This window comes from Streptomyces pluripotens (assembly GCF_000802245.2).
Lineage (GTDB): Bacteria > Actinomycetota > Actinomycetes > Streptomycetales > Streptomycetaceae > Streptomyces > Streptomyces pluripotens.
The window spans coordinates 5,450,627-5,508,297 of record NZ_CP021080.1 but is presented as its reverse complement, the minus strand read 5'-3'; the positions used below and the strand labels follow the sequence as shown (position 1 = coordinate 5,508,297).

43 protein-coding genes and 1 pseudogene (2 of these 44 running past the window's edge) are annotated in these 57,671 nt (G+C 69.5%); 11 read left to right on the top strand and 33 right to left on the bottom strand.

The genetic code is table 11. The features are described from left to right. Positions 1 to 1,375, top strand: the 3' portion of a protein-coding gene (gene eccCa / locus LK06_RS24855) for a type VII secretion protein EccCa (protein ID WP_071659229.1). Its footprint begins 2,591 nt before the window's first position; the window shows 1,375 of its 3,966 coding nt (coding positions 2,592-3,966); the start codon falls outside the window, past its left edge; the stop codon is at positions 1,373 to 1,375. A 340-nt stretch (positions 1,376 to 1,715) separates the two neighbouring features. Here the strand turns inward: eccCa and LK06_RS24850 are convergent, their stop codons facing one another. The 4 genes from LK06_RS24850 to LK06_RS24830 all read right to left on the bottom strand — a co-directional run bounded on the left by LK06_RS24850 (position 1,716) and on the right by LK06_RS24830 (position 6,052). After that, positions 1,716 to 2,018 (bottom strand): WXG100 family type VII secretion target, encoded by a 303-nt coding sequence (locus LK06_RS24850; RefSeq protein ID WP_039657047.1) that lies wholly within the window; start codon positions 2,016 to 2,018, stop codon positions 1,716 to 1,718. Positions 2,019 to 2,057: 39 nt separating this feature from the next. Then, on the bottom strand, positions 2,058 to 2,399 hold the full coding sequence (locus tag LK06_RS24845) for a WXG100 family type VII secretion target (protein ID WP_039657045.1): 342 nt from the start codon (positions 2,397 to 2,399) through the stop codon (positions 2,058 to 2,060). Between the two features lie 120 nt (positions 2,400 to 2,519). Further along, complete coding sequence (locus LK06_RS24840) at positions 2,520 to 3,713, bottom strand: S8 family serine peptidase (protein ID WP_078858836.1); 1,194 nt, start codon at positions 3,711 to 3,713, stop codon at positions 2,520 to 2,522. Between the two features lie 1,865 nt (positions 3,714 to 5,578). Next, entirely contained in the window at positions 5,579 to 6,052 is a 474-nt protein-coding gene (locus LK06_RS24830; protein WP_052270260.1) for a fungal specific transcription factor domain-containing protein, read from the bottom strand. 505 nt (positions 6,053 to 6,557) lie between these two features. Between LK06_RS24830 and LK06_RS24825 the strand changes: the two genes are divergently transcribed. Together LK06_RS24825 and LK06_RS24820 are read left to right on the top strand one after the other, a co-directional pair. After that, entirely contained in the window at positions 6,558 to 7,037 is a 480-nt protein-coding gene (locus LK06_RS24825) for a hypothetical protein (RefSeq protein WP_043433492.1), read from the top strand. 11 nt (positions 7,038 to 7,048) lie between these two features. Continuing rightward, the gene (locus LK06_RS24820) at positions 7,049 to 9,355 is read left to right on the top strand and encodes a DUF6571 family protein (protein ID WP_043433494.1); all 2,307 of its coding nucleotides are present in this window, start codon (positions 7,049 to 7,051) and stop codon (positions 9,353 to 9,355) included. A 550-nt stretch (positions 9,356 to 9,905) separates the two neighbouring features. On the opposite strand, the gene mycP is transcribed toward LK06_RS24820, so the two are convergent. Both mycP and eccB read right to left on the bottom strand, forming a co-directional pair. Then, entirely contained in the window at positions 9,906 to 11,153 is a 1,248-nt protein-coding gene (mycP, locus tag LK06_RS24815) for a type VII secretion-associated serine protease mycosin (RefSeq protein ID WP_043433496.1), read from the bottom strand. An 11-nt stretch (positions 11,154 to 11,164) separates the two neighbouring features. Beyond that, positions 11,165 to 12,694, bottom strand: a complete 1,530-nt coding sequence (eccB, locus tag LK06_RS24810; protein WP_039657071.1) for a type VII secretion protein EccB — start codon at positions 12,692 to 12,694, stop codon at positions 11,165 to 11,167. Between the two features lie 195 nt (positions 12,695 to 12,889). On the opposite strand from eccB, the gene eccE reads away from it, so the two are divergent. From eccE to LK06_RS24795, 3 genes are all read left to right on the top strand, one after another. Then, the gene (gene eccE / locus LK06_RS24805; RefSeq protein ID WP_174673933.1) at positions 12,890 to 14,227 is read left to right on the top strand and encodes a type VII secretion protein EccE; all 1,338 of its coding nucleotides are present in this window, start codon (positions 12,890 to 12,892) and stop codon (positions 14,225 to 14,227) included. 74 nt (positions 14,228 to 14,301) lie between these two features. Next, complete coding sequence (locus LK06_RS24800) at positions 14,302 to 15,012, top strand: hypothetical protein (protein ID WP_234367630.1); 711 nt, start codon at positions 14,302 to 14,304, stop codon at positions 15,010 to 15,012. Between the two features lie 359 nt (positions 15,013 to 15,371). Then, a complete protein-coding gene (locus LK06_RS24795) occupies positions 15,372 to 18,548 on the top strand; it encodes an SCO5717 family growth-regulating ATPase (protein WP_043433499.1) in 3,177 nt (1,058 codons plus the stop codon). Positions 18,549 to 18,621: 73 nt separating this feature from the next. Here LK06_RS24795 and LK06_RS24790 read toward each other — a convergent pair whose 3' ends face one another. The 9 genes from LK06_RS24790 to rimP form a co-directional block, all read right to left on the bottom strand. Further along, a complete protein-coding gene (locus LK06_RS24790) occupies positions 18,622 to 19,569 on the bottom strand; it encodes a bifunctional riboflavin kinase/FAD synthetase (protein WP_039657033.1) in 948 nt (315 codons plus the stop codon). 196 nt (positions 19,570 to 19,765) lie between these two features. Beyond that, complete coding sequence (locus LK06_RS33410; protein ID WP_234367494.1) at positions 19,766 to 23,488, bottom strand: S1 family peptidase; 3,723 nt, start codon at positions 23,486 to 23,488, stop codon at positions 19,766 to 19,768. Positions 23,489 to 23,740: 252 nt separating this feature from the next. Further along, positions 23,741 to 24,649, bottom strand: a complete 909-nt coding sequence (gene truB, locus LK06_RS24780; protein ID WP_039657031.1) for a tRNA pseudouridine(55) synthase TruB — start codon at positions 24,647 to 24,649, stop codon at positions 23,741 to 23,743. Further along, positions 24,646 to 25,113: a 30S ribosome-binding factor RbfA gene (rbfA, locus tag LK06_RS24775; RefSeq protein WP_039657029.1), complete on the bottom strand. Its 468-nt coding sequence runs from the start codon at positions 25,111 to 25,113 to the stop codon at positions 24,646 to 24,648. The genes truB and rbfA overlap by 4 nt, the downstream gene beginning before the upstream one ends. Positions 25,114 to 25,185: 72 nt before the next feature. Continuing rightward, a complete protein-coding gene (locus LK06_RS24770) occupies positions 25,186 to 25,479 on the bottom strand; it encodes a DUF503 domain-containing protein (RefSeq protein WP_039657027.1) in 294 nt (97 codons plus the stop codon). Positions 25,480 to 25,754: 275 nt separating this feature from the next. Beyond that, entirely contained in the window at positions 25,755 to 28,865 is a 3,111-nt protein-coding gene (gene infB / locus LK06_RS24765; RefSeq protein ID WP_039657025.1) for a translation initiation factor IF-2, read from the bottom strand. Between the two features lie 144 nt (positions 28,866 to 29,009). Beyond that, entirely contained in the window at positions 29,010 to 29,306 is a 297-nt protein-coding gene (locus LK06_RS24760; protein ID WP_071659232.1) for a YlxR family protein, read from the bottom strand. A gap of 159 nt (positions 29,307 to 29,465) precedes the next feature. After that, positions 29,466 to 30,461, bottom strand: a complete 996-nt coding sequence (nusA, locus tag LK06_RS24755) for a transcription termination factor NusA (protein WP_039657023.1) — start codon at positions 30,459 to 30,461, stop codon at positions 29,466 to 29,468. A gap of 2 nt (positions 30,462 to 30,463) precedes the next feature. Next, entirely contained in the window at positions 30,464 to 30,973 is a 510-nt protein-coding gene (gene rimP / locus LK06_RS24750) for a ribosome maturation factor RimP (protein WP_039657022.1), read from the bottom strand. A gap of 214 nt (positions 30,974 to 31,187) precedes the next feature. On the opposite strand from rimP, the gene LK06_RS24745 reads away from it, so the two are divergent. The 3 genes from LK06_RS24745 to LK06_RS24735 all read left to right on the top strand — a co-directional run bounded on the left by LK06_RS24745 (position 31,188) and on the right by LK06_RS24735 (position 33,332). Then, complete coding sequence (locus tag LK06_RS24745; RefSeq protein ID WP_043409455.1) at positions 31,188 to 31,736, top strand: hypothetical protein; 549 nt, start codon at positions 31,188 to 31,190, stop codon at positions 31,734 to 31,736. Then, positions 31,733 to 32,224: a ferritin-like domain-containing protein gene (locus LK06_RS24740; RefSeq protein ID WP_039657018.1), complete on the top strand. Its 492-nt coding sequence runs from the start codon at positions 31,733 to 31,735 to the stop codon at positions 32,222 to 32,224. The genes LK06_RS24745 and LK06_RS24740 overlap by 4 nt, the downstream gene beginning before the upstream one ends. A 190-nt stretch (positions 32,225 to 32,414) precedes the next feature. After that, complete coding sequence (locus LK06_RS24735) at positions 32,415 to 33,332, top strand: aminoglycoside phosphotransferase family protein (protein WP_039657016.1); 918 nt, start codon at positions 32,415 to 32,417, stop codon at positions 33,330 to 33,332. Positions 33,333 to 33,517: 185 nt separating this feature from the next. On the opposite strand, the gene LK06_RS24730 is transcribed toward LK06_RS24735, so the two are convergent. The 13 genes from LK06_RS24730 to LK06_RS24670 form a co-directional block, all read right to left on the bottom strand. After that, positions 33,518 to 34,018 carry a GNAT family N-acetyltransferase gene (locus LK06_RS24730; protein WP_039657014.1) on the bottom strand — a complete coding sequence of 167 codons (501 nt, stop codon included), beginning with the start codon at positions 34,016 to 34,018 and terminating at the stop codon, positions 33,518 to 33,520. 115 nt (positions 34,019 to 34,133) lie between these two features. Further along, positions 34,134 to 35,840, bottom strand: a complete 1,707-nt coding sequence (locus tag LK06_RS24725) for a proline--tRNA ligase (protein WP_039657012.1) — start codon at positions 35,838 to 35,840, stop codon at positions 34,134 to 34,136. Positions 35,841 to 35,948: 108 nt separating this feature from the next. Continuing rightward, positions 35,949 to 36,479: a GNAT family N-acetyltransferase gene (locus LK06_RS24720; RefSeq protein ID WP_039657011.1), complete on the bottom strand. Its 531-nt coding sequence runs from the start codon at positions 36,477 to 36,479 to the stop codon at positions 35,949 to 35,951. A 67-nt stretch (positions 36,480 to 36,546) separates the two neighbouring features. Further along, positions 36,547 to 37,395: a GNAT family N-acetyltransferase gene (locus LK06_RS24715; protein ID WP_039657009.1), complete on the bottom strand. Its 849-nt coding sequence runs from the start codon at positions 37,393 to 37,395 to the stop codon at positions 36,547 to 36,549. Positions 37,396 to 37,686: 291 nt separating this feature from the next. Continuing rightward, the gene (gene ispG, locus LK06_RS24710) at positions 37,687 to 38,844 is read right to left on the bottom strand and encodes a flavodoxin-dependent (E)-4-hydroxy-3-methylbut-2-enyl-diphosphate synthase (protein WP_086083493.1); all 1,158 of its coding nucleotides are present in this window, start codon (positions 38,842 to 38,844) and stop codon (positions 37,687 to 37,689) included. 170 nt (positions 38,845 to 39,014) lie between these two features. After that, complete coding sequence (locus LK06_RS24705; RefSeq protein ID WP_174674006.1) at positions 39,015 to 40,304, bottom strand: M50 family metallopeptidase; 1,290 nt, start codon at positions 40,302 to 40,304, stop codon at positions 39,015 to 39,017. A gap of 8 nt (positions 40,305 to 40,312) precedes the next feature. After that, positions 40,313 to 41,584: a 1-deoxy-D-xylulose-5-phosphate reductoisomerase gene (dxr, locus tag LK06_RS24700; protein ID WP_039656393.1), complete on the bottom strand. Its 1,272-nt coding sequence runs from the start codon at positions 41,582 to 41,584 to the stop codon at positions 40,313 to 40,315. A 104-nt stretch (positions 41,585 to 41,688) separates the two neighbouring features. Further along, positions 41,689 to 41,976, bottom strand: coding sequence for an SHOCT domain-containing protein (locus LK06_RS24695; RefSeq protein ID WP_039656395.1), 288 nt, complete (start codon positions 41,974 to 41,976; stop codon positions 41,689 to 41,691). A 22-nt stretch (positions 41,977 to 41,998) separates the two neighbouring features. Further along, the gene (locus LK06_RS24690; RefSeq protein WP_174673932.1) at positions 41,999 to 42,460 is read right to left on the bottom strand and encodes a DUF6325 family protein; all 462 of its coding nucleotides are present in this window, start codon (positions 42,458 to 42,460) and stop codon (positions 41,999 to 42,001) included. A 266-nt stretch (positions 42,461 to 42,726) separates the two neighbouring features. Continuing rightward, positions 42,727 to 44,667 carry an acyl-CoA dehydrogenase family protein gene (locus LK06_RS24685; protein ID WP_039656396.1) on the bottom strand — a complete coding sequence of 647 codons (1,941 nt, stop codon included), beginning with the start codon at positions 44,665 to 44,667 and terminating at the stop codon, positions 42,727 to 42,729. Between the two features lie 481 nt (positions 44,668 to 45,148). After that, complete coding sequence (locus LK06_RS24680) at positions 45,149 to 46,609, bottom strand: aldehyde dehydrogenase family protein (RefSeq protein ID WP_039656398.1); 1,461 nt, start codon at positions 46,607 to 46,609, stop codon at positions 45,149 to 45,151. 139 nt (positions 46,610 to 46,748) lie between these two features. Then, entirely contained in the window at positions 46,749 to 48,395 is a 1,647-nt protein-coding gene (locus LK06_RS24675) for a PucR family transcriptional regulator (RefSeq protein ID WP_043434018.1), read from the bottom strand. Positions 48,396 to 48,625: 230 nt separating this feature from the next. Beyond that, positions 48,626 to 50,752: a type IV secretory system conjugative DNA transfer family protein gene (locus tag LK06_RS24670; RefSeq protein WP_043434020.1), complete on the bottom strand. Its 2,127-nt coding sequence runs from the start codon at positions 50,750 to 50,752 to the stop codon at positions 48,626 to 48,628. A 321-nt stretch (positions 50,753 to 51,073) separates the two neighbouring features. On the opposite strand from LK06_RS24670, the gene gabT reads away from it, so the two are divergent. Further along, on the top strand, positions 51,074 to 52,408 hold the full coding sequence (gene gabT / locus LK06_RS24665) for a 4-aminobutyrate--2-oxoglutarate transaminase (RefSeq protein WP_039656403.1): 1,335 nt from the start codon (positions 51,074 to 51,076) through the stop codon (positions 52,406 to 52,408). Positions 52,409 to 52,819: 411 nt separating this feature from the next. On the opposite strand, the gene LK06_RS34935 is transcribed toward gabT, so the two are convergent. Beyond that, on the bottom strand, positions 52,820 to 52,942 hold the full coding sequence (locus LK06_RS34935; RefSeq protein ID WP_267886165.1) for a hypothetical protein: 123 nt from the start codon (positions 52,940 to 52,942) through the stop codon (positions 52,820 to 52,822). Here LK06_RS34935 and LK06_RS35105 point away from each other — a divergent pair. Then, positions 52,886 to 53,347, top strand: a pseudogene (locus tag LK06_RS35105) (phosphatase PAP2 family protein); the annotation flags it as partial. The gene LK06_RS34935 and the pseudogene LK06_RS35105 overlap by 57 nt on opposite strands. Before the next feature lie 85 nt (positions 53,348 to 53,432). Here LK06_RS35105 and LK06_RS24655 read toward each other — a convergent pair. The 4 genes from LK06_RS24655 to LK06_RS24640 form a co-directional block, all read right to left on the bottom strand. Beyond that, positions 53,433 to 55,250, bottom strand: coding sequence for a chitinase (locus LK06_RS24655; RefSeq protein ID WP_043407746.1), 1,818 nt, complete (start codon positions 55,248 to 55,250; stop codon positions 53,433 to 53,435). A 94-nt stretch (positions 55,251 to 55,344) separates the two neighbouring features. Beyond that, entirely contained in the window at positions 55,345 to 55,794 is a 450-nt protein-coding gene (locus LK06_RS24650) for a hypothetical protein (RefSeq protein ID WP_039656406.1), read from the bottom strand. A gap of 131 nt (positions 55,795 to 55,925) precedes the next feature. Beyond that, on the bottom strand, positions 55,926 to 57,356 hold the full coding sequence (locus LK06_RS24645) for an NAD(P)/FAD-dependent oxidoreductase (protein ID WP_043407740.1): 1,431 nt from the start codon (positions 57,354 to 57,356) through the stop codon (positions 55,926 to 55,928). A 21-nt stretch (positions 57,357 to 57,377) separates the two neighbouring features. Then, a protein-coding gene (locus LK06_RS24640) for an ABC transporter permease (RefSeq protein WP_039656409.1) crosses the window boundary here: on the bottom strand, positions 57,378 to 57,671 show its end. It continues 507 nt past the right edge of the window; 294 of the gene's 801 nt are visible here — the last part of the coding sequence; its start codon lies off the right edge, out of view; the stop codon is at positions 57,378 to 57,380.

Sequence of the window (57,671 nt, the reverse complement as noted above, 5' to 3'; positions counted from 1 at the left end):
CGGTGGCGGCGGTATGGCAGCGGTGAACGGCCTGCCGCACGTCGGCGGCATCGCCTCCCGTCTGGACCCGGAACGTGTCCGACGTACGGTCTCCGAGGTCTACGGCGTCCTGACCCGCCGCGAGGAGTACTTCCGCACGGCTGGCATCGCCTCGATCGCCGACTACCGTGCCCGCCGCGCCCGCGGCGAGATCTCCGTCACCGACCAGCCCTGGGGGGACGTCTTCCTGGTCGTCGACGGCTGGGGGAACTTCCGCACGGACTACGAGGCCCTGGAACCGGCGGTCCTGGACATCGCGGCGCGTGGCCTCGGCTACGGCATCCACGTGATCATCACTGCGTCCCGCTCGATGGAGGTCCGGGCGAACTTGAAGGACCACCTGATGAACCGCCTGGAACTGCGGCTCGGGGACGTCATGGACTCCGAGATCGACAGGAAGGTGGCCGCGAACGTTCCCACGGGGGTTCCGGGCCGCGGTCTGTCCCCGCAGAAACTACACTTCATGGCGGCGGTCCCGCGTATCGACGGCCTTACCTCCGACACCGACCTCGCCCGGGCCACGGCGGCGCTGACCGCCGAGGCCGGCCGGCACTGGCAGGCACCGGGCGCTCCCGCGGTACGGCTGCTGCCGCGCCAGCTGGAGGCGGTCGAACTGCCGCGGGGCGACCGTTTCCCGGAGCAGGGCGTCGCCTTCGCGCTAGATGAGGACAACCTGGAGCCGGTGTTCCTGGACTTCGAGCAGGACCCGTTCTTCCTGGTCTTCGGCGAGAGCGAGTCCGGCAAGTCGAACCTGCTGCGGCTGCTGATCAAGCAGCTTTCGCTGCGGTACGGGGGCGACGAGGTGAAGTTCTTCGTGGTGGACAACCGCCGTTCCCTGCTGGACATCACGCCGCCCACGCATTTGGCGGAGTACATTCCGATGTCCAGCCAGATGGACCACCACATGGTGGCCCTGGCCGACCTCATGCAGCGCCGCACACCGACGGCCGACGTCACCCCGCAGCAACTGCGCGATCGGAGTTGGTGGCGGGGCCCGCAGGTGGTCGTGGTGGTCGACGACTACGACCTCGTCTCCACGTCCACCGGCAACCCGCTCGGAGGCTTGACGGAGATGCTGCCCTTCGCCCGCGACGTGGGCGTCCGCTTCATCATCGCCCGCTCTTCCGCGGGCGCGGGCCGCGCCTCCTACGAGCCGTTCATGCAGCGTATGAAGGAACTCGGCGCCCAGGGCATCGTCCTGGCGGGTGACTCCACGGAGGGCGATCTCCTCGGCGGGGTTCGGCCGCGCCCGATGCCGGCAGGGCGCGGGGTATTCGTCTCACGGAAGCGGGGGAAGCCGCTGGTCCAGACGGGGTTGGTGGACGTGGAGTACTGAGGTCCGTACCGGTGCGCCTTGGCAGGCGGGGTACCGGGTGCGGCTCCGGGAGGCGTGACCGGGGAAGGGACGTCTCCGGGATAGACATCTGCCGGGCGAATCCCCGGGGCCGGTGGCCACGGGAGCCGTCGGACCCGGCGTGCACCGGGCCGGTGCTTCGGGAACACGCCGAGCTCAGAACACCGATAGCGGATACCGACCACGCCGTCGACTCGAAGACGCGATTGCCGCCCGCGGAGGGCACCGGGCGCACCGGTCTTCGGGCACGGCAAGGGGTGGGCACCTCCCGTGCGTGCCCACCCCGGTGCTGCGCCTCGTCGGCTGGCTCTACCGCGAACCCTCACATGAAGTAGCTCGCGGCCTTCCGGTCGCCGCCCTGGTAGTCACCGCCGGCCGCGTGCACGACCCGGCCGATGGCGGCCAGGGCCTCGTGAATGCCCTTGGCCTCGCGGTCCCACGCGGCCTGCTGTTCGGTGTAAGCGTGGTGGGCCTCGCCCTCCCACATGCTGGCGACACTGGCGACCTTGTGCTGGATCGCCTCAAGACTTTCCTCAAGCCGCCGCGCGTGGTTGGCCAGCTGGGTCGCGGTCTCATCGAGACCGTGATACGAGACTTCCAGCTCACCGCTGTTGTTGACACCCATGATTGCTCCGTTGCTGAGAAGTGATGGCCTGGGGAGAGATCAGTAGCTGGACAGCGCGGAGTGCGAACCCCCGAAGTCCACGTCGATGCTCTGGACCTGGGAACGGACCTCGCTCTCGGTGCTGTCCTTGATCTTCCGGGTGGTGTTCATGGCCTCGATGAACTTGGCGAGGATGTTGCCGATCCGAACCATGCGCTCGTTGATCTCGGTCTGCTTGGCGTTGAAAGCGCCGGCGCCGATGCCCTTCCAGTGGCCTTCGAGGCCGTCGATGATGGCCTGCAGCTCCTTGAGCTGGCCCTTGACACCCTCGAATCGGTGCAGAAGCTCCTTTTCAAGGGCGATGATGTCCTTGTCGCTTACCTTCTGGCGCTGCATCGCCATTTCCATGCCTTTCGTAGGGAACTGGCCTTGCCGGGGTGCTGAAACACACATCAGGCGTCAACACTGACGGCAAGTGGACCTCTGCTCGTGAAGCGAGCGAGCAGGTATGTGGGAGACTCGTCAGCCGTTACGGCGTGCGCGCAACACGGCATAACCTGCGCCTCCGATGACTAGTACGGCTGCCACCGCACCAATGATCACCCAGGCCTGGGTACCGCTGGCGGAACCATCGTCTTCCGCAGCAACGGAGGCGGAAACACCGGGGGATCCCGCGCTCTTTGACGGTTCCTCGGGGGAAGCGGGGGAGGCAGAGGCTCCGGCAATGCCGTCCTGAGCCGCGAGGGGGTCCGCATCGGCCGAGCCCGGGTTGATGTGCGGATTTTCGAGTACCTTGCGCGGTCTGATCAAACCGTAACCGAGGTACGTGCTTGGTTTGTTTCTTGGCCACTTACGGCCAGCCGTGTCGACCAGCGTTCGGAGTACCTGATTGGCCGTCCAGTCAGGGTGGGCTGACCAGACAAGGGCCGCGGAAGCGGAAGCGATGGCTGAGGCAGCACTTGTGCCCTTTACCTTGCAGTACTGGGTGAAGGTGTTGTCACACCAGCCCGGCACATCGACGCCAGGGGCACCGAAGTCGACGTAGTCACCGTGCTCTGAGAACTTGGCAACAGTGCCCGATTCATCCGCGGCAGCTACGCCATTGACGTAAGGATAGAAGGCAGGATACTCAACTTGGTTCTTCTTTGTCATCGCTTCATTCCCCACGGCAGCAAATATCAGCTTCCCCTTGGAGACTGCATACTTGATCGCTTCCTCGGTTTCGGGATCGTAAAAAGGCCCACCGAAAGACATATTGATGATCTTTGCATCACTGTCTGCCGCCGCTCTAATAGCCTCAGGGTCGGTAGAGGTCTTGACCTTCTCCTTCCCTTTCAAAGATTCAACCGAGATACGAAACGGGATAATCTTTGCTCCGGGTGCAAGGCCTTTGATGCCGCCGCTCGCACCCGTACCGGCGATCAATTCAGCCATGGTCGTCCCGTGCCCTCGGTAGTCCACCGTGACGTGATACGAAACAGATTTCGGTACCTCGTCGACAAGCACCTGACCCCTCAAGGAAGGAGTCGTCGGATTGACACCACTATCGAGGACGGCAACCTTCACCCCTTTACCAGTGCTGACCTTCCACATGTCTTGTGCTTTCATCGCCTTCAGATACCACTCTTGTGGCTGGGCGTCCAAAGCCGCGGCGCTGGGAGCCAACTCCGCAGAAACGATCATCAACGCACCCAGTACCGAAAACACAGTGGTCATACGCTCTTTGCATCGCTCTGTGAGGGGTACAGTCCTGCTGCTACGTCTCCTGGTCCCTGGCTTCATGACTGCGTACGTCCTCGCTTGTGTTCAATCACTCTTCTGTGACGCGTCGCGCCGTCGCCTATCCTCTCGACGGTACTGTTCGCTCGCTGCCGACGCACTGGCCCGATTCGCCGCTGTGCCTCGCCCCTGCCTCTCTCCCACCGCGCCACGGCCAACTACCGAGCTGCCAGCCCTGCCCTCGGGCTCCGCAGGCACCGAAGTCCTCTTGCCGCGAGAGGCGTCAACCGCTTCCTCAAGGTTGTTCGCAGAACGGAGAAGGTGCTGCTCATTGCCCATTTCAGCATTCGCAGGAGGCGCACCAACGACTCCACGCCGACCAAGAAGACCTTTCACTGGGGCTGAGGAAGGCAGTTCGTCGGAGCCGATGACCATACCTTGCGGAACACGAGAGCCAGGGACTGGGCCGGAGCGACCCATTACAGGCTTGCCGCCAATGACACCGTTACGAGCAGGGCTGAGAGAACGGTTCACACCGGCGCGTCCACTGATATCGGCCTCTCTCGGGATGCCGCCGACAACACCCCGCCCGACGGGCGGATGTTCCGACTGTGCCACCCCCCGTGCACCAGGCTGCCCGGCCGAAGTTGCACGTCCAACAGTTCGGGCGGCCTGCCCCAGAGGTTCCTGCTGTACCCGTTCCCCAGCGTTGGCACGCCGAGTCTGCCCTGCAGACTCTTGCGGCACCCGGCCACTCGCAGTGCCTGGAGGACTCGTACGCCCTTGTGCGGATACGGGTAGGCCGTTGACCGTGTTACGGCCGTTGGGAAGTTGCACCGGCCCGGTGGCCAATGGCGGTACGCGTCCCCCGCCTACAATCGGAACAGTTGGTGTCCGGTTTGAATGAGGTGCTGCAGGCGCGTGTACAGGTAGCGTACTGACGGTGTCGATCCGCGTACCGACGTGTGGATCCGGCTCGATGAATGATGCCTGGGCTTCCTTGACCGGTTGGATGTGCCCACCGGGAAGCACGTCCGGGGTGTGGTCTGCAAGATGTACGCCGCTTGAGGCGGCCGCAGTGGGCTGGCCCTCCACTCTTCCGCCAGTCGTCGGCGCCATACGAGAGCGGCTTCCAGCACCGGGAATAGCCTGGTGGAAGTCTCTCCCATCCAGCGTTGGCTTCGGTACCCCCACATCCGGCATTGCCTTGAACGGCCGGGGTCCCTCTTGACCCTGCTTCTCCAAGTGGCCCGCGGACACGGCATAGTAGGAGGCCAATCGGTTCATCTGATTGATGGCCTCTTGCCGGTCCCTCTCCACCTCCACGGCCGTCACGTAGGCCGGATCACTGTCGACCTGCTTGGCCTTCGGCAACTCGGTGGGGAGTTTCTGATCAACGGCAGGCCGTGGGTCACGCGACGGCATCGCCTTGCGCACGGAGGCGAGTCCCATCCCTGCCGCAGAGATCTGCGTGGCCGCTTCATTGGCCGACTCGGCAAGGGTGGTACTCCAGTTAGCGAGTTCGTAGCCCCAGTCACGAAACGCTGTGGCGGCCTCTCCCTCCCAGTGGACCCTACTGATGTGGGCTCTCAGCTCCACGGCGGCCTCACCGATGGCCTTGTGTGCATCCCACAGTGCCTTGCTAGCCAGTTCCAGGTGTTCAGGGTTGGCATGCTCAACCAGGTCGATCATGTCATTGATCTTGTGGTTCTCGAAGTTGGTCGAGCCGAAGGCGTTGACACGAAGGCCACCGAACGGCATGACCTCCAGTACGCCCTCCACGACATCGACCATGCCGACCTGCTGGTCGGCCTGGTCCGTGCCGGGCTTGTACTGAGGCTGTTCCTGCCAGTTGTCACTCATCAGTATTCGCCTTCGGTCGAGGAGTTGCCGCTACGCCCCGCATGCGCCTTGTCGGCGCCCCCATACCCTGCATCCGGCCCGCCGACCTGCCTGGTCTTGGCCGCCTGCTGGTACTCCTGATGCAGGTGTGACTGGATCTCCCAAAAGCGCCGGCGCACCTCTTCGTCGACGTCGTCGTAGTCGGTATCGGCAGCCTTCACCGCAAGCCTCAGCGCCTCGATGTGCAGTCCCAGGGACTTCGACAGGCGGGTAAGACGTTCGTGTACCTGCTTGTACTGCACGTACAAGATGTGTGCCTCAGTGAACGGCACGTTCGCACCGCTGAACGAAGCCCGACCGATCGCGTGCCGAGCGATGTTGGGCGACGCACCCGGCGAGCTCTCGAATGTCGACAATGCGTCGTGCACGCGCTTCTGGAAGATCTCCAGAGCCCCGAGGCCGCGCCTCAGATCCGAGCCGCCACCATCACTCACCGCGACCCCTCCCCCATTTCCCCGTTGGTCCAGCTGTCGACGGCCCGGACAGCTGTACCCGCCCTCCGACCCCTCACAGACCACTGTAGTCACTGTGTAAATCGTGGCCAACTGAACTCTGGAACGCTCCAGTTGCACCGAGGTCTCAACGTGACCAGGCCCGAGTCACCCAAGCATGACAAGGAAGTCACATACGGCAGAAAAGTTGCCGGCCGTGCACAGAAGACTCATGCTGCGCCGGCACCGGACGTGTCCGCCCGACGAAGGCGAGGCTTTGTAGTCGCAAATCCCGCTCCTGAAGGACCCGGTTCGCATGGCGCCATATGGTCCAAACGGTTCCAGCAACCGGGTGATCGACGTGACCGACGAGCGGCAGCCCATCGGGGCCTCCTCCGAACCTTCACACGCGTCAGGCGTAGTCGACAGGCGTGACGCAGATTTTCCCCGGTCAGGGTTGCTAGCTTGACCCAACGTCGGAACAGCCGCATGGGGAAGGTGTCCTTCCATGGCATGGGACGAGTGGGAGCAGCTCAAGGTCCGGGCTGCCGGGCGGCAGCCAACCGCTGCGCGCCTCCACGGGTTACCGGCGGACGCCAGCGGCTTAGGCAGGGAGGGAGCCAGGGACCTGGTGGTCCGCCAGGACGACCTGGGGGCAGTCGGGCACAAGGCCAACACCCTCTACCACGAGGTGAAGTGCCAGGCCGACATCGCCGTCGAGGCCGATGGGAACGCGACCGGCTCAAGCTCACAGGCAGTGGTCGACCTGAAGTCGCACGGCTTCCGGACCGGTGGCGCCCTGGAGACCGCCCTCGAGATGTGGACCTCTCAGGTGAAGTCCGTGCTGCAGGCGTGTGCCCACATCTCCGACCACCTGGAATACACCGCGAAGCTCCACTCGGAGGATGACGCCAGGATCGGTTCCGTGCTCCGCAGCCACGACGGACCAAGCGTGTCGGTGTCGAAGCTCAACCAGTACTTCAAGTAGGAGCTTCCCTGATGACTCTCACGTTCACCGACTTCATCGAGGTCGACCTCAGCACGCTCGCAAGCGCAGTGTCGGACTGGAAGAAGTCGGCACACGGTTTGGAGAAGTCGGCGGAGTTCGCTCGTGAGGGGATACAGGCCAGGTCGGATTCCGCTCGGTGGACAGGCTTGAATGCCACGGTGACACGGGAGTTCGTCGCGAACACGGCCAAGGAAGTCTCGGATCTCCATGCCGAGGCGACCAGCATCTGCCAGGTGCTCGATGACGGACACACCGAACTCGTCGCGTTACAGCAGCAGATCAGAGCGGTGGTCGAGGTCGACGCCCCACGTCTGGGGCTCCGTGTCGAGGACATCGGCTCGGGCGCAGTCCGCTGCTTCTTTCCTCATGCGCGGGGCGACAGCGACGAACGCACCCAGGATCAGCTTGACGACAGAAGTGCTTTGGAGGAACGGATCAACCGGATCCTCGCCCGCGCCGACGAGGTCGACGCCTCGGTCGCCCGGGCACTAGCCAAGAGCCACGGCAACGACCGGCACAACGCAGGCCACCGCACGTACAGGTCTCTGAACGAGGCCGAGGCCGAACGCGCCGTGGAGCTCGCCCGCAGGGGCGACAGGTTGTCCTCCTCGGAATTGCATGAGCTCAACCAGCTGCTCCGCTTCAACTCTGCCGAAACCGATGGCGAGTTCGCCACCGAGTTCTGTCGGGGACTCGGAGGCCCGAGGGAGGTGCTGCAGCTCTACGCCGAGATGTCGATCGACGGTACCGGTACGGGTACGGCCGAAACACGACTCGACGAGGTGCGGGATCTACAGGAGTTCATGGGGTGCACACTCGCCAACGCCACCGATCCGGACCACAAACACCACCTGGACCCTCGCTGGGGCGACGAGTTCCGGCGTCTCGGTACCCAGCGGATCGGCTGGGCGAAGCGCCAGTGGAACACGCCGTACGGCTACCAGGTGCTCGGTGGTCTGCTGCGCTACGGCAACTACGACTCGCGGTTCCTCTGCCCCATCGCGGAACACATCACCCAACTCCACAAGGAGGATCCGTACTTCTTCCTCTCGAACAAGTCCGCCGGCAGCCCTGACACCTACGGTTTCAATCCGTCCGGCGCACTCGGTTCGGGCAACGAACCCCTCAACAGCGTTCTAGAAGCTCTGGGTCACAGCCCGGATGCAGCCCAGAGGTTCTTCACCACGCCTCCCACCGTATACGGCCTGGACGGCACCGTCAGGAAAGACGGCACGTTGGGCTTCGGCTCGTATCTCGACCTGTTCACCGACGAAGATTTCGAGTGGACGATCGACACGAACGACACGAATATCCTCGCCGACGAGGACAAGACCAAGACGGCCTTGAAATTCGGACCAAAAGCCTTCGGTCATGCGCTGGAGGCGGCGACTACAGGACGACCTTGCGACGGCCATGCCATTGCTAGCGCCGTCAGGCACTCCGAAGCACAGGCACAACTGGTGACTGACGTCATCAACAAATTTGGCCAAAATCCTCATCTCATCAAGAGAAACGAGAACGGCGACCTGGAAGACATGGAATCAGGGCCTCTGCACGCCATGCGTGAAAGCCTCGGAGACATCAGTGCGGAATACATGGGCGACTTCCAGCGCGCCATGTACAGGGAAGGCGACAGCGACCTCTTCCCTACCTTTGGTACCGCAGCCGACTTGGATTCCGGAAATGCCCAGCGTTTCCTCGGCGCGGTGGGACAGGATCCCCACGCATATTCAGCAATCACCAGTGCACAGCAGGCCTATACGAGCCAAGTCGTGGACCACACCATCAATGGGCACAGCACATCGAATGTGTCGCTTGATGGACGTGTAGGAAATGCGGTGGCGCCAGGAGCGGCAATCGCAGGAATCATGAGCGATGCACGAGCCAACGCCGTCTACGAGTATCACTCCGCCAAGGATGCCGAGTTCAACGAAGCCGGAGCCGACAAGCAGAAATGGGTAAACCGTCTACTGGGTATGGGTCTAGAAAGAATCGGCGAGCTAGCACCCATCGCCGGTGCGCCTCTCGAATGGACATCGGAGGACATCCAGGAATCCGTAATAAAGAGCATTGAGCACGACACCGCGAGCCAAGCAGAGCTACAGGCAGGGAATGAGTACTCCCGCGGCCGCAATGCGGCCATCAACTCAGTCAGGATTGCCGTCAATCATGCCTTGGCTAAGAACCTTGGGATCGACCTTGACACTGCCAGCGACCTACACAGGGCGGCTCGCGTCTCTGCAGGGAATAGTCATTCAGTCGGGGCGCAATGGAACTCGGAGGGTAGCACGAAGTGAAGCTTACAACTCTCAGATTTCCCCTGCTCGCCGTTGCACTCCTGATCACGTCGGCCAGTTGTTCATCGGGCGACCCTAGGATCGATTTCGCGACCCCTAAGGATCTGTGTGGTATTGCAGTCCCCAGCGAGTCGCTGGCCCTTCTTCTACCAGCCTCCGGTAAGAGCATCAAGGCGGGAGAGGAAAAATCGGGGAGTCCCTCCCGTGCAAGTTGCACGGTCACAGTTGACGGCTTGGTGGTACTCGCGGTTGAAAGAGAACATATCGACGCAGGTCGCACAGCTTGGAACATCGCGTCATATGACCATGGAATCGGTCATGTGAAGTCCAATGATAGCGGCACCATCGCCTACGTAGGCCGAGCCGCGATTTCAATCACACCCTGCACCTTAAAGGCCTTTCAGGATGAAATGGTCAGTACGTACATCAACATCATAAACTCGGGGCGCCCCAATGAATCCGCTATGAAGCGACTCATTTCTGGCTACACCACCGCACTAAGAAAACAGCGCCCTTGCTAGGGGGCTCTCCATGCTGTCTCTGATTCGTGTCAGAGAATCCCCCTCTCCAGCCCCCGGCGTCTTCTTCGTGCGTCTCGGAGAGCCACCGCTCCTCCACTCAGGCCTGCCACCAGTACCGCCACGCCGATGGCGATGTACGTGGCGATACGGGCCGTGCGTTCCTGGGGCGTTTCGCCAAGGGTGAGTTCGGCAGGGGTGGGAGCCTTCACATGGGTGAGGTCCGTATCGGAGTGAGGAGCCTCGATCGGGTGATCGTCCTCCGTGAGGGCGCGGACCGGATCCACCACACCCCAACCGACCAGTCGGTCGTGTCCGGCGATGGAGCGTTCCGCGGTCTGTTCGATCTGGGCGACGATCTCGCGGGCCTTCCACTTCGGGTGCTTGGCCTTGATGAGTGCGGCCACACCGGCCACGTAGGGGGCCGAGAAGCTGGTGCCGTTGTCGGAGCAGTGGCCGCCCTTAGGCACCGTGGAGATCATGTCGACGCCCGGGGCGGCCACACCAACGAAATCACCCGACTGTGAGAAGGCCGCTCGTTCGTTGTTGCGGTCGGAGGCCGCTACTGCGAGGACTCCGGCCCAGGAAGCGGGGTACGTCTTCTTGTCGTTGCCCCCCAAACCATCGTTGCCCGCCGAGGCGACGACGACGATCCCGGCATCGAGGGCTTCGTTGACCGCCTGGTGCAGGTCATCGCCCGGTACCACGGCGTTCGCCGTGTCCTGGGAGATGTTGATGACATCGGCCTTGACGTGGATCGCGTACCGGATCGCCACGGCCAGCGTAGCCGCTGTGCCGTGGCCCTCCGCGTCGTTCTGCTTGATCGGGATGATGGTGGCCTCGGGGGCCAAGCCGACGAAGCCCGTGCCCTTCATCGGGCGGGCTGCGATGATGCCCGCCACGCGCGTGCCGTGGCCCACCGTGTCCGTCGTGGCCTTGGATCTTGCACCCTCCACCGGCTGCCCCTTGCTGTCCTTGCGGGGCAGGAGGTTCGTGCCCAGAGACACGTCGACGGCGTCGGTGAGTTGCGGGTTGGTCGTGTCGACACCCGTATCGATCACCGCCACCTTCACGTTCTTGCCCTTCGACTGGCTCCACAGCTCGTCAAGGTTGACGCGTTGCAGGGCCCAGGGCGTGCCGACGTACTTGTGGTTCTCCTTGGAGAACGTGCACTGGCTGGACGCGGAGTCCGCGGTGGCCGTCGACGGGCACAGCACGGTGAGCAGTACGGTGGCCGTGGTCACCGGCAACGCCGTACGTGCGCGGAACGCGGAATGCATGAGTGCGCCCCTCATGAACCCTGCGGCTGGCGTGCGGCCGCGGTGGACAGGCGGGGCCCCGTCGGCAGGAACTCGGACCAGGCCGCCGGGATGGGTGCCGGGTGGACGTTGGCGTAGCCGAGGCGGGTCTGCGCCAGCTTGGCCTCCTGCTGAAGCTGTTTGCGCTGCTGGGGAGAGATACCGATGCCCTTGTCGTCGGTGGCACTGTCGTCGTTGGACTGCAGGGCGTAGCGCAGTCCGGTGTCGGTCACCAGGAAGACGGGGCCGGCCTTGGTCTCCTTGCCCTGGAACTGGCGGTAGAGCTGGCCGGAGCCTGCGGTGACGTAGGCACTTGAGGAGCCGGCGGGCAGGGACGCCGGGAAGTCGGCACCGGCCCAGGTGCGCAGGGTGGTGGCACCGTTGCCGGGGTCCACATGGAGCAGGACGTTGCAGATGGTGTTGCGGCTGCCTCCGCCGGCTGAGGGCACATTGACCGCGCTGGGCTTCTCGGTCGGCCAGGTGTGCTCGGCAGCAAACGGCCTGCCCCGGGAAATGGCACCCGCGCTGACCTCCTGAGGGTGCCCAGCCTGCCCGAGGCTCACCAGGTCCTTGCTGGCCAGGAGCAACTGGGCGACGAAGTCGGAGACGGGGGCGACTCTGCCAGGCAGCACCACGAAGTACTGCTCCTTACCGTTGACCGGTGCCCTGAGGACCATGCCGACCCGGTTGTCCTGCGCAGCCAGCTGGCCCGGGGCGTTCGCGGCGGCCCCTGGGGTACCGGTGATCGGCGGAAAGCTGATCGGGTCGCCGGAATGCAGGGTCGCGATCCACCCCTTGGTCACGTGCTGGGGTTCGCGGTCCGCGCCTACGAGGGTCTGCAACAGAAGGGTGTCGTCCGCGGCCACTTGGTACGCCCGACCATGTGCGTCGACAACGTACTGCTTCTGGTCCGGCGTGGCGACGTAGAGGAGTTCACCGGCATGCAGGTCTTCCTCGGCACCCTTGACCTTGCCCTGGTCGCGCTTGGCCAGCACGAACGCGGCCTTCTGGATGGAACTGCCGCTGCCGCTGGGGCGTTCGCAGACCGCCCACTGCTTGGCCCGGCCGGCCTCCTCACCGGAGGGCAGCCGGTCGGGGGCGTAGGGGATGCCGATGGTGACACCGTGTGGGACCTTGCCGCTGTCGAGGATCGACTCGTCAACGGTGACGACGTCCACGCCGCTCTGGGTATCAAGGACGAGTTCGGCAGACGCCATGTTGAGAACCGGGTGGAGCTGAGCCTTATGGTCCGTCGTCAATACGACATACCGCGTGGTGGACTTGCTGGCGATGATCACCTTCTGCCCGGGAGCGTCCCAGCCCTGTGGGGCCGTGGGCTTGAACATGCCCCAGGCGCCGAAAGCCGCGAGGACGACCACACCGACGATCGCACCGGGTAGGAGGGCTCGCAGCGGCCGAGGCGCCCCCTCGTCCGAGGCATCCGGTGACGACTGCACGAACGACGCGAGCATGCGGCGCTTCGCGAAGGTGTAGGCGTTGAGTTGGTCCCGCCGAGATGCCATCTGTGCCTGTTTCTCCCCGTGTCTCACCCGGAGCGCGGCGGGGAACACGCTCCCCCGCCCTCCGTTGTCGGACCCGGCCCCTACTATGCCTGGTACGGAGCGGGTCTCGTGGAGCGGGTAGGGTACCTGGGCCCTCAAGGGCCTTGTTCAGTGGCCTGGTTCCAGTGAGTTGTATGCAAACGGGGGGATGGAGTGATGGCTTCCGGAACGCGGGCGCGAGACCGCGACCGGTCGGCGACACGAGGTCGCGCGGCCGGGTCGGAGTCGGCGCCAGGCGAGGCGTTCGCTCGGCGTGGCACGGCGCCCCAGCCGGTCATGCTCCTCCTCAGACCCCGGCAGGGACTGGCCGGTCCGTTTCGTTTGCAACGGCTCGTGCTGCTGGAACTGGCGACAGCCGTACTCGTCATCGGCTGGGTGGCCGGGACGGTCCTGCTCGTCCCTGCCACGGCCGTCGCGCTGGTACTGGTGTTGCTGGCCTGCGTTCGGCGGCGGGGGCGCACCCTGCCGGAGTGGGTGGGCACCGCACGGCAGTTGCGGGCCCGGCAGAAGCGGGCGGCTCACCTGCTGATCCCCCCGGGCACGGAGCCCGGGCTGGTCCCGGCCGTGGAGTGCGAGCCGGCCTTGCGCACTTCCTCCTACGGTCCGCGTGACCGGCGTCCGGTCGGGATCGTCGGGGACGGTACCTTCGTCACCGCCGTGCTCCAGGTGGAGGCCGACGCAACCGCGCTGCGGGCCGAGCGAAGCAGACAGCCACTGCCTCTGGGGGTGGTGAGGGACGCGCTTGAGGTGGACGGGATCCGATTGGAGTCGGCCCAGGTGGTGCTGCACACGCAGCCCGCACCCGCACTACATCTGCCCCAGCAATCCGTGGCCGTCGCCAACTACGCCCCCTTGCAGGAACGGACGGGTGCCCCGGCGGTACGCATCACCTGGGTCGCCCTCAAGCTCGACCCCGAGCTGTGCGCGGAGGCCGTGGCCGCGCGCGGGGGCGGACTGCTCGGTGCGCAGAAGTGCGTCGTGCGGACCGCGGACCATCTGGCGAGCCGGCTGAGCGGAGCCGGATTCCGGGCACGCGTGCTCGACGAGGAGGAGTTGGTCGCCGCGCTCGCCACCTCGGCCTGCGCCAACCCGCTGGTCACTGCTGAGGCGGGACGCAGCGAGACCAGGGAGCGGCGAACAGAGGAGTCCGGCCGCAGTTGGCGCTGCGACAACCGGCGGCACACGACGTACTGGATCAGACGCTGGCCCCAACTGGGTGGCGGCGGGGGTGAGTCGCTGCCCCAGTTCGTGGCCCACGTCACGGCGATACCGGCCCTGGCCACCACCTTCAGCCTCACACTCGCGCAGGGGGAGCGGCAGGAGTTCGTGCTCTGCGGACATCTGCGAGTGACGGGGCGCAGCGACGACGAACTGGTGGCGGCGCGGCAGGCGTTGGAGGAAGCGGCTCGGCAGGCCGGTGCCGGTCTCGCCCGGCTCGACCGTGAGCAGCTGCCCGGCGTGCTGGCCACACTGCCCCTCGGAGGTGCGCGGTGACGGCGGTTCCCACCCTGCCCGTGCCTCCGGACGCGGTCGCGCACGGAGCGCCCGAGCCATCCGGGCTTCGACGGATGGGTGAGCGGCTGCAGCACGGCTTGGGCCTCCTAGGGCCCCGGCATGGCCGGCACGCACTGCCCGCGCAGCAATTGGACACACTCGCTCTGCCCATCGGCGACGACGGTGTGGTGGCCGGGGTAGACGCGGAGGGGCAGCCGGCCGTGCTGGGCATCAACCGGCCCACCCCATACGACGTCGTACTGATCGGCGGTATGTGGACCGCGCAGGTACTGGCGCTGCGTTCGGCGGCTACAGGTGCCCGGGTCGCGGTGGAGACCGGTCGACCGCAGGCTTGGATGCAGATGGTGCACGCCATGGGCGGCGGGCAGAACGGCCTGTCCGTGTACGAGGTCGGGCGGGTGCCGCCCCAGGGTGCCTCCGCAGGTACGCCCGCGTTGGTGGTGCGGGACTGCGGTATGCGACCGCCACGCGGACGGGTGGTGTCCGGGCCCTGGCAGTCGGTGTTGACGCTGCTGCCGTATCTCAGCCCGGTGGCGCCCCGTTTGCTGCGGCAGGCTCGGCTGGCCGGCATCCAGCGGGTCTCGCCAGACGAAGCCACCGAACTGGGCCGTGCCATGGGGTTGTCACGGACCGAGGTGGAGTCGCTGCCGGCACTGCCCGATGGCGTCACGCTGTGGTGCACCGACCACGACCGGCAGTACGTGCTGACGCAACCGACCGATGCCGAGACCGGATTGTTGGGTACGCCCCGCCGGATGGACTGAACGGACCACTTCCATCACTTTCGTTCACATCGTCATCCCCGACTCATGCGTTGCCGGTTCGTCTCATGTTCGCCGTTTGCTGCCTGGTTCCGCCTCCGAGACGCAGGCCGCGACGGGCGATGCCGGGCGTGCCGTGACCTGATGGTGCTTACTGAGAAGTGGGCGGGCCTGCCGAGGTGTGGCTGGTGGTGATTAGGCTGGGAGCCGGGCGCGATGGCAGGACCCGTGGACCGAACGTCGATGTCCCAGGGGGAGAGCCAGTGGACCGGGCTGCCCCGAACGACCACGGACGACTAGGAACGACACGACATGGTCGCCCCGGCACGGTATGAGGGTGTTCGACCACACCAGGAGGAACTGTGAGCAGCGATCGGGACGGGATGCGCGGGGGCTGGGCCCCACCGGGCGATGACCAGCCCGACGCGGAGGCCGTCGAGACCACGGGCGAGTTCACCATCGACTACGCGCCCCCGGCCTGGTACACGCAGAACGCGTCCAGGGGCTCGGGCTCAGCCGGTGCGGAGACCGGCTCAGGGAGCGTGGACGGCGGTTTCGCCGAGCCGAACGACGTCGGCGCGCCCGGCGATCCGGATGCTTCACCGCCTTCCGGGGTTCCGGCGTACCCATCGAGCGGGCCGGTTCCCTGGTCGCCCCCGCCGCCCACCGTCCAGCCGTCGGGCACCCCACCCAAGGGGACGCCGTTCACGCCATCACGGGGGACTCCGTTCGCTCCGCCGCAGAGTGGCACCCCGTTCGTGCCTCCGTCTCTGCCCACGACCGCGTCGGCAGAGACGGCGCCCGTCCCGTCCGGGCAGCCTGCGCCGCCGGCCGGAAGCCCCGTACCGATGCCCAAGCTGCCCGAGGGTTTCGAACTGCAGCAGCCGCAACGCCTACAGGGCCCACAGGTGCAGCCAGTGCAGCCCGAAGATGAGGGTGCCTTTGCTGCGGTTGAGCCGGAAACGAGCAACGGCGACCTGGAGAGCGGGGAAACCATGCGGTTCTCCGCCGTCGCTCTCAAGCGCGAGATGGCCCAGATCGCCGAACACGCGGCCGACGTGGAGAAGCCCGGCGAATCCGGTACTGGAGGTTCCGCGGAGGGTTCAGGTCCGGCCGTCGAGGAAGCCCCGGTCTCAGGTGTCAACGCCACCGAAGGTACTGAGGGCGCCGGCGCGAGGCAGGACGGCGACTCCGCGACCACGGCCGGGGCCGCTGCGGCACCGGACGACTTCACCGGGAATGCCGGCTCCACCGAGGACAACGTCGAGAAGGGCGAGGACGAGGCCTTCGGTCAGGAGGGCCCGCTGGCAGGCCCCGTTGCCAAGACCGACGAACCTGAAGCCGGAGGGCCGGGCGAGGAGCGGAGTGGTGCACGGGCGCACGGCAGCCCCGTGCCCGAGTCCGCAGAGACAGCCGACGCGCGGGAAACCTCCGCCGAGGACGGGAATACGGGGACTCCGCCCTTCACGGGCGCAGTGCCAACGGAAGCCGTAGTGCAGAGCACCACGGCGCAGGACGGCTCGTCTCAACCCAGTGCAGCGCAGAACGACACCGTGCGGACCGGCCCCCAATCTCATGACGTCCCGCGGACCATCGCGCCGCAGGACGGCACACCACGCGAAGCTACCCCGCAGAACACCGCACCACCCGTTCCCCCAGCTCCCCAGGACTCCCAGCCTGCCTGGACCCCTCCGCCGGTGATGCAGGACGGGATGCCTCCACTGCCGCCCGCGTACCAACCCGCCGCCCCGACGGCAGCAGCACAGTGGCCCACACAGCCCGCCCCTCGGCAGCCCGGCCAGCAGCCGATGACCGGGCAGGACCAGGTCGGTACACCCGGCCAGCAACAGCCGTTCCAGCCGCGGGCACCGCAGGCCGCTCCCGCGACCTGGAACCAGCCCGGCCAACCCGGCGTGCCCACACCGCCGATGCCCGCACAGGCCGGACCGCATCCACATCCGGCCGACCACGCTCAGCCCGGCGGTTACGGGTTTCCCTCGTCAGGCAACCCGGCGCAGGCCGGTATCCCCAACCCCGCGATCCAGCGCAGCGGTTACGGGTTTCCCCCGTCTCCGCAGGTCACACAGCACCCGCCGGTCACGCAAGCACCCGAGGTCCCGTCCCAGGGCCAGGTCCAACCTCCGCACGCCCCGGTCGACCCCCGTTCCGGCACCGGATGGCCACAGCCCGTTCAGCACGACCAGCGGCAGCCGACCAACCTCGGTGCCGCCCCGTTGGGTTACACCGCTGCCGTGGAGCTGTCCTCGGACCGGCTGCTCAACAACAAGAAGCAGAAGGCCAAGAGCGGCCGGCCCGCAGCGGCGGCCTCCCGGTTCAAACTGGGCGGCCGGAAGGAGGAGGCCGAGCGGCAGCGCAAGCTGGAGCTGATCCGCACTCCGGTGCTGTCCTGCTACCGGATCGCGGTCATCAGCCTCAAGGGCGGCGTCGGCAAGACGACCACGACCACCGCTCTCGGTTCCACTCTCGCCACCGAACGACAGGACAAGATCCTCGCCATCGACGCCAACCCGGACGCCGGTACGCTCGGGCGGCGCGTGCGCCGCGAAACCGGGGCCACCATTCGCGACCTCGTCCAGGCGATCCCGTACCTGAACTCCTACATGGACATTCGCCGGTTCACCTCCCAGGCGTCCTCCGGCCTGGAGATCATCGCCAACGACGTGGACCCGGCCGTGTCCACCGCGTTCAACGACGAGGACTACCGGCGCGCGATCGACGTGCTCGGCCGCCAGTACCCGATCATCCTGACCGACTCGGGCACGGGTCTGCTGTACAGCGCGATGCGCGGCGTGCTGGACCTCGCCGACCAGCTCATCATCATTTCCACGCCGTCCGTCGACGGGGCGAGCAGCGCCAGTACGACACTGGACTGGCTCTCCGCGCACGGCTACTCGGATCTGGTCTCCAGGTCCCTCACCGTGATCTCGGGAGTCCGTGAGACCGGCAAGATGATCAAGGTCGAGGACATCGTGGCGCACTTCGAGACACGGACCCGCGGCGTGGTGGTCGTGCCCTTCGACGAACACCTGGCCGCCGGTGCCGAGGTGAACCTCGACATGATGCGACCGAAGACGCGCGAGGCCTACTTCAACCTCGCCGCGATGGTCGCGGAGGACTTCACCCGCCATCAGCAGGCGCACGGTCTGTGGACCAGCGACGGCAACCCGCCACCGGTGGCTGCCCCGCCGATGCCGGGTCAGCCCGTCCCGGATCAACCCGTGCCCGGCCAGCTGCACCCACAGAACCAACCCGTGTACGGTCCGCCATACCCACAGAACCAACCCGTGTACGGTCAGCCGCACCCGCAGAACCAGCAGCCGCAGCCGCCTCAGCAGGGGCAGCCGTATCCGCAGGTCCCGGGCCCGCCCTACCCCCAGGCCGCCTCGGGACAACCGTACGCGCCACAGCCCGGCTACCCGCAGGCCGGTCGGCCTCAGTCCCAGCCGCCGGGGCAGCCTCCGCACGCCCAACCACCACAGCGGCAGCAGCCGCCACAGGCCCCGCCCCAGCAGCAGTAAGGCGGCAGCGCGGCGCAACAAAGGGCGGCCGGTGCACAGGGCACCGACCGCCCTTTCTCGGCGCGGGGAAGAGCTACGCCTCCGCCGCCACGATCTCGCGGCAGCGCTTCACGTCCACGGCCATCTGCTCCAGCAGGGCCTCCAGGGACTCGAACTTCGCCTGGCCGCGCACGTACGAGAGGAAGTCGACGGCGACGTGCAGGCCGTACAGCTCGAGACCGACGCGGTCGATCGCATACGCCTCCACGGTGCGCTCGGTGCCGTCGAACTGCGGGTTCGTGCCGACGGAGATCGCGGCCGGCATGGCCTCGCCTTGGACGTGCAGATAGCCGGCATACACGCCGTCGGCGGGGATCGCCGTGTGGGGCAGCGTCTCGACGTTGGCCGTCGGGAAGCCCAGCTCGCGCCCGCGCTGGGCACCTCGGACGACGACGCCCTCCACCCGATGGGGGCGTCCCAGGATCTCGCGGGCCCCCTCGACGTCGCCCTCGGCGACCAGCCGGCGGGTCAGGGTCGAGGAGAACGGCTTGCCGCCCCCAGCCGCACCGGTGACATACAGGTCGACGACCTCGACCTCGAAGTCGTAGATCTTGCCCTGCTCACCGAGGAATGCGACATCGCCGGCCGCCTTGTGACCGAAACGGAAGTTCGGGCCTTCCACGACCGCCTTGGCGTGCAGCTTGTCCACCAGGACCTTCACGACGAAGTCAGCGGGTGAGAGCTTCGAGAACTCGCTGGTGAAAGGCAGGATGAGCACCGCGTCGACGCCCAGGCCGGCCATCAGCTCGGCGCGGCGGTGGTGCGCGGCCAGCAGCGGGGGGTGGCTGCCGGGACGGACGACCTCGCTGGGGTGCGGGTCGAAGGTGACCACCACGGCAGGTACGTCCAGCTCACGTGCGCGGTCGACGGCGTGCTTGATGATCAGCTGGTGACCGCGGTGGACGCCGTCGTAGGAACCGATGGTGACGACGCTGCGCCCCCAGTCCTGGGGGATGTCCTCCAAGCCACGCCAGCGCTGCACTGTGACCGCTCCTCGAACCCGTGTCCGTGTCTACCTTGACCTCTTGTTCAGGTCTAAGGGTGCCATGCCAGGGGCCCCGGCCCGGCATCGGCATGGGCGCTGTGACGGGGCGCACGTCCGCAGTCCCGCGCGCAAGGCCCGTGGGCGGACACGGCTTTTGAACACGGCGCCCGGGCGCGGCTCACGGGACCGCTGCTCAGGCCGGAACCCGCACGCCTACGAGGTTTTCGAGCGTGCGACGGGTGCTGGGACCCACCACGACGGCCCAGTCCCCCGGGGTGTCGGCCAGCCAGCGGGTCACGAGCGCGGCGAAACCTGGCACATGCCGGCCCAGGTCGACCAGGCCACGGTCGAAGACTGCGGCGCCCTCTGGAGTGCGGACCAGGAGCACGCCGGTGCGGTGGACGAGTCCGCGGACCTCTGCCTCCCGGCCGCTCGCCTGCTCGGCCGCCGCGTGGAGCACAGCGTCCAGTACGGACGGCTCCTGCTCGTGGGCAAACACGTACTCCAGGAGTTCGCGGCGCAGCGGACGGGAGACAGTGGTTCCGACGGCGGTGAGGACGCCGGCGAGGGCCGCTCGGACCGGTTCGGTTCCCCCTTCGAGGAGTTCACCGACGAGAGGCAGCAACACGGGGCGGGCGAGCGGACCCTGTTCCAGGCGGCGGTCGACGTGGGTGGCGACCTGCCCGGCTGTCTCCGGGCGTAGCCGCACCGTCTCCCGGATGAGGGCGGCGATACGACGGGCGAGGGCCGGGGTGGCGGCGTCGGCGAGCGTACGCAGGGTCTCCCCCAGGCCCGTGCCCACGCCTTCTGGGTCACACAGACGGGCGCGGAAGGCCTCCAGCACCGGTTCGGGGTGGGTAGTCAGGGCGGGCACCAGGGCGCTTGGCGGGAACTGGGGGTCGGCGTCGGTGAAGTGGCGCAGGCCCGCGGCCAAGTACCGGGCGCGGGTGTGCGGGTCACGGACGAGGAGGGCGAGGGCGCCGCCGTGCAGGCTGCGGTCCATGGGGCGGGCGAGCAGGGCGAGCGCGGCTTGGCGCAACAGCTCGCGGTCCGCCTCGGAACGGGCGCGCGGGGCGACGCACAGCCCGAACGCCACCGCGGCCACCCGGCGAGCGGGCCGCTCGTCGTGCGCCCAGCGGTCTACGGCCCGGCAGACGGCCGCCGGTTCGTCCTCGGCGAGGGTCGCGAGCAATTCGTCTGCGCGCCGGTGCGCGCTCGCCACCAGCACCTCCGTCAGCTCGTCCAGGGCACGGTGCCGGTGGGTGTGCAGCAACGCCTGAGCGGCGGTCGCCACGGTGGCGTGCGGGGTCGCGGGCAGCGGTCGCTCGTCGTCGAACCAGTGCGTCAGCAGGCGTTGTACGGCCACGGGCCGGACGGCGAGCAACCGGGCCACCGCGTCGAGACAGCGCTCGCCGGGATCGGGCGGCGCCGGGTCCGCTAGTACCAGCCGGCGCAGCAGGTCGAGGCGCTCGGCGTCGCTGAGCGGCAGGGCGGTCCAGAAAGCCGGAGCGAACTCGGCGGGTACGGGGCGCTGTTCGCGGCGCCAGGCGACGACACGGTCGGCGAGCAGTCGCAGCACCTCGGTGTACGGCGTGGCGTCCGGCGTCTGCAACAGGGTCCGGGCGAGTAGCCGGGCGGACCACCAGGAGCCCGGGTCCCGCTCCAAGGTGTCCGTCAGCTCCCTCAGGCGAAGCGTTAGTTGCCGGTGGCCGTGCTGGCGGGCCAGGAGGAGCAGGGCCTGGACGACCGGGCCGACACGGTGGTGGGGCACGGGGACCGGCAGGGCTGCACGCTGGTCGCGGGAGCGGTACGCCAGGGCGCGGAGGGCCTCGTCCAGGTCCAGGTGCATGCCCTGGATCCAGTCGGCCAGCTCCTCGTGGCCGAAACGGTAGCCACCACCGGCCGGGACGAGCAGACCCTCGGCGAGCACGGCAGAGGCCCAGCCGGTCCCCCCGCCGAGCCGGGCCGGGGCTGGTCCCCAGGGGAACACCGCCTCGAACGACTCCCGGTCCAGTTCCCCCTGGCCGGGTCCGAGGCTGCGCCGGGCCGCCTCGTGCACCTGGCCCGCCACCCGGGCCGCGAGCCGCCGTACGGCCGTGCCGCGCAGGCCGCTCTCGGCGGCCAGGCGGACCGCGATGCGCAAGCACATCAGGTCGAGGTAGGCGGAGAACACATCGTGCCGGTCGACCGGCCCGGTGGCCCGGACGCCAGCCGGTCCGGCCCCGGTGTCCGGGCCCGCGGCACGGACCTCGGACAGCAAGCGGAGGGTGAGCGGGTGCCGGGCGTCCGCGTCGGTGAGGGCGCCGTCGGGAATGCCGTAGCGGGCGCCGGCCCGCTGGGCCTCCTCGGCGGTGAGGTCGGCGAGCCGCACGCACGGGGGGAACGGGTCCGCGCGGTCGGTCGGGGAGTAGAGGGATCGTGCGCCGTCGGTCGGGAAGGGAAGGGAGTTGGCAGGGCCGACCGGGGACGGCGGGAACGAGCTGGAGTGACCGACCGCGGGAGGAAGCGCGCCGGGGCAGCCGGCCCGCGAGTGGATCGGGTCCGCGGGCCCTGCAGGGGTGTGCAGCAGCTCGGCGGGAAACCGGGAACCGGCTCCCTCCCAGTACTCTTCCCGGCAGGCCACCACCAGCCGTACCCCGTTCTGCCGCAGCCAGTCGGCTGTTCCCTCGGTCCACTCGGGCAGCCGGTGGGCGAGGACCGGGGGCATCTCCTCGGGACCGTCAAGGAGAAGCAGCAGCGGGCGGCCGGCCCGGGCGGCGAGGCGGGCCAGACGTTCCGGGGCGAGGTCCCCCAGGTCTCCCGGCCGGACGGCGGCCGCGGCGGCGACGATCCGGGCCGCCCGCCGCAGCGTGCGGCGGGCGGCGTCGGCCACGGAGTCGTCCGCGTCCTGGAGGTCGGCGCCCCGCAGCCACAACGTGGGCGCGGGGCGCTCGCCCCGGCCCCGGCGGGCGGCGAGAGCCGCGAGCTCCGTGGTACGACCGCTGCCCGGGGCGCCGACGAGCCCGAGCACGGCCCGGTCGCCGTCGGTGAAGACGGCCAGCTCCCGTGCGGCACCGGCTCGTTCGACCGGGTCGACGGTGCCGGCCAGAGCGCCGTGCGGGCCGTCCTGGCCCACTGAGGTGGCGGTCAGTTCGAGTACACCGGCCAGGTTGAGGTCGGCGCCGTATGCGGGCACAGTGGCCGCATTGCGGGCGAGCAGGTTGCCCAGGGGCCCATCGGCGGGCCGTAGGGGGACCGCGAAGCCCGCGCCACGCTGAGCGGTGTGCAAGGCGGTACCGAGGACACCGAGGACGACGCCGGTGCGGGCGTCGAGCACCGGCCCCCCGGTTGCCCCTCCGCCAGGCCGGAGCGCGTCCCGGCCCGCCGTACCGATCGCCAGTTCCAGGACGCCCTCAAGGAGGTGGAGGCGGTCCGAGGCGGTATACGTCACCTGAGTGGCGGCGAGCACCCGAGCCTCGCGCCAGCAGCCCGCGGCGATCCGTACGTAGGCACCGGCGTCGATCCGTTCCCGGACGGTCAGTGGCAGCGGGTCGGCGTCCAAGCCCTCGGTGCGGACCAGGGCCAGGTCCAGGGCGGGCAGCGGGGTGACGGCGTGGGCGTCGACCAGGCACGTACTGCCCCCCGAGGCGTGCAGCGTCAGCCGGGGTAGGCCGTCGACCGCCTCGTGACTGGTGAGGAGGGTGCCGTGGTGATCGGCCAGGAAGCCGACGCCGCGCGGGCGGCCGGCGAGGTCGCGGATCTGGACGAGGTCGGGGTCGGGGCGGGTGGTGACGTGGTCCGAGCCGTCGGCGCACTGGCCCTGCCGGACGTCGTCGTCCCTGTGGTTGCCGTGTTCCGGCCGGGTACCGTCCGGCGTTCCCGACGTGCCGTCCGCCGCCCCGCACCGGTCTCCGGTACGCGGGCCCCGTCCCGCCATGGTCGTACCTCCCCGCCCGTACCGCGTGCCTCTCCCCCGACGGTAGGCGCGGGATGATCGGCAGGACAGATCGTGCGGCAAACGCGCCCCCGTCCGCTCCCCTGATTCACTCCGAGCGCCTGCCCGGACGGGTGAATTGCCGAGGGTCGTTGGATAACCCTAGGGATGGGGGAACCGAGGGGGGATCGTGGAGCGGCGGCAGGGTTCATCCCGTGGCCGGCCGCCGCTCCACGGGCAAGGCCCCAGGCCGGTTCAGCCGAAGACGGCCAGGCTCTTGGCCTTGCCCTTGTGCTCCTCGACGAGGGCGAGGAAGCGGCCCTCGAGGTCGAAGACGGCAACGGGACCGGCACCCGCGTACTCGTCAGGCATCTCCAGTCGGACCCCGTTCAGCAACAGCCGGGACCGCTTGCTGTCCACCTCCCAGCGGGGGAACGCGGCAGCGGCGGCCTCGGCGATCGGCATCACGGCCAGCTTCTCCTGGAGTTGGTCCAGCGTCTTCGCCGCATCCAGCCTGTACGGCCCGACACGCGTTCGGCGCAGTGCCGTGAGGTGGCCGCCGACGCCCAGGTCGGCGCCCAGGTCACGGGCGAGGGCACGAATGTAGGTGCCGGACGAGCAGACCACGGACACGACCAGGTCGAGGACCTCGGTGCCGTCCGCGGCGACGGCGTCCCGGACGTCGTAGACGGCGAAGGAGGAGATGGTCACCGGTCGGGCGGGGATCTCGAACTCCTCGCCCTCACGGGCCCGCTTGTACGACCGCACGCCGTCGATCTTGATGGCACTGACCTTGGACGGCACCTGCATGATGTCGCCGGTCAACTTGGCGATGCCGGCATCGATGGCGTCCCGGGTCACCTTGGACGCGTCGGTGGCGGAGGTGATCTCGCCTTCCGCGTCGTCGGTGAGCGTGGTCTGGCCCAGGCGGATGGTGCCCAGGTACTCCTTCTCGGTGAGGGCGAGGTGCCCGAGGAGCTTGGTGGCTCGCTCGATGCCGAGGACCAGTACGCCGGTCGCCATCGGGTCGAGGGTGCCTGCGTGGCCGACGCGGCGGGTCTTCGCGATCCCCCGCATCTTGGCGACCACGTCGTGCGAAGTGAAGCCCGACGGCTTGTCGACGATGACGAGGCCGTCGGGCGTGATGGTGTGCTTCTGGGTCATTCCGCGGCGTCGCCGTCCGTCTCGGTCGCGTCGACCGCGTCGTCGGCCGGCTTGCGGTAGGGATCCGCTCCGCCCGCGTACGACGCGCCCGCGGAGGCCTCACGGACCTTCGCGTCGGACTGCCGTGCCTTGTCGAGGAGGTCCTCGATGGTCCGGGCGGTGTCCGGCAGGGCGTCCGCGACGAAGGTCAGGGTCGGCGTGAACTTCACACCGGCCGCGCGGCCCACCTCGGAGCGCAGGATGCCCTTGGCGCTCTCCAGGCCGGCGGCAGCGGCCTTCCGCTCCTCCTCGTCCCCGTAGACCGTGTAGAAGACGGTCGCCTCCCTCAGGTCGCCCGTGACCCGGGTGTCCGTGATGGTGACGTGCGAGCCGAGCCGCGGGTCCTTGATCCCGCGCTGCAGCTTCTGGGCCACCACCTCCCGGATGAGGTCCGCCAGCCTTTTCGCCCGCGCGTTGTCGGCCACTGGTCCGTCTCCCGTTCTTTCTTTCTTCTTGCGTTCTATGATCTGGTCGCCAGCTGCCGCTGCCGGCCGTCTTCAGTCGTCTTCGCCGTGGAAACGGCGTCGGACGGACAGCAGCTCGATCTCGGGGCGGCCGGCGACCAGCCGTTCGCACCTGTCCAGCACGTCGGCGAGGTGGGCCGCGTCACCGGAGACCGTGGCAAGGCCGATGACGGCCCGCCGGTGGAGGTTCATGTGGTCCACCTCGGCCGCGCTCACGGCGTACTTCCGCTGGAGTTCGGCGACGATCGGGCGGACGACGGAGCGCTTCTCCTTCAGCGAATGGACGTCGCCGAGGAGGAGGTCGAAGGACAGAGTCCCCACGTACATGTGTGTATCCGGTTCACCCGCCGGTACGGGATCGATGGCCCCGGGTCCGTGCGGTCCAGGGACACCATGAACGGTACCGCTTACCCCCCTCCGGCTCGACAGGGTTTCTGCTCCGTCGGCCGTGGTGGGGTCGGGGCCGGACCTCTTCAGGACCGGTCCCACGGGGCTGCCGTCTCGTCCGGACCGACGACAGCGTGCCCCGCCGGCTGGTAGGCCGGAAGACCGCTGGCCGACGGAACCGAAGTCCCGTCGGCCAGCACAGACCGTCGGCTGTACTACGACCGCGGCTTCTCCCGCATCTCGTACGTCGCAATGACGTCGTCGACCTTGATGTCGTTGAAGTTGCCGAGGTTGATACCGCCCTCGTAGCCTTCGCGGATCTCGGTGACGTCGTCCTTGAAGCGGCGCAGGCCCTCGATGGTGAGGTTCTCCGCGACCACCTTGCCGTCCCGGATGAGACGGGCCTTGGTGTTGCGGCGGACCTCGCCGGAGCGGATGAGGACACCGGCGATGTTGCCCAGCTTGGACGACTTGAAGACCTCGCGGATCTCCGCCGTGCCCAGCTCGACCTCTTCGAACTCCGGCTTGAGCATGCCCTTGAGGGCCGCCTCGATCTCCTCGATCGCCTGGTAGATGACCGAGTAGTACCGGACGTCCACGCCCTCGCGCTCGGCCATCTGCGCCGCGCGGCCGACCGCGCGGACGTTGAAGCCGATCACGATGGCATCGGAGCCCATCGCCAGGTCGATGTCGGACTCCGTGACCGCACCGACGCCGCGGTGCAGGACACGGATGTCGACCTCTTCGCCGACGTCGAGCTGGAGAAGGGAGGACTCCAGGGCCTCGACGGATCCGGAAGCGTCACCCTTGATGATCAGGTTCAGCTGCTGGACCTCGCCGGCCTTGAGCACCTTGTCCAGGTCCTCCAGCGACACACGACGCGTCCGCTTGGCGAAGGCCGCGTTGCGCTCGCGGGCGGCACGCTTCTCGGCGATCTGGCGGGCCGTACGGTCCTCCTCGACCACCAGGAAGTTGTCGCCCGCACCCGGGACGTTGGTCAGACCCAGGACCTGGACCGGCGTCGAGGGGCCGGCCTCGGCGACATTGTTGCCGTTGTCGTCGTGCATGGCGCGCACCCGGCCGTAGGCGTCACCCACGACCATCGTGTCACCGACGCGCAGCGTGCCTCGCTGGACGAGCACCGTCGCCACGGCGCCGCGGCCGCGGTCGAGGCGGGACTCGATCGAGATGCCCTGCGCGTCCTGGTGCGGGTTGGCCCGCAGGTCGAGCGAGGCGTCAGCAGTGAGGACCACGGCCTCCAGCAGCGAGTCGATGTGCAGACCCTGCTTGGCAGAGATGTCGACGAACATCGTGTCGCCGCCGTACTCCTCCGCCACCAGGCCGTACTCGGTCAGCTGACCGCGCACCTTGGTGGGGTCGGCGCCCTCGACGTCGATCTTGTTGACCGCGACGACGATCGGGACGTCGGCCGCCTTGGCGTGGTTGAGCGCCTCGACCGTCTGCGGCATGACGCCGTCGTTGGCCGCGACGACCAGGATGGCGATGTCGGTCGACTTCGCACCACGGGCACGCATGGCGGTGAACGCCTCGTGACCCGGGGTGTCGATGAAGGTGATCTTGCGCTCTTCGTCGTTGACCTCGGTCGAGACCTGGTAGGCACCGATGTGCTGGGTGATGCCGCCGGCCTCGCCCGCGATGACGTTCGTCTTGCGGATCGCGTCGAGCAGGCGGGTCTTGCCGTGGTCGACGTGACCCATGACGGTCACCACCGGCGGACGGACAACCAGGTCCTCCTCGGAGCCCTCGTCCTCACCGAACTCGATGTCGAAGGACTCGAGCAGCTCGCGGTCCTCCTCCTCGGGGCTGACGATCTGAACCGTGTAGTTCATCTCGTCGGCGAGGAGCTGCAGGGTCTCGTCGGAGACGGACTGCGTCGCGGTGACCATCTCGCCGAGGTTCATCATGACCGCGACGAGGGACGCCGGGTTGGCGTTGATCTTCTCCGCGAAGTCGGTGAGCGACGCACCGCGCGACAGGCGAATGGTCTCGCCGTTGCCGCGAGGCAGCATCACGCCGCCGACCGACGGGGCCTGCATGGCCTCGAACTCTTGACGGCGCTGCCGCTTCGACCTGCGGCCACGGCGGACGGGACCGCCGGGACGACCGAAGGCGCCCTGCGTACCACCACGGCCACCCGGACCGCCGGGACGACCACCGAAGCCGGGACGGCCACCGCCGCCGCCGAAGCCGCCACCACCGCCACCGGGGCGACCCGCGAAACCGCCGCCACCCGGACGGGCACCGCCGCCACCGGGGCGACCCGCGAAACCGCCGCCACCCGGACGGCCACCGCCGCCGGGACGGCCGGCACCGGCCGGGCCGCGACCGCCGCCGGGGCCGGGACGCGGACCGGCAGCGGGACGCTGGGGCATCATGCCGGGGTTCGGACGCGGACCGGCGGGGCCGGGACGCGGACCACCCTGCGGGCGGGGCATGCCGGCCGGAGTCGGCCGGTTACCGCCGGGCGCCTGCGGACGGGGACCGCCACCCTGGCCGCCGGGCGCCTGCGGACGGGGACCGCCGCCGGAGGCACCACCGGGACGCTGGCCCTGCGGACGGGGCGCCTGCGGACGCGCCATCCCGGTGGACCCACCGGAGGTGAAGGGGTTGTTGCCCGGGCGCGGACCGGACGGACGGGCACCCGGACGCGGGGCCTGACCACCGGAGCGCGGAGCGCCCTGACCCGGGCGCGACTGGCCCTGGCCCGGGCGCGACTGGCCCTGACCGGGAGCGCCCTGGCCCGGGCGCGACTGGCCCTGACCGGGAGCGCCGTGGCCCGGACGGGACGACTGACCGGGAGCACCCGGACGAGCGCCACCGGGCTTCGGAGCGCCAGGACGGGCCCCGGGGCGCGGTCCCTGAGCGGCCGGAGCCTGCGGGGCCTGCGCGGCCGGAGCGGTGAACTCCGGGGCGGCCGGGGCCGGGCGCGGTGCGGGCTTGGGGCCCGGAACCGGACGCGGTCCGGGGGCCGGCACAGACGCCGAGGGGGTCGACGGGGTGGCCGGCTGCGGCGCGGCCGGGGCCGTCGGGGGCTTGGGAGCCGCCGGCTTCGGAGCAGCCGGACGGGCCGCCTGCGCCGGAGAGGGCGCGGCGGGCTTGGGGGCAGCCTTGCGCGGGGCGGGCTTACCGGCGGACTTGCCGTTGCCACCGCCCTGGAAGGCGTCGGTCAGCTTACGTACAACCGGCGCTTCGATCGTCGAAGACGCCGAACGGACGAATTCACCGAGTTCCTGGAGCTTGGCCATGACGACCTTGCTCTCTACACCGAACTCCTTGGCGAGTTCGTAGACCCGGACCTTAGCCACTTCGCTCCTTTGAGGTCCGGGTGAAGCCGGACCGTCGCTAGTTCATGGGCGTACTCATCGCGTACTCATCGAGTGCTCATCGCAATCTCGACCTGCTTTCGACTCGCGAGGTACCAGGCCGAACGGGGTTCCGTACGGCATGTCTTACGGCGTTGCCTGCTCGACAACTGTTGTCTGCTCGAGGTAACGGCGCAACGCCTTTGTGTCGAGCGCTCCCGGGGCGCGCAGTGCCCGCGAGAACACCCGACGGCGTACCGCCTGGTTCAAACAGACCAGGGCGGGGTGCACATACGCACCCCGGCCGGGCAGCGTACCGCGAGGATCGGGGGTGCATGCATCCTCGATCTTCACGATCCGCAGGAGATCATTCTTGGCCGCCCGTTCCCGGCACCCCACACAGGTGCGTTCAGGGCATGCTCGGGCAGGCGTCCGGCCAGACACAGTTAAGTGTACCTCCCCGTACCGACCCCACCCCTTCGGGGCAAAGATCGAACGGCTGTTGTCGTATTCCAAGCGACCTGTGGCCTGGATCTATTCCCCGAAGCTGCTGCGGATCCGCCGCGGGGCCGCCCCGGGCCTGCTTCCGGGGCGGTTCCCGACTTACTCCCCAGCCTGCTCGGCCTGCTCGGTGTCGGGCCGGATGTCGATCCGCCAGCCGGTGAGCCGGGCGGCGAGCCGGGCGTTCTGTCCCTCCTTGCCGATCGCCAGCGACAGCTGGTAGTCGGGCACGGTCACCCGTGCGGAGCGGGTGGCCAGATCGACGACCTCCACCTTGCTCACCCGGGCGGGTGACAAGGCGTTCGCCACCATCTCGGCCGGGTCGTCCGACCAGTCGACGATGTCGATCTTCTCGCCGTTCAGCTCGCCCATCACATTGCGCACCCGACCGCCCATGGGGCCGATGCAGGCGCCCTTAGCGTTCAGGCCCGCACGGGTGGATCGAACGGCGATCTTGGTGCGGTGACCGGCCTCACGGGCGATCGCGGCGATCTCGACGGAGCCGTCGGCGATCTCCGGCACCTCCAGGGCGAACAGCTTCTTCACCAGGTTGGGGTGCGTGCGGGAGAGGGTCACGGAGGGACCTCGGACGCCCTTGGCGACCCGGACGACGTACGACCGCAGCCGCATACCGTGCGGGTACGTCTCACCGGGCACCTGCTCCTGCACCGGCAGGATGGCCTCCAGCTTCCCGATGTCCACGAGCACGTTCTTCGGGTCGCGACCCTGCTGGACCACACCGGTGACGATGTCACCCTCACGGCCGGCGTACTCGCCGAGCGTCGCGTCGTCCTCGGCGTCGCGCAGCCGCTGCAGGATCACCTGCTTGGCGGTGGTGGCGGCGATACGGCCGAAGCCGGAGGGGGTGTCGTCGAACTCCCGGGGCTCCTGGCCCTCTTCGAGGTCCTCGGGTTCCTCCTTCGCCCACACGGTCACATGTCCGGTCTCCCGGTTGAGCTCCACGCGCGCGTGTCGACGACTTCCCTCGGTGCGGTGGTACGCGATGAGGAGGGCCGACTCGATCGCCTCGACCAGCAGGTCGAAGGAGATCTCCTTCTCCCGGACCAAGCCCCGCAGGGCGCTCATGTCGATGTCCACGGCTACGCCTCCTCCTCTTCCTTCATGTCCTTCTTGTCCTTGCGGTTGAACTCCACCTGGACACGCGCCTTGGCGATCTCCGGGAAACCGATTCGGCGTGTCGTGGCCTTGCGGCCCTTCACTCCAGGTACCTCGACGTCGAGCCCCTCCTCATCGACGCTGAGGATCCTGGCGGCCAGATCGCCGCCCTCGGCCAGCTGGAACTTCACCATCCGGTCGGTGGCACGCACGAAGTGCCGGTGCTCGGTGAGGAGGCGCTCCGCGCCGGGGGTCCCGACCTCCAGGTCATACGCGGCGTCGCCCATCGCGTTGGTCTCGTCGAGCTTCGCCGAGAGCGCACGGCTCACATCGGCGATCCGGTCCAGGTCGGCTCCGGTGTCCGAGTCGACGACCACGCGCAACACCCGCTTGCGTCCGACGGAGTCCACGGCGATCTCTTCGAGATCCAGCCCTTGGGAGGTGACGAGCGGTTCCAGCAGCTCTCGCAGCCTCTCGCTCTGGGTGGTGCTCATCCGGGTGACTCCTCGGCCGCGTGTGCTGTTGTGGGTGGGTCGCGTGTCTGGTCAAAGGGTATCCGGTCGCGAGGAGTGTTGCCGTCCACCTGTGGACAAGCGGCGCCTTGCGGTGCCGATGGGTGGCGCCGGACAGGTGCGCGGGTACGGTGATCACGGGCGAGCCGCCGGCCTCCGCTCTTTCCTCCGTACGAGTTCTCCGAGGACGTTTGCAGTGCCGTACTTCCCACCGCCGCGCACCCCTTCGGGGCCGCGCAGAAGAACCCTGCTCGCCTCGGCCGCCGGCGCCGTCCTTCTGGTGGGGTGTTCGGCCGATCCGAACACCAGCGGCAACGGCGTCACGTCGGCCACCGCTCGGGCACGCGCGCGTGCGGCCCGGGACAGCCGAGGGCTACTGGAGCGCTACGACACCGTGCTCGACGCCCACCCCGGTCTGGCGGAGCGGTTGAGCCCGCTGCGCACCCAGGTCGTGGCGCACGCCCGGGCGTTCGAGGACGGTAGGACGCCCACGGCCACACGCCCACCTGCACCCACCGTCACCGACACCGCTAGTACGGGTACGGGCACTGGATCGGCCTCGCCGGTTCCCGTGCCAGCCACTCCGAAGGAAGCCCTGGCCGAGCTTGCCGCCGCCGAGCGCGCCCTGGCCGACCAGCGCGCCAAGGCCCTGCTGAAGGTTCCGGGCGAGCTGGCCCGCCTGCTGGCATCCGTCGCGGCAGCCGGCGCCGCGCACGCGTACCTGCTGATGGAGGGGGCCAAGTGAGCGACGAGACGAGAAGCGCCGAGTTGACCGCGCTGCAGGCGGCACTGGCGGCGGAACACGCGGCGGTGTACGGATACGGCGTCGTCGGCGGGCAGATCGGCGAGCGGCGCCGGAACGAGGCTCGGGCGGCGTACGACGCGCATCGGGTGCGGCGGGACGCGCTGGTGCGCGAGGTGCGCGACCTGGGCGGCCGGCCGGTCGCCGCGAGCGCCGCCTACGCGCTGCCCTTCCCGGTGGCGGACGGGGACGCGGCGGTGCGGCTGGCTGCCCGGCTGGAGGACCGGGTGGCCGCGGTGTATTCCGACCTGGTGCGGGCGACGGCCGGTGAGCGGCGTGCTTCGGCGGCGGAGGCATTGCGGGAGGCCGCGGTGCGGGCCGCACGCTGGAGCGGGGAGAGCGTAGCCTTCCCTGGGCTCGCCGAGCGGTCCGGCGCGGGGACCGGTGCGGCCGGTGCGACCCCGTCGGCCTCCGCCTCGGCGGCTCGCTAGGCGTCCGCACCGTCTGCCCCCGCCGGATCACGGCCCCGCCGGGGGCCGGACCCCGGCAGGGCGTCGACAAGGTGCCGGCCCCACCGGACAGGATTCCGGAAAGGCCCAGCACGATCCGAACGCGGCCCGAACAGACCAGACAGGGCCAGACAGGACCAGACAGGACCAGAAGGAAGGGAACCACTCGCGCATGGCTTTCGAACCGCCGCCACGCCTGGTGCGAGCGCTCGGTGAGACGGCTCCCGCCGGGGACGTCTGGCTGGCAAGGCTGCCCGAGGCCGCCGAACGGGCCATCGCCCGGCGCGAGTTGACCGTCGAGCGGGTGCAGTTGCCGGGTGGCCGCAGCAGCCTGGTGGTACTGGTGCGGCGGGCGGACGGCGCTCCGGCGGTGCTGAAGCTGGCCCCGCCCAGGGCCCGTCCCGAGAGCGAGCAGGCGGCGCTGGCGCACTGGGCCGGGCTGGGCGCCGTACAGCTGCTGGAGGCGGATACCCGGGACGCCGAGGACGTCACCGACGGGTCATTGCTGCTGGAGCGGCTGCACCCGGATGTGTCGGTGCGCTCGCTGCCTGAGGCCAAGGCGCTGCTTGAGGCGGCGGGAACGCTGCGCAGGCTGTGGGTCGACCCGCCGACCGGGCAGGTCTTCGAGACCGTCGAGGAGCGCACCGGACGCCAGGCGGCTGCCATGCGGGCGGGCGCCGAGGGCGACCCGGAGTTGGCGCCGCTGGTCGATGCGGCGCTCGCGACCCGCGCGGAACTGCTGATCTCACCGCCCGATCACCGGCTGCTGCACGGCACCTTCCGACAGAGCAAGGTACTCGCCGGGGAGCGGATGCCTTGGCTCGCGGTGGGGCCTGACCCGGTGGTCGGCGAGTCCGCCTTCGACCTGGCACGGCTGGTGAGGGACCGCGTGGAGGACCTGATCGCCGCGCCGTCCGGCCCGGCCACCACCCGCCGTCGCATCAAGCGGCTCGCGGAGTCGCTGGAGGTGGACCAGGAGCGGCTGCGGGGTTGGACGCTGTTCCGGGCGGTGGAGTCGGGGGTACGGGCCCGCCGGGTCGGCCGGGAGAAGGACGCGGAACTGCTCCTGGAGTTCGCGAGCTGGATCTAAATGTGCTGCAACAGGCACGGCGCTAGTGCCACGGCAGGCGGCGTTTGCCCGTCAAGGTGCGGTATTCGGTGCGTGCCCTCGGCGTGCTGGCCGGACGTCCTCATACTGGATACGTGGGCTCTCGGTGGGTACGGCGAGCGGGCGTGCCGGGCGTCGAGACGGGGCGAACGTTGCCTGTTGCGGCACTAGACCGGGCCGATGGTGGTGTCCAATCGGCGGCGGTAGCCGACGCCGGGTCGCCCACCGACCCGGGCGGCGCCCACCACGGTGAACCCGTTGCGTTCCAGTACGGTCCGGGATGCCGTGTGGTCGAGGGGTGTGCGTGCGGTGAGCGCGGACAGCTCGTACACGGTGCCGGCCAGACGGCACACCTCGGCCACCATCGCCGTGGCGAGCCCCCTGCCCCCGACGCGCTCGCCGATCCGGTAGCCGAGTTCGGCGGTCCCCGCCACGGCGTCCACCAGGTTCACCCGGCCGACCAGTTCGCCGTGGTCGTCCACGACCACGTGGAAATGGCACACACCGGCTTCCTGCTCGGCGAGGAGGGCGCGGTGCCGGGAGGCGAACTCGGTGAAGTACGCCTCCCCACGGTCGGAAACCCACCGGGCGAAGTACTCCCGGTTCTCCCGCTCGAAGGCCAGCAGGGCAGCGGTGTGATCGGCGCGGAGGCGCTCAAGTACCGGCACGCGACCATGCTCGCAGCGGACACCGCCCGGCCCAAGCGGTTTTCGGTGCGGGTGCCGTCCGCCGCCGTGCTCCCCGGCCCACCGGTGGGCTCCTCCGCTGCAACGGAGTCGCCGGCTACGCGGCCGTCAGGCGCGCGATCGCGTCCTCGACCGTGAGTTCCTCGCGCTCACCGGTCCTGCGGTCCTTCAGTTCCAGCACGCCCTCGCCGGAGCGGCGGCCGGCCACCAGGATCTGCGGGACACCGATCAGCTCGGCGTCGGTGAACTTCACACCCGGGGAGACTCCGGCCCGGTCGTCCACCAGGACGCGGACGCCCGCGGCGGCCAGCTTCCCGGCGACGTCCAGCGCCAGCTCGGTCTGCAATGCCTTGCCGGCGGCGACGACGTGTACGTCGGCGGGGGCCACCTCCTTGGGCCACACCAGCCCCTTGTCGTCGGCGGTCTGCTCGGCGAGTGCGGCGACGGCGCGGGAGACTCCGACGCCATAGGAGCCCATGGTGACGCGGACCGGCTTGCCGTGCTGGCCGAGGACATCGAGCTTGAGGGCGTCGGTGTACTTGCGGCCCAGCTGGAAGATGTGGCCGATCTCGATGGCGCGGTCCAGCTTCAGGCCGGTGCCGCACCTCGGGCAGGGGTCGCCCTCCTGAACGACCACCACATCCACGTACGCATCGACCTTGAAGTCGCGGCCGGCGACGACGTTCCTGGAGTGTGTGTGCTCCTTGTTGGCCCCGGTGATCCAGGCGGTACCGGGGGCCACGCGCGGGTCGGCGATGTACCTGACCTTCTCGCCCAGGCCCTGCGGGCCGACGTAGCCGCGGACCAGGTCGGGACGGCCGACGAAGTCCTCGGCGGTGACCAGTTCGACGGCGGCCGGGGCGAAGTGCGCCTCGACCTTGCCCAGGTCGACCTCACGGTCCCCGGGCACGCCCACGGCGACGATCTCGCCGTCCACCTTCACCAGCAGGTTCTTCAGCGTGGCTGACGCCGGGACGCCGAGGGAGGCGGCGAGGGTCTCAATGGTCGGGGTGTCGGGGGTCGGGATCTCCTCCAGCGCGGGGACGCCGGAGCCGTCGACCGGCTTCAGCTCGTAGGTGATCGCCTCGGTGTTGGCGGCGAAGTCGCAGTTCGGGCAGTCCGCGAAGGTGTCCTCGCCGGCCTCGGCCGGGGCGAGGAACTCCTCGGACTTGGAGCCACCCATCGCACCGGCGGTGGCTGCGCAGATGCGGTAGTCGAGGCCGAGGCGTTCGAAGATCCGCTGGTAGGCCTGGCGGTGCAGGGCGTAGGACTGGGCAAGGCCCTCGTCCGCGAGGTCGAAGGAGTACGAGTCCTTCATCAGGAACTCGCGGCCGCGCAGGATGCCGGCGCGGGGGCGGGCCTCGTCACGGAACTTGGTCTGGATCTGGTAGAGGATCACCGGCAGGTCCTTGTAGGACGTGCACTGGTCCTTGACCAGGAGGGTGAAGATCTCCTCGTGGGTGGGGCCGAGGAGGTAGTCGCCGCCCTTGCGGTCCTTGAGCCGGAACAGTTCCTGACCGTACTCGTCCCAGCGGCCGGTCGCCTCGTAGGGTTCGCGGGGCAGGAGGGCGGGGAGCGAGACCTCCTGGGCACCGATGGCGTCCATCTCCTCCCGGACGACCCGCTCCACGTTGGCGAGGACCTTCTTGCCCAGGGGCAACCAGGACCAGATGCCGGCGGCGGTGCGGCGAACGTAGCCGGCACGGACGAGGAGCTTGTGGCTGAGGACCTCGGCGTCCGCCGGGTCGTCGCGCAGCGTCTTCGCCATCAACTGGGACATGCGCTGGACCGGTGCGTTCGCCATGGTTCTCGTACTCCTGCCGATGGTGGTCCCCCCACTCGAAGGAGCCGAGAGCGGGGGAGGGTGATGGCACAGGAGGTTAGCCGGGTCAGCTGCGGGGGTGGAAATCGGTTATCGCCCGCGCAGGGGCAGTGGGGCGCCCATCACGGCGTATGGCCTCGGTGCGCTCGGGAAATGCACCCTGCGTGCCAGGTCGACGTAGCCGAGGGAGTGGTAGAGGCCACGGGCCGGGCTGTCGGTGTCGATCGCGGAGAGGATCGAGCGGGGTTCCGAGGCGGGACCGGTGAGGCCGGTGATCAGTCGGCGGCCGATGCCGCGGTTTTGGTGTTCGGGGTGGACGTGCAGTTCGGTGATGACGAAGGCGTCGTCCAGCCAGGTTTCGTTGCCGTTGGCGCGCAGGTACGGCTCCACGACGGTGGACCACCAGTGGGTGCGGGAGTTGGGCATGCCGTAGACGAAGCCGATCAGACGTCCTTGGCTGGTGGCACCGAGAGCCCTGGCCCCGGGGTACTGCAGGTGACGCAGGACGATCGGGCGGCGTACGGAGACCTCGTCCGGGCCGAGCCCGAAGGCTACGGCTTGGATCGCCAAGGCCTCGTCGACGTGGGCGGAGAGGTCCAGGGGGCCGATCACGGGGTCCATGTCGGGAGAGTACAGGGGCGATCGCCGCGTGTGCGTGGGGCAGGTTGTGCGCAGTTGCCGGTGCTCGTCAGAAAAGGACGCTCATGAAGGCGCCCACTTCCTGGAATCCCACTCTGCGGTAGGCCCTCCTGGCCGCCGTGTTGAAGTCGTTCACGTAGAGACTCACCATGGGGGCCACGTCGGCCAGGGCGTAGCGCAGAACCGCTGCCATGCCGGGGGCCGCGAGGCCCTTGCCCCGGTACTCGGGTGCGACCCACACGCCCTGGATCTGGCAGGCCTCGCGAGTGGCCGCACCGATCTCCGCTTTGAACACGACCTTGCCGTGGTCGTCGAGCCGGGCGAAGGAACGACCGGAACCGACCAGTTCGGCCACGCGGGCCTGGTACAGCAGGCCCCCGTCACCCGCCAGCGGGGAAACGCCGACCTCCTCGGTGAACATCGCCACGCAGGCCGGCATGATCGTCTCCATCTCGTCCTTGCGGACGCGGCGGACGTACGGGTCCGGGGCGATGTCGGCGGGCATCCGATCAGTGACCATGAGCGGCTGGTGGGCGCGGACCTCGCGGGCCGGTCCCCAGTCGGCTTCCAATAGCCGCCACAGTTCGGCGGTGGGTTCGGCGGGGCCAACGATGGAGGAGCAGCGGCGGCCGGCCCTTCTGGCCCGGTCCGCGAAGGCCCGTACGGCACGCGGTGTGGCGCAGATGGGGACGAGGTTGGCTCCCGCGTAGCACAGGGACGTGAGCATGCCGTCCTCGTACCAGCCCCACATCTCGCCGCCGAGGCGCCACGGGTCGAGGCCCGCGACCTGGATCCGGGAGGCCACGAAGGCATTCGCCACCGGCTCGCGGTTCAAGACTGCGAGCGCGGCATCCAGGTCGCTCGGTTCGAGCACCCGTGAGGTGGTCTGGGTCAACACGTGCGGGGCCTCACCCTGGGGTTCTGCTGATCTCCGCACTGTACCTGGCGAATGGGTGTCGCGCCGCCCCCGTGGAGGCGGCGCGGAGGTTGCCGGGACGGGCCCGCCCGGGAGCCGGCCAGGGGGTCTGGCGAGTCCGCCGTCGCGCGGGCCGGGGACCGACGGGGCACAGGTGCACGAGCCGCACCGAAGTACCGGAGGGCCGTCCCGGGAGGCCTGGGCAGCAGCCTTCACGGCGGGCCGGGACCGAACGGGGGCGGCCCGCGGCCGGGATCCGGCGCCCTGGCCGGGTCAGCCCGCGACCGAGACCGAGGGCTCGCCGGAGACCACGCCGTCGGCCTCCATCCGGGCAGCGAGCTTCATGGCCTCTTCGATGAGGGTCTCCACGATCTTGGACTCGGGAACAGTCTTGATGACCTCGCCCTTGACGAAGATCTGGCCCTTGCCATTGCCGGAGGCGACACCGAGGTCGGCCTCGCGGGCCTCACCCGGACCGTTGACGACGCAGCCCATCACCGCGACACGCAGCGGAACCTCCATACCGGTCAGACCGGCGGTGACCTCCTCGGCAAGCTTGTAGACGTCGACCTGGGCACGGCCGCAGGACGGACAGGAGACGATCTCCAGACCACGCTGGCGCAGGTTCAACGACTCCAGGATCTGGATACCGACCTTGACCTCCTCCACGGGCGGGGCCGACAGGGAGACACGGATGGTGTCGCCGATGCCCTGGGAGAGGAGCGCACCAAAGGCGACCGCGGACTTCACCGTGCCCTGGAAAGCAGGCCCGGCCTCCGTCACACCGAGGTGCAACGGGTAGTCGCACCGCTCGGCAAGCTGGCGGTAGGCCTCGATCATCACGACCGGATCGTTGTGCTTGACCGAGATCTTGATGTCCCGGAAGTCGTGCTCCTCGAACAGGGACGCCTCCCACAGGGCCGACTCCACCAGGGCCTCGGGGGTCGCCTTGCCGTACTTCTGCAGCAGCCGCTTGTCGAGGGAACCGGCATTGACACCGATACGCACCGGAGTGCCGCGGTCCTTCGCGGCCCGCGCGATCTCCTTGACCTGGTCGTCGAACTTCTTGATGTTGCCCGGATTGACGCGGACCGCGGCACAGCCCGCCTCGATGGCCGCGAAGACGTACTTGGGCTGGAAGTGGATGTCCGCGATGACCGGGATCTGGGACTTGCGGGCAATGACCGCGAGGGCGTCGGCATCATCCTGGGTGGGACAGGCGACCCGCACGATCTGGCAGCCGGACGCGGTCAGCTCGGCGATCTGCTGAAGCGTCGCACCGATGTCAGACGTACGAGTCGTGGTCATCGACTGGACCGAAACCGGCGCATCCCCACCGACCGCCACGCCACCGACCTGGATCTGCCGGCTCTTCCGACGCTCGGCGAGCTTGGTCGGAACGGACGGCATGCCGAGAGAAATCGCAGTCATCTGCTGTGCAACCCCAAGTCGTGGATCAAGGTCCGGCCCCGTGAGAAGGCGGGCTCCGGGCTTCGAGATTACGGCACGGGCCGCGGCACCGGCACATCCCACCCGGCAAACCCACCCGATGGAAGGCGGCCCGGAACGAAAGGGTTCCGGGCCGCCCGAAGCCGGGGTGGCTAGGAGATTTTCACCGGGTTAACCACGTCCGCGATGAGCACCAGGACGGTGAAGCAGACGAAGATCCCGGCCACCACGTAGGCCACCGGCATCAGCTTCGCCACGTCGAACGGGCCGGGGTCCGGTCGGCGCAGCACCCGTGCCAGGTTCCGTCGCAGCGATTCCCACAGGGCGCCGGCGATGTGGCCGCCGTCGAGCGGGAGCAGCGGGAGCATGTTGAACAGGAACAGCGAGAGGTTGAAGCCGGCGAGCAGCATCACGAACATCGCCAGTTGCTGGGAGGCGGGGATGTTCAGGGTGGCGATGTCGCCGGTGATGCGGGCCGCACCGACGATGCCCACCGGGGAGTCCGGTTCGCGGGGCCCGTTTCCGAAGGCCGCGTCCCACAGGGCCGGGATCTTGGCGGGCAGCGCGGCGAGGGAGTCCACGGCGTCGCCGACCCGGTCGCTCATCCAGGTCACGGACTCGCCGAAGTCCTGGTGGACGACTCCGGTGGCGGAGCTGAAGCCGAGGAACCCGGCCTCGACGTAGCCCTTCACATAATTGCCGTGGGAATCCTTCTTGGCGACCTTGTTCGTCGTGATCGTCGTGTGCAGGGTCAGCTCCTGGCCCTTGCGGTCGACCACGATCGCGACGTTCTTGCCGGCGCTGTCCCGGATGAGGTCCGAAAGCGTGTTCCAGTCCTTGGTCGGCACGCCGTCGAAGGAGACGATCTCGTCGCCCGCCTTCAGGCCGGCCTTCGCCGCCGGAGAGACCGGGTCGGACTTCTTGCAGGTGTCACGCTGCTCACTCTGCTTGATGGAGCAGGGGGAGACCGAGGCGACGGTGGTGGTCTGCTGCTGGATACCGAAGCCCATCAGCACGGTGAAGAACAGGGCGATCGCGAGGACCAGGTTCATGAAGGGGCCCGCGAACATGACGATGACGCGCTTCCACGGCTTGCGCGTGTAGAACGTGCGCGTCTCGTCGCCCGGCTGCAGTTCTTCGAAGGCGGCCGAACGGGCGTCCTCGATCATGCCGCGCCACGGGGACGTGGAGCGGGCGGAGATCCGGCCTTCGTCGTCGGGCGGGAACATGCCGATCATGCGGATATAGCCGCCCAGCGGAACGGCCTTGATGCCGTACTCGGTCTCGCCCTTCTTCCGCGACCAGACGGTCGGGCCGAATCCGACCATGTACTGCGGGACGCGGATGCCGAAGAGCTTGGCCGTGGACAGGTGCCCCAGCTCGTGCCACGCGATCGAGATGAGCAGGCCGGCCGCGAAGACCACTATGCCGAGGATGAACATCAAGGTCGTCATGCACGCGCCTCCGCGGTCGCCGTCTTGGCTGTGAGTTCGCGGGCCCGGGCCCGCGCCCAGGTCTCCGCTTCGAGGACGTCCGACACCGTGAGCGAGGTTCCCGTGACCGGGGTGCCGTGCTCCTCGACCACCCGGGTCACCGTCTCCATGATCCCGTTGAAGGGCAGGGCGCCGCCCAGGAAGGCCTCGACGCACTCCTCGTTGGCGGCATTGAACACCGCCGGAGCCGTGCCCGCGAGCTGCCCCACGTGTCGGGCGAGGTTCACCGAGGGGAAGGCCTCGTTGTCCAGCGGGAAGAATTCCCAGCTTGAGGCCCTGCTCCAGTCGAAGGCCGGTGCCGCGTCGGGGATGCGTTCGGGCCAGCCCAGACCGATGGCGATGGGCCCGCGCATATCGGGGGGCGTCGCCTGGGCGAGCGTGGATCCGTCGGTGAATTCGACCATCGAGTGGACATACGACTGCGGATGCACGACCACCTCAATGCGGTCGAAGGGAATGTCGTAGAGCAGGTGGGCCTCGATGACCTCCAGCCCCTTGTTGACGAGGGTCGCGGAGTTGATCGTGATCACCGGGCCCATCGCCCAGGTGGGGTGGGCGAGGGCGTCCTCAACGGTGACGTCGGCCAGGTCGGCCTTGGTCCGACCGCGGAAGGGACCGCCAGAGGCAGTGACGACCAGCCTGCGCACGTCGGCGCGGGTGCCGGCGGCCAGCGCCTGGAAGAGGGCCGCGTGCTCGGAGTCCACCGGGATGATCTGCCCCGGTTCGGCGAGTGCCTTGACCAGCGGGCCGCCCACGATCAGCGACTCCTTGTTGGCCAGCGCGAGGGTGTGGCCCGCCTCCAGCGCGGCGAGGGTGGGCGCGAGGCCGATGGATCCGGTGATGCCGTTGAGGACGGTGTGGCAGTCGGACGCAGCGACCTGGGTGGCCGCGTCCGGTCCGGCGAGGATCTGGGGCAGCGGCTCCCCGGCGCCGTACCGCTCCGCCAGCGCGGCCCGCAGGCCGGGGACGGCGTCCTCGCGGGCAACTGCGACGGTCCGCACCCGCAGCCGGTGGGCCTGCTCGGCGAGGAGGGCGACGCGGGCTCCGTTCGCGGAGAGGGCGGTGACCCGGAAGCGGTCGGGGTTGCGCAGCACGAGGTCGGTGGCTTGGGTGCCGATGGATCCGGTGGAGCCGAGGATCACCACGTCCTTGGGGCCGTCCCCGGCAGGGGGGTCGTAAACGAGGTGTGGGTCGGCGAGGGGTGCCGGACGGGCGGGACTGTCGCTCATCCCCCCATTGTTGCCGCATGCGGTGGCCGTCCGGGCAGGGCGGTCCCCCGGGCGGGTGCGTCGGCGACTCGCGCCCCCGGAGGGGATGGTTCTCCGACGGGTCGTCAGCCGAGGATCCGGGCCTTCTGCGCCTCGAACTCCGCTTCGCTGAGCAAGCCCTGCTCCTTGAGTTCGCCCAGCTGCCTGAGTTGGTCGAGCTTGCCGCTCATGTCGTCCCCGGAGGCGGTGGGCGGCGGGGCCGGCGCGGCTTGCGGGGCCGGCTCGGCCTGCTGCCGTTCGTAGTCCTGCTGCGCCCAGCGCCCCGCCTGCCGGCGTGAGACACGGTTGGACACCGCCGTGGCGGTGCCGGCTACGACAGCGGTGCGGGCGACACCGCGGATCAGTCCGGGCATGGTCGTTCCTCTCCTGTCCGGGTCAGGCGGTGCCCGGCCCCTCGGCCGATGCGCCGGCCTCCACCAGGTCGAGCGAGGCCAGCAGGGCCTGCACCGGGACACGGCCACTCGCGGCCAGCTGGGCACCACTGCGCCTCAGTGCCCGCGCGAGAGGTGCGGCCCACGCGTTCTCGTAGACGATCACCGCTGCCGAGTTCCCGGGTTCCAGGGCCGTGCCCGCCTCGTCCAGGTCGTCCTGGCCCAGCAGTCCGGAGGAAGCACCCTCGAAGAGGGCCGGATCCATCTCGTCCCCCAGTTCCCGCAGCTCCACGGCCGTGACCGAGCCGTCCGGATCCTTTCGGAGGAAGGCCAGGTCGAGGACACGGATGATGCCGCGGTCGACGAGATCGACGAGCAAGGGCAGCCCCTCCCCCGTCATCCGGTTGCCGGGGAACTCGACGACCAGGTAGTCGACGGGGCCCATGTCTTCGGCGGCATCGCTCATGGCCACTCCTCGGAGGCGGTACGGGTCGGGGCCCTGGCCTGCGCTCCCACTGTGCACGGCAGTGCACGGCAGCGGCTCGGACACTCACCGACCGGCGGTCCGGGCACGGCCCCACGTCCATTGCAGCACCGGGGGGAGGCCTTCGCATGTGCAGGAGGCCCGGCGGCGCGCGCCGCCGGGCACCCGGCGTCACCACTCGCAGGGCCACCCGACGGCATCACGTGCCGTCGCCGCTCGCCGCCCCGGTGCGTCGGTTCCGCACGCCGTCACCCGGTTGAGAACGGCCTGCGCACATTGGGGCGCGGGCTGTCCGGCGGGGTGGTGTCGGCGATCCACGGGCCCTCGCCCGAGGGGTCGAGGACGCCCTCCTCCAGCCACGTGTAGGCCCCGCCGAGGACCCCCTTGACCACCTTGCGGTCCAGGTCGTCGGTGTTGCTCCACAGGCGGCCGAAGAGTTCCTCGACCCGAATGCGGGCCTGGTGGCAGAAGGCATCGGCGAGCTGGTAGGCCTCGCGGCCGTGCTCGCCCCTGCTGCGCAGCAGTTCGGCCCGGACACAGGCCGCGCTCATCGCGAACAGTTCCGCGCCGATGTCGACGATCCGACCGAGGAAGCCCTGCTTGGTCTCCATCCGGCCCTGCCAGCGGGACATGGCGTAGAAGGTGGACCGGGCCAGTTTCCGGGCGGTGCGCTCGACGTAGCGCAGGTGCCCGGAGAGGTCGACCTCGTGCTTGAACTGACCGTAGGAGGTGGGCAGCTGACCGGGTCCGGTGATCAGCTTCGGTAGCCATTTGGCGTAGAAGACACCCGCGTTGGCACCCGCCTTCGCCTTGTCGGACAGGGACTTGTCGGGGTCGATGAGGTCGCCGGCCACGGACAGGTGGGCGTCGACCGCCTCGCGGGCGATCAGCAGATGCATGATCTCGGTCGAACCCTCGAAGATGCGGTTGATGCGCAGGTCACGCAGCAGTTGTTCGGCCGGAACCGGCCGTTCGCCACGCGCCCTGAGGGACTCGGCCGTCTCGTAGCCGCGACCACCACGGATCTGGACCAGTTCATCGGCCATCGTCCAGGCCATCTCCGAGCCGTAGAGCTTGGCGAGGGCGGCCTCGATGCGGATGTCGTTGCGGTCCTCATCGGCCATCTGGGAGGACAGGTCGAGCACCGCCTCCAGGGCGAAGGTCGTGGCTGCGATGAAGCTGATCTTGGAACCGACGGCCTCGTGCAGCGCCACCGGCTTGCCCCATTGTTCGCGCTCCGCCGACCACTCGCGGGCGATCTTCAGGCACCATTTGCCTGCGCCGGCGCACATCGCGGGCAGCGAGAGCCGACCGGTGTTGAGGGTGGTGAGGGCGATCTTCAGTCCGGCGCCCTCCGGGCCGATGCGGTGGGCGGCCGGAACCCGGACCCGGTGGAAGCGGGTGACGCCGTTCTCGATACCGCGCAGGCCCATGAAGGCGTTGCGGTTCTCGACCGTGACGCCCTCCGAGACCGCTTCCACCACGAACGCCGTGATGCCGCCCTTGTGGCCTTCGGACCTCGGTACCCGTGCCATGACGACGAGCAGGTCGGCGACCACCCCGTTGGTGGTCCACAGTTTCACCCCGTCGAGGATGTAGTCGTCGCCGTCGGGTACGGCGGTGGTGGCGAGGCGGGCCGGATCGGAGCCGACGTCCGGTTCGGTGAGCAGGAAAGCGGAGATGTCGGTGCGGGCGCAGCGGGGCAGGAACGTGTCCTTCTGCTCCTGGGTGCCGAAGAGCTTCAAGGGCTGCGGCACGCCGATCGACTGGTGGGCCGAGAGCAGCGCGCCGACCGCGGGGCTCACGGAGCCGGCCAGGGCAAGGGCCTTGTTGTAGTAGAGCTGGCTGAGGCCGAGACCGCCGTACGTGGGGTCGATCTTCATGCCGAGGGCGCCGAGCTCCTTCAGTCCGGCGATCACCTCATCGGGGATGCGCGCCTCACGCTCGATCCGGGCCGGGTCGACGGCGGTCTCGCAGAAGGTGCGCAGTTCGGCCAGGAACTGCTCACCGCGCCGGACGGACTCGTCGTCGGGGAGCGGATGGGGATGGATGAGGTCGAGCCGGAAGCGTCCCAGGAACAGCTCCTTGGCGAAGCTGGGCTTGCGCCAGTCCTGTTCCCGGGCGGCCTCCGCCACCCGGCGGGCCTCGCGCTCGGTCACAGTGGTGCGTGGGGTGGTGGGGGCGGACATGAGGCTCACCTCGCCACGAAGAGGGATGATTGCGTACCGTTCATTACCGACCAGTGCTACTGGATCGTTGGTACCCGAAACGGGCCGACCCCACCACCCCTCGCGCGTCCGATCGGCCGAAAGCCCTGCCGCGGCCCCAAAAGGGCACGCCCCTCGCGCCCGCCGCGTGCCGTGCCTTCGCCCGCCGAGCCGGACCGCGTGACCAGGGGCACCGCCACGAGGGTGTTGCACGGCCCGGGGGCGGACCCGGGGCGTGTGCCAGATCCCCGGAAAGCGTGCGCACCGTCGTCGACGCTCGCCCCAACCGGTCGCCGGACCAGCTGGGGCCCACGCGGCCGACAGCAACGACGGCAACGACGGCGACCGGCAGCGACCGGCAGCGACCGGCAGCGACCGGCAGCGACCGGCAGTAAACAACGAGAACGGCCGCAGCCCCCGCACAGTGGGCTGCGGCCGTTCCAGCCGACCTGTCCGTGGCAGGTCAGAGTGCGAGACCGGTCAGCACCAGCACGCGCTCGTAGGTGTAGTCGTCCATGGCGAACCGCACGCCCTCGCGGCCGACGCCGGACTGCTTGGCACCGCCGTACGGCATCTGGTCGGCACGGTAGGAGGGAACGTCGCCGATGACCACCCCGCCGACTTCCAGGGCGCGGTGGGCCCGGAAGGCGACCTGCAGGTCGTGGGTGAACACGCCCGCCTGCAGGCCGTACTTGGAGTCGTTGACCGCGGCGAACGCCTCGGCCTCGCCCTCCACCTTCTGCACGGTGAGGACGGGGCCGAAGACCTCCTCGCAGGCGAGCGTGGCGTGCGCGGGTACGTCGGTGAGGACGGTCGGCGCGTAGGAGGCGCCGTCGCGCTTGCCGCCGGTGAGCAGGGTGGCTCCGGCGGCGACCGCCTCGTCCACCCAGGACTCGACACGCCGTGCAGCGTCCTCGCTGACCAGCGGGCCCACATCGGTCTTGGCGTCGCCCGGGTCACCCGTGACCTGGGCCTCGACGGCAGCGACGATGCGCGGCAGCAGCCGGTCGTGCACGGAGGCGTCGGCGATCACGCGCTGCACCGAGATGCAGGACTGGCCACCCTGGTAGTTGGAGAAGGTCGCGATGCGGCTGGCGGCCCAGTCGAGGTCGGCGTCGGTCGCGTAGTCGCCGAGGACGACGGCAGCGCCGTTGCCGCCCAGTTCCAGGGTGCAGTGCTTGCGCGGCACCGAGTCCATGATCGCGTAGCCGACCTTCTCGGAACCCGTGAAGGAGATGACCGGCAGACGCTCGTCCTGGACCAGGGCGGGCATGCGGTCGTTGGGGACCGGGAGGATCGACCAGGAGCCGGCGGGCAGGTCGGTCTCGGTGAGCAGGTCGCCGATGATCAGACCGGAGAGGGGGGTGGCCGGGGCCGGCTTGAGGATGATCGGAGCACCGGCGGCGATCGCGGGGGCGACCTTGTGTGCGCACAGGTTCAGCGGGAAGTTGAAGGGCGCGATGCCGAGCACGACACCCTTCGGGAAGCGCCGGGTCAGGGCCAGGCGGCCCTGACCGCCGAGGTCGGTGTCCAGGCGCTGGGCCTCACCGCCGTTGAACCGGCGGGCCTCCTCGGCGGCGAACCGGAACACCGAGACGGCGCGGCCGACCTCGCCCCGGGCCCACTTGACCGGCTTGCCGTTCTCGGCGGAGATCAGCTGGGCGATCTCCTCGGTGCGCTCGACCAGTCGCTTGCTGACGTGGTCGAGGGCGGCGGCACGCACGTGCGCCGGAGTAGCGGCGAACTCGTCCCGCACGGCGTATGCGGCGGCCACGGCCTCCTCGATCTGGGCGTCGGTCGGCACGCTCACTTTGCCGACGAGCCGACCGTCCCAGGGCGAGGTGACGTCGAAGGTGTCATCGCCGGCGGCCTGGCGGCCGGCGAGCCAGAAGGCGTGGGTGGCTGAGACGTTCTTGTCGGGCATGTGCGAGTCCCGGCCTTTCCGCGTCGGGGGTCTTTCGGTGCGTGGTCCACGGTAGGGCGAGGGCGGCCAGGGGGTGTTTGTCCGAGCCGTAGGAGTGGACCGGCCGGGTACTACTGTTTGGACTACTCGGTTGTCCGGGCTACTCGGTGGAGGTGGCCTTCAAGGCCAGCCACAGCTCCATCCGGACGTCCGGGTCGTCCAGCGAACGGCCGAGGATCTCCTCGACCCGTCGCATGCGGTACCGGAGCGTGTGCCGGTGCACACCAAGGTCCGCGGCCGCCGAGTCCCACTGCCCGTGCCGGGACAGCCAGGCGCGCAGCGATGCGACTAGATCTCCTCGCCCCGTCGCATCGTGCTCACGCAGTGCCCGCAGCAGCCCGTCGGCGAACGCCTTCACCGCGTCGTCGGCCAGCAGCGGCAGTACGGATCCGGCGGCCACCTGCTCGTGTTCCACCAGTACCCTCCCCCGCCGCCGCGCCACCGACAGCGCCTGTTCGGCCTGCTTGTAGGCCACCGCCGCAGCGATCGGACCGGCCGGCGCGGAGACTCCGACGACCAGCGCGTACTCGTCCGCACCGGTGTGTTCGGACACCGCGCGTGCCGCCTCCGCCGCCGTCGCGTACTCCGCGCAGGCGGCCACCGCCGCGCCCCCGTCTGCGGCCAGCACCACCAGCCGATCCCCCTCGGGTACGACCAGCAGGGTCTCCCCGGCACGCGCGGCGGCGGACTCCACGGTCTCCGCGAGGCCGCCCGGGTCGCCGGTGGCGAGCGGGACTGCCGGGCCGGACGCGGACACCGGTGCCGGTTCCTGGCCGGCTGCGCGCGCCCGCGCCGCGGGGCCGGGGACCGACTCGACGACGATCATCCGGAACGGCGCGTCCAGCAGCCCGCCGTACAGGTCCCCGGCGACGGTGCGGGCGTGGTCGGGCTCTCCAGCGAGCAGCATGCGTAGCACCGCCGCGCCTATCCGCTGCTCGGCCGCGTGCAGGGAGCGGGAGCGCTCGGTGGTCAGGGTGAGAAGAGCGATCGCGGAGTGGACGGCGTACCGCTCGGCGGTGCCGGGGGCGGCAGCCGTACCGACCGCCAGGGCGGCGCGCGGGCGCCGTCCCGTGCCGATCGAGTGCAGTTCGACCCGGTCCTCGTGGTCTGGGACGCCGACCACCGCCGACGCGGGTGCGGGCCGCTCCCGCAGCCGTTCGACCTCTGCGGTGAGGCGGGCGGCCCGCCGGGCGGCCCAGTCCGGTGCGGCGGCCACGACGGAGCCCGACGCGTCGTACAGCGCCGCCCACCCGTCTATGTGTCCGGCAAGCGCGGTGAGCAGCCCTTCGGGGCCCGAGTTCAGCGTCTGCCTGGTCAGTTCTCGCTGGGCGGCGAAGCCCGCTGTGACTGCCCGGTACTGTTCGGCGGCGATCGCCGCGGACACGGCCTTGCTGATGGCGAGGAAGGGGGTGCGTCGGGGCACCTCCAGCAGCGGCAACCCCTCTTCCTTGGCGGCGTCCACGAGCGCCTGCGGGATCTCGTCGTAGTTGACTCCGACGGCGAACCCGAGCCCGACCACCCCCGCGCCGACCAGTCGCCGCACATAGCGGCGCATCGACTCGGGATCCTCCGCGTCCAGCTTGAGCGCGGTGATCAGCAGCAGCTCCCCGCCCTCCATGTACGGCACCGGGTCGGCCAGCTCGCTGACGTGGGCCCAGCGGACGGGTACGTCGAGGTGGTCCCCGCCCGCGCGCACGATCAGCTTGAGCGCCGAGTGGTGGACGAGCGAGGCGAGGGTCGGGGGCATGGGGCCTTCACGGTGGGGGGGAGGGAGGTCCGGGTCCGGTGATCACGGTGATCTTTTGGCCGTTGCGTACGAACGGCCTCTGCCGATTCTGCCTCACCGTACGGTGGCCGACCGTCCTCCGCCGGGACCGGCCCCGCTTCATCGCCTCGACCGCACCTCACCCGCGCCTCGTCGGCACCTGGTTCGCGCCGCGTCCGTGCAGCTCACTGCCCTCGCCCGCCTCGCCGACCTCACCCGCGCAGATCCACCAGCAGAGGTGGCGCATGTTCTCCCCGCACCGTCGTCAGCGACAGCACCGCGTGCCCCGGCGGTACCCCGTGCGCGAGCTCGGAGGCCGACCAGCGCTCCCGTTCCACCTGGCGGACGGTGATCGCGCGGGCGGTGGGCGCCTGTCCGGTGATGACCCGGCGCAGCATGTGCACGGCCTTGCCGGCTGGGGTCTCGGCGATGATCTGCCGGTCGGTGACGTCCCGGGTCTCGGTCCACTCCTTGCCCCACACCTCGGCGAAGTCCTGGCCGTCCCAGGGGGTGAGGCCGGACAGTGCCATCCGGCAGCCGGTGGCGCCGAGCAGCGGGCCGCGCAGCGGCCTGGGCACGTCGTCCAGCGTGCGCAGCGAGAGCACCACTCCGGCGCCTGCGGACCGCAGCCGTTGGATGCCGCGCACGGCCTCCGGGGTGACGGCGCCGGAGGCGTCGTCCAGCAGGAGACAAGCGAACAGCGACCGGTCCTCGCGCGCCGAGACGGCGGCGGTGAACTGGGCGAGGACCAGCCGGGCGAGGATCCGTGAGGCGTCGGCGTGACCGCGCTGCGGCAGGTCGATACGGACGCGAACGGGGTGGTCGAGGGCCGTGAGCGAGAACGGCCGGGTCTGGCCGGAGGTGTCGAAGAAGGGAGCGAAGGCGGGCCGGTCGAGCAGCGCGATCCGGTCGGCGAGCACGGTGGCGACGTCACCGGGATGGGCCAGCTGCCGCTCCCGGGCGTCGAGCTCCCGCAATAGTGAGTCCTGACCGGTGTCGGTGAGCGCCTTGCGGAGCGCGGCCAGCGGGCCGGGCACACCGTCGAGGAGCTGCCGCAGTTCGGGTACGGACGGGAAGCGATCGTGGACGGCGCGGAAGGGGCCGAGCAATTGGGCGAGGACCGTCGCGGAACGGCGGCTGTCGCTGCCCGGGTGCGGGTCGGCCAGGTCACCGACGAGGGCCTCGGCCAGTATGGCTGCCGCCTCGTCGGGGTCGGTGGTGCCGCCGTAGAGGTCGAGGTCGTGGACGGACTCCGGGTGGCCGATGCGTACGACGACGTCGTACGCATCGGCCGCGCCCAGTCCCGCGCCCGCCGCGCCGACGGCCACGACCGACGCCCGGCCGGCGAGGGCGTGCAGGCACAGGGACTCGGCGAGCGGCCGGACCACGGCTGCGGTCTTGCCGGAACCGGCAGGGCCGACGGCGAGCAGCGAGGTACCGAGCAGATCGGTGCCGAGGCCGAGTCCAGCGCCCCGGTAGTGGTAGGGATTGCGCGGGTCGTCGGCGGTGGTGCCGAGCCGGACCTGGCCGGTGAGCAGGTCGTGGCGGGCGTGCCGGGCGGGCAGGTCGCGCTCACCGGAGGGGTGCAGGCAGGCGGCGGCGCCGTCCGTCAGTACGGCACGGGTGAAGGTGGCGAGGGGGTGACGGCCCGAGCGCACGCCCTGCCAGGCCCGGTCGATCCGCGCGTGGTCGACGTCCCGCATCAGCCCGGCCCGTGCCTCGGCAGCCAGCCGCTCGGCGGCTTCCTGGGCGCCGGCCCGACGCAGTTGGGGCCACTCGGCGGGGTCCTGCTCGGGGGCGGGCGGGCGCTCGGCCACGGCGCCGGTCGGACGCCAGGCCGGCGGCCCGTAGCGGCGCCAGACCTCGCCCCAGCGGCCGAGGCGGCCGACGACGGACAGGATGGCGAGCGCGATGAGGGTGTAGTAGCCGTACCAGAGGAAGGCCAGCGCCACATTGCTGCCGCTGTTGCGCCACGAGTCCGGGACGAGCAACTGCAGCGGCAGCACCCACCAGCCTCCGAGGTAGCCGTTCCACAGCAGGGACCACACCAGCCAGCCCACCAGAAAGGCGATCAGCGCACCGCTGAGCAGCTGCCGGGCCGGCGTGCGCTCGGGTTCCAGCTCGGGCCGGGGTCGGTGTCCGAGGCGCCACACACCGGGCGCGGCCTCTGGGCGGGACGCGCGCAGCCAGGCCAGGAAGGCGGAGCCGTCCGGTTTCGGCGGTGCGCCGGGCGGTGCCGTGGGCATGGGAGGTAGGGCACCCCCCTCAGGAGGCCCTGCCGGGCGCGGCACAGGATTCGCATGTGTGGCACGCGCGTCCCGCGTCCCGTCGCTGTCCATCCGCGTTGCCCCCTGACCTGCCGTTCCGTCCACCGTCAGCGAGCCAATCTAACGCCCCGGCAAGGGGAGTTCACCGTATACACGGCCGAGAGGAGCCGACGGCCGGGCGGGCGCCGACCGCCTGCCTCTGTCCACAGCGGACAACCGGAGTCGCCGACAACACCCACATGGAGCATGCCCACCCCCCGCACCCGGCTCTAACCTGCGAAGAGAGAAGGCAAGCGTCCGACATCGCACCGCCCGGAACGACCCGGAGAAGCCCGGCACCGTCCAGCACCGTCCGGCACCGTTTCCGGTACGCAAGATCATCAGGGAGCCCCCATGACCGCACTTCCGCAGGAGCGCCGCGTCGTCACCGCCATCCCCGGCCCGAAGTCGCAGGAACTGCAGGCCCGCCGTACCGCCGCGGTTGCCCAGGGCGTGGGTTCCGTGCTGCCCGTGTTCACCGCGCGAGCGGGCGGCGGCATCATCGAGGACGTCGACGGAAACCGGCTGATCGACTTCGGTTCCGGCATCGCCGTGACGAGTGTCGGCGCGTCCGCCGAGGCCGTCGTCCGCCGGGCGAGCGCCCAGCTGGCCGCCTTCACCCACACCTGTTTCATGGTCACCCCGTACGAGGGCTACGTGGAGGTCGCCGAGGCCCTCGCCGAGCTCACCCCGGGTGACCACGCGAAGAAGTCCGCGCTGTTCAACTCCGGCGCCGAGGCCGTTGAGAACGCCGTCAAGATCGCCCGCGCCTACACCAAGCGCCAGGCGGTCGTCGTGTTCGACCACGGTTACCACGGCCGTACGAACCTCACCATGGCGCTGACCGCGAAGAACATGCCCTACAAGCACGGCTTCGGTCCGTTCGCCCCCGAGGTCTACCGTGTCCCGGTCGCCTACGGCTACCGCTGGCCGACCGGCCCGGAGCATGCGGGTCCCGAGGCCGCCGCGCAGGCCATCGACCAGATCACCAAGCAGGTCGGTCCGGAGAACGTGGCCGCGATCATCATCGAGCCGGTGCTCGGTGAGGGCGGCTTCATCGAGCCGGCCAAGGGCTTCCTGCCGGCCATACGCCAGTTCGCCGCCGACCACGGCATCGTCTTCGTCGCGGACGAGATCCAGTCCGGCTTCTGCCGTACCGGTCAGTGGTTCGCCTGTGAGGACGAGGGCATCGTCCCGGACCTGATCACCACCGCCAAGGGCATCGCCGGCGGCCTGCCGCTGGCCGCGGTCACCGGCCGCGCCGAGATCATGGACGCCGCGCACGCGGGCGGTCTCGGCGGCACCTATGGGGGTAACCCAGTGGCCTGCGCCGGCGCGCTCGGTGCCATCGAGACCATGAAGGAACTGGACCTCAACGGCAAGGCCAAGCGCATCGAGGAGGTCATGAAGGATCGCCTCAGCGCCATGGCCGAGAAGTTCGACATCATCGGTGACATCCGGGGCCGTGGTGCGATGATCGCCATCGAGTTGGTCAAGGACCGCACCACCAAGGAGCCGAACCCGGAGGCCACCGCCGCCCTCGCCAAGGCCTGCCACGCCGAGGGGCTGCTGGTCCTGACCTGCGGCACCTACGGCAACGTGCTGCGCTTCCTGCCCCCGCTGGTGATCGGCGAGGACCTCCTGGGCGAGGGCCTCGACCTCATCGAGCAGGCTTTCGCGCGCATCTGAGCGGCGATGGGGCCGCACCGTTGACGCTGCCGAAGGCCGGTGAGGGGTTCTTGCAGCAGGTCGTGTGAAGAAGGTGTGCGAGGTGGATGGCGGGACGGGCTTCCGTCTGCCCAAGCGCCCCGGCCTGCCGTAGGTTTTCACCAGATGAGAGTTACCCCCCGTCCGCAGGGGACTGCGGACGGCTTCAGGCCGGGGCTTGTCCAGTGCCGGCCTGGTCGTGCCCTCGCGCACACCACCGGCGCCTGACGGCTCCGGGATCTCCTCACCGGTCGGACGGTCGCCGCCCCAAACCCCCCGGGGCGCGCGACGTTCCGTCCGAACGGCCGCCCCGGAACCACCCCCCTGTTCCGGGGTGGCCGCCTCCTCGTTCTCTCCAGTCGCCGGACCTGCGAAGCTGGGCCCGTGTCGACCTCAGTCCGCCGCTGCGCTCTCCTCGGTGTCCCGGCCGTCCTCTTCGCTCTGATCACCTGGCAGGTCATGGCCCATGGCCCGCTGCTGCTCCTGGACACCCGCCTGAGCCGGGCCCTGGTCCACCCGGACCGGTTCTCCGAACTTCTCTCGGACCTGGGCAACGTCGAGGTCGCGGTCCCGGTGCTAGCCGTCACCCTGGCCTACGTCTTCCACCGGGGCCGCGCGGACGGTACGGACCGGTGGTGGCTGCCGCCCCTCGCCGCGGCCGTCCTGATGGCGCTGGTCCCGGCCATCGTCGTACCGCTCAAGGACTGGACCGCGCGGCCTGGGACCCCCGTGGTCCCCCCTGCAGTCGGCTACTTCCCGTCCGGTCACACGGCTACGGCAGCCGTCGCGTACGGGTCTGCGGCCCTACTCCTCCTCCCCTGGCTCCGCTCGTCCGCCGCCCGCCGGACCCTGGTAACCGGCTCCGCGACCCTGGTCCTCGGGGTGTCCTACGGCCTGGTCCGCCGGGGTTGGCACTGGCCACTGGACGTGGTGGCCAGTTGGTGCCTGTGCACGGTGCTGCTGACCACCCTGTCCCTGCTGCTGCCGAGGCTCAGCGGAAGTGGCCTCAGCCGAAGTAGGCGTCGAAGTTCTTTTGGAACTCCCAGCCCGAGTAGCGGTCCCAGTTCACCGACCACGTCATCAAGCCGCGCAGCGCGGGCCAGGTCCCGTGGGTCGCGTACGAGCCGCAGCTCGTCTTCTTCGTCAGGCAGTCCAGGGTCCTGGTGACCTCGACCGGGGAGACGTACCCGTTGCCCGCATAGGTCGACGCCGGCATGCCGATGGCCACCTGGTCGGGGCGCAACGGCGGGAAGACGTTGTGCGTGTCGCCCGCGACGGGGAAGCCGGTGAGGAGCATGTCGGTCATGGCGATGTGGAAGTCGGCGCCGCCCATGGAGTGGTACTGGTTGTCCAGGCCCATGATCGGGCCCGAGTTGTAGTCCTGGACGTGCAACAGGGTGAGGTCGTCACGCAGGGCGTAGATCACCGGGAGGTACGCCCCGCAGCGCGGGTCCTGGCCGCCCCACTTGCCGGTGCCGTAGTACTGGTAGCCGTTCTGCACGAAGAAGGTCTCCGGCGCCATGGTCAGCACGAACGTCGACCCGTACGTGGCCTTCAGGGTCTTCAGGGCCGAGATCAAGTTCACGATCACGGGGGTGGTCGGATTCTTGAAGTCCGTGTCGTCCGCGTTCAGGGACAGTGAGTGGCCCTCGAAGTCGATGTCGAGGCCGTCGAGGCCGTAATCGTCGATGATCTTCGAGACCGAGGAGACGAAGGCGTCCCGGGCGGCCGTCGTGGTCAGCTGAACCTGGCCGTTCTGGCCGCCGATCGAGATGAGCACCTTCTTGCCAGCGGCCTGCTTGGCCTTGATCGCCGCCTTGAAGTCGGCGTCGCTCTCGGCGTTCGGGCACGCGCTGACCGGGCAGCGGTGGAAACGGATGTCTCCGGAGGTGGCCGAGGTGGGCTCGCCGAAGGCGAGATCGATCACGTCCCAGCTGTCCGGCACGTCGGCGAGGCGGAGGTAGCCGGAGCCGTTGGCGAAGCTGGTGTGGAGGTAGCCGACCAGGGCGTGGGTGGGCAGGCCGGACGAACCGCCGCCACTTCCGGAAACGGTGGTGACGTTCACGTTCGCCGACTTCGCCGACTCGCCGGCGTCATTGGCCGCGGTGACCTGGAAGCCGTACGCCGTCGAGGGTGCGAGGCCGGTGACGGTCGCCGAGGTGCCGCTCACCGTCTGGACCTCGGTCCCGTCCCGGTAGACCGCGTAGCGCGTGGCTCCGGCGACCGCCGACCAGGCCAGGCCGACGGAGGAAGAGGTCACGGAGGTGGTCCGCAGGCCCGTGGGAGCGGCCGGCGGCTGTCCGGCGCTGCCGCCGTCCGGGCCGATCAGGGAGATGTCGTCGGCGTGGTAGGCACCGGTGCCGTACCAGCCGTGGAGGTAGATCGTGACCTCGGTGGTGGCGGCTCCGGTCCGGAAGGTGGTGCTGAGCCGCTGCCAGTCGGAAGCGGACGGGGTCCAGGTGGAGACATCCGTGGTGCCGGTGCCGCTGGCACCAAGGTAGACGTAGGAACCGCGCACATAGCCGGACAGGGTGTACTGCGCGCCGGGCTGCACGGTCACCGTCTGCGCACACTGGGCGTCGTCGCTCCCGGCCGGAGTCGCCTGCAGCGCGGAACTCCCGCTGTGCACGGGCGAGCTGACGGTCGTACCGGCTGTGCAGTGCCATCCGGTCAGACCGGACTCGAAGCCGCCGTTGCGCGCCAGGTCCGCGTCGGCCGCACGGGCGGCCGACGAGAGCACGGTGATGCCGGACACGGCCAGCAGTGCGGCCGTGAGCAGGGCGAGGATGTGTCTGGGGCCTCTGGGGCGTGTAGCGCGGTCCACAAGTACCTCCGTTGTCAGGGGAGTTGGAGGGTGGAGCGCACTCAACTTGGTCCAGACCAATTGTCTTGTCAAGATGCCGGGACGTTACCCGTCCTCATCCTTCGTTCCCCGCGAGCCCCGCCGCCGCCTCGTGCATCGCCAACTCCAACAGCGCGGGATCGGTCAGCAGGCCCGAACCGTCCGGCGTCACGAGCCAACGCACCCCCCGGGCCACCCGGCCCGGGTACGGCACCACGATCCAGGTGCCGGGCCCGGCGGCACGGATGCCGGTGCCGAGCCAGCGGGCCGCGGTGCCGGGCGGAACGAAGAACCCGACCCGGTTGCCGCCCGGATCGACGAGCACCGGGCCAGGCCGGTCAAGGATCCGGGTGAGCACGTCCAGGGTCGGATAGCCGAGGTCACCCGGCAGGATCAGCAGGTCCCACGCCTTGCCGGCGGGCAGCAGTGCGACCCCGAGGGGGTTGCGTTCCCACTCCCAGCGGCAGGCGTCGGGGTCCGGTGCGACGGATGCCAGCCACTCGACCGCCGTCTTCGCCCCAGTCATCAGAAGGCCTCCCTCTCTCAGTCGACGCGGTTCGCGTCAGCAGAAGAGAGGGAGGCCTTCCGCGGCCATTACGCGGATTCCGAGCACCCTTTCAGGTGACTTCGGCCACATGGCTGCCGTTGCCGTCGGGCTCAGCTGTCGAAGCCCAGACCAAGCCGGTCCATGGTCCGCAACCACAGGTTCCGCCGGCCGCCGTGGGCGTCAGCGCGGGCCAGGGACCACTTGGTGAGGGCGATCCCCGTCCAGGCGAACGGTTCGGGCGGAAACGGCAGCGGCTTCTTGCGGACCATCTCCAGCTCGGTCCGTTCGGTGCGCTCCCCGTCCAACAGGTCCAGCATCACGTCCGCGCCGAAGCGGGTCGCTCCGACGCCGAGGCCCGTGTAGCCCGCCGCGTACGCGACCTTCCCCTGGTGGGCCGTGCCGAAGAAGGCCGAGAAGCGGGAACAGGTGTCGATCGCGCCGCCCCAGGCATGGGTGAAGCGGACGCCCTCCAACTGCGGGAAACAGGTGAAGAAGTGGCCCGCGAGCTTGGCGTACGTTTCGGGCCGGTCGTCGTATTCGGCCCGCACCCGGCCGCCGTAGGGATAGACCGCGTCGTACCCGCCCCACAGGATCCGGTTGTCCGCGGAGAGCCGGAAGTAGTGGAACTGGTTGGCGCTGTCGCCCAGCCCCTGCCTGTTCTGCCAACCGATCTGGGCCAGCCGGTCCTCGCCCAGCGGCTCGGTCATCAGCGCGTAGTCGTAGACCGGCACGGTGTACGAACGCACGCGCCGCAGCAGGTTCGGGAAGATGTTCGTGCCAAGCGCGACCCTGTGGGCGCGGACCGACCCGTACGGGGTGCGTACGGCCATGCCCGCCCCGTACTGCTTCAGGGTGAGGGCCGGTGTGTGCTCGTAGACGCGCACTCCTAGCCCGAGGCAGGCCTGCTTCAAGCCCCACGCCAACTTCGCCGGGTGCAGCATGGCCACACCCCTGCGGTCCCACAGGCCCGCCTCGAAGGTCGGCGAGTTCACCTGCTCCCGCACGGCTTCGGCGTCCAGGAACTCAATGCCGTCCGCGAGGCCCTTCTCCGTCAGCTCCCGGTGCCAATCGCGCAGTTCCCGGGCTTGGTAGGCCTCGGTGGCCACGTCGATCTCGCCGCTGCGTTCGAAGTCGCAGTCGATGCCGTGCCGGACGATCGCGGACTCGATCTCGTCGAGGTTGCGCCGGCCCAGCTCCTCCAGCTTGTGGATCTCGTCCGGCCAGCGGGCGAGGCCGTTGGGCAGGCCGTGCGTGAGGGAGGCGGCACAGAAGCCTCCGTTGCGGCCGGAGGCGGCCCAGCCCACCTCGCGGCCTTCCAACAGCACCACATCGCGCTGCGGATCGCGCTCCTTGGCGTTCAGCGCGGCCCACAGTCCGCTGTAGCCGCCGCCGACGACCAGCAGATCACAGGTCTCGGTGCCGGTGAGAGCGGGCTCGGGATGCGGCTTGCCGGGGTCTTCCAACCAGTACGGGACCGGCTGGGCTTCGGAGAGAGAGGCGATCCAGTTGTCTCTGCCACGGCTCATGGCGCTTGGGGCCATGATTTCAACTCCCTACGGGGCTTATGCCTTCTGTTTGTTGCGACGGTTGGTGATGAACATCGAGGCCAGTACGAACAGGACGGCGACGAGGAACATGGCCGTACCGATCACATTGATCTGCACGGGGGTTCCGCGCTGCGCCGACCCCCACACGAACATCGGGAAGGTGACGGTCGAGCCGGCGTTGAAGTTGGTGATGATGAAGTCGTCGAAGGACAGGGCGAAGGAGAGCAGCGCGCCCGCGGCGATACCGGGTGCCGCGATGGGCAGGGTGACCCGCAGGAAGGTCTGCACGGGGCCGGCGTACAGGTCCCG

Coding starts and splice junctions, on each gene's coding strand:
- truB (WP_039657031.1), bottom strand. CDS start 24,649: ATGACCCAGAAGCACACCATCACGCCCGACGGCCTCGTCATCGTCGAC.
- eccB (WP_039657071.1), bottom strand. CDS start 12,694: ATGGCATCTCGGCGGGACCAACTCAACGCCTACACCTTCGCGAAGCGC.
- LK06_RS24735 (WP_039657016.1), top strand. CDS start 32,415: ATGGCTTTCGAACCGCCGCCACGCCTGGTGCGAGCGCTCGGTGAGACG.
- rimP (WP_039657022.1), bottom strand. CDS start 30,973: ATGAGCACCACCCAGAGCGAGAGGCTGCGAGAGCTGCTGGAACCGCTC.
- ispG (WP_086083493.1), bottom strand. CDS start 38,844: ATGACTGCGATTTCTCTCGGCATGCCGTCCGTTCCGACCAAGCTCGCC.
- LK06_RS33410 (WP_234367494.1), bottom strand. CDS start 23,488: ATGGCGGGACGGGGCCCGCGTACCGGAGACCGGTGCGGGGCGGCGGAC.
- eccE (WP_174673933.1), top strand. CDS start 12,890: ATGGCTTCCGGAACGCGGGCGCGAGACCGCGACCGGTCGGCGACACGA.
- LK06_RS24645 (WP_043407740.1), bottom strand. CDS start 57,356: ATGGCCCCAAGCGCCATGAGCCGTGGCAGAGACAACTGGATCGCCTCT.
- LK06_RS24845 (WP_039657045.1), bottom strand. CDS start 2,399: ATGGCGATGCAGCGCCAGAAGGTAAGCGACAAGGACATCATCGCCCTT.
- LK06_RS24825 (WP_043433492.1), top strand. CDS start 6,558: ATGGCATGGGACGAGTGGGAGCAGCTCAAGGTCCGGGCTGCCGGGCGG.
- LK06_RS24800 (WP_234367630.1), top strand. CDS start 14,302: ATGGGTGAGCGGCTGCAGCACGGCTTGGGCCTCCTAGGGCCCCGGCAT.
- LK06_RS24725 (WP_039657012.1), bottom strand. CDS start 35,840: ATGGCGAACGCACCGGTCCAGCGCATGTCCCAGTTGATGGCGAAGACG.
- LK06_RS24695 (WP_039656395.1), bottom strand. CDS start 41,976: ATGCCCGGACTGATCCGCGGTGTCGCCCGCACCGCTGTCGTAGCCGGC.
- LK06_RS24650 (WP_039656406.1), bottom strand. CDS start 55,794: ATGACTGGGGCGAAGACGGCGGTCGAGTGGCTGGCATCCGTCGCACCG.
- LK06_RS24675 (WP_043434018.1), bottom strand. CDS start 48,395: ATGCCCCCGACCCTCGCCTCGCTCGTCCACCACTCGGCGCTCAAGCTG.
- LK06_RS24680 (WP_039656398.1), bottom strand. CDS start 46,609: ATGCCCGACAAGAACGTCTCAGCCACCCACGCCTTCTGGCTCGCCGGC.
- gabT (WP_039656403.1), top strand. CDS start 51,074: ATGACCGCACTTCCGCAGGAGCGCCGCGTCGTCACCGCCATCCCCGGC.
- LK06_RS24720 (WP_039657011.1), bottom strand. CDS start 36,479: ATGGACCCCGTGATCGGCCCCCTGGACCTCTCCGCCCACGTCGACGAG.
- LK06_RS24770 (WP_039657027.1), bottom strand. CDS start 25,479: ATGTACGTGGGGACTCTGTCCTTCGACCTCCTCCTCGGCGACGTCCAT.
- LK06_RS24840 (WP_078858836.1), bottom strand. CDS start 3,713: ATGACCACTGTGTTTTCGGTACTGGGTGCGTTGATGATCGTTTCTGCG.
- dxr (WP_039656393.1), bottom strand. CDS start 41,584: ATGAGCGACAGTCCCGCCCGTCCGGCACCCCTCGCCGACCCACACCTC.
- LK06_RS24670 (WP_043434020.1), bottom strand. CDS start 50,752: ATGGACAGCGACGGGACGCGGGACGCGCGTGCCACACATGCGAATCCT.
- LK06_RS24685 (WP_039656396.1), bottom strand. CDS start 44,667: ATGTCCGCCCCCACCACCCCACGCACCACTGTGACCGAGCGCGAGGCC.
- LK06_RS24820 (WP_043433494.1), top strand. CDS start 7,049: ATGACTCTCACGTTCACCGACTTCATCGAGGTCGACCTCAGCACGCTC.
- LK06_RS24850 (WP_039657047.1), bottom strand. CDS start 2,018: ATGGGTGTCAACAACAGCGGTGAGCTGGAAGTCTCGTATCACGGTCTC.
- LK06_RS24690 (WP_174673932.1), bottom strand. CDS start 42,460: ATGAGCGATGCCGCCGAAGACATGGGCCCCGTCGACTACCTGGTCGTC.
- LK06_RS24705 (WP_174674006.1), bottom strand. CDS start 40,304: ATGTTCATCCTCGGCATAGTGGTCTTCGCGGCCGGCCTGCTCATCTCG.
- mycP (WP_043433496.1), bottom strand. CDS start 11,153: ATGCATTCCGCGTTCCGCGCACGTACGGCGTTGCCGGTGACCACGGCC.